Raw genomic sequence first — 57,671 nt, forward strand, 5'->3', positions numbered from 1 at the left:
TCATCATTATCAAATACCGCCCCAGCTGGGAAACCATCACTGACAAGAACATAGCCTTGGTTCTCAAGTTCCTTGATTTGATCAGCTGTACTGTAATCAATGGCGCTACCTGGCTTACCAGTTAAGTTACCTGAAGTTGCGATCTGTGCATTATTGTTATCTTGGTCAACATAGTTAACAACTGCAGTTTGATCATTAATAACTGGAGTATAGTGGACTGGTGTGTCCTTACCAGGGTCAGTTGGTGTTACCGTTGGTACTTCAGGGACAAAGCCAGGAATTGTTGGTACCGGTTCATTTGGTGTTACCGTTGATGGATCGGTTGGATCAGTTGGGTATTGTGGTTGTGGTACGTCTGGAATTGGCTTACCAGTTGGGTCAACTGGCACAATCTTACCATTCTTAGCATAACTTACAGTAACCGTGTAATTGTCGTTTTCGTGAGTAAGTGTTACACCCTTAACGTTGACACCATCACCATCACGATCAACATTAACCACGTGGTAACCTTCGACAACCGGTGTCTTCACACCTGTAACAGATTGACTACTACTCCAAGTCAATGGAGTTGTCCATTGACCGGTTACCTTATCAAGAACCCCTTGAGCAGTAAAGTTAACAGTTTGTTCAACTGGTTCACTGATCTTGTTGCCATCTGCATCAACATATTGAACAGTCCGCGTAACATTCTTTGTTACTTGGTCAGAACCTTGTGGGTACTTAGGACCGTCTGGATCGTTAGGGTTGATTGGTTCACCTGGCTTTCCTGGTTCATTAGGGTTAACTGGTTGTGTACCATGGCGGAATGTAACAGTGAAGACTTGATCGTGACCCTTGTCATTATCAAAGGCTGCATCTGCTGGGAAGCCATCATTGACAAGAACATAACCCTTGTCAGTAAGGCTCTTAATTGTGTCAGCAGTACTGTAGTTAATCTTGTCACCAGGTTGACCACTTAAGTTACCAGAGTTAGCCAGTTCTTCATTGTTAGTCAAGTCAATGTAACGAACTTGAGCGTTTTGAGTATTGTCAACTGGGTTGTAAACAACTGGCGTATCCTTAGTTGGTACTTCTGGAGTTACTGTTGGCGTTTCTGGAATGTAACCAGGAATTGTTGGTACTGGTTCGTCCGGTGTTACCTTAGTTGGATCTGTTGGATCGTTAGGGTAACTTGGCGTTGGTACGTCTGGAATTGGCTTACCAGTTGGGTCAACTGGCACAATCTTACCAACCTTCTTGTAAACAACTTCTGTTACAACATTTGGATTATCAGTAGTTGCTGTCAATCCACCAGCAGTTGTAACTTCAGCAACGTAGCCATCGATTACTGGAACATTAATCGTTCCGAACTTGTGGCTAGTTTCGTTCCATGAACCTTCAGTGATTGTCTTACCAGTTACAGAATCAATTACATCTGGTGTTCGAGTGAATTCACTGGTTTGAACATTGTTTTCACGAAGCGTATTACCATTTTCATCAACAAACTTAATTGTTTGTGAGGCTGGAATGTTTTGGCTATTTTGTTCAACTGTACCATTTTCTTCATAACTAACAGTGACAGTGTAGTTTTCATCCCCATGGTTCAATGCCACACTCTTAACATTGTCACCATCGGCATCGCGACTAACGGAAACAACATGCATTCTTTCAATAGCTGGTGACTCAACAGCCTTAACATCTTGTGCTGGTGTCCATGTTAATTCTCCTGGACCAGTGATCTTACCATTTTCAACCGTTACTAACTTACCAGTTACCTTATCAACCGTACCATTGGCAGTAAAACTAACTGTTTGGTTAACTGGTTGGGCAACTTGCTCTCCTGTCTTAGCATTTACATAACTAATTGTCCGAGTAACATCCTTTTGAAGATCCGTCTTATCATAACCAGCCCCAGGATGCTCAGGATTTACCGGAGCAGTTCCATGCTTCATCACAATTGTAAAGTGTTGATCACTATCACCATCATTATCAAAGGTCTGATTTACATCAAAATCTGAACTAACATATTCGTAGCCGAGGTCTTCCAACGCATTGATTGAATCAGCATAGCCAGTGAAACCAATCTTGGTATCTTCAATTCCATCAGCATTAAACTTAGTCGTTATCCCATTAATAACAATTTGTTGGTTATCATTGCTTTGATCAACAATCGTTAAGTCAGCTTTTTGGATTTGGTTATAAACGACCGGAGTATCCTTCCCAGGATCAGTTGGTGTTACTGTTGGTTGACTTGGAACCCAGCCCGGAACATCAGGAACTGGTTCATTTGGCGTTACCTTGGTTGGGTCGCTTGGATCAGTTGGATATTGTGGCGTTGGAACATTTGGAATTGGCTTGTCACTTGGGTCAACAGGGATAATTTCCCCATTTGGCATATAAGTAATAGTTATTTCAATATCATCTTGCGTAACAGCTGTTGCAGGAACAGTTGCTCGATCGGCATGGAAACCATCGATTACAGGAGTAGCTACTTGGTCATATTCCGTCTTTTGACCAGGAACAATTGACCAATCTGTATCGTATTCTCCACCGGTAACAGGTTCATGAGTGACAGCATCAATTGTAACCGTCCGACTCCATTTTGAAGTTTGAACATTATCAGCTGGCGTCTTTTCACCTGCACCAGTATACTTAACTGTTTCTTTAACGTCCTTAAGATAGCTGGATGGATCAACATTGTCATTTGGATGGTCAGGGTTTACCGGTAATTGGTTATGGGTAAAGTGAACTTCAAAGACATTTGCCTCATCTGCATATTTGCTTCCTGCCGTAAAGCCATCTGATACTAACTTATAGCCTTGACCTTCAAAGGTTGAAATTGAATCCTCAGTTGAGTATTCAATTGGATCACCGACATAACCTTTTAAATCGTCTACTTTAAGTTGAGTATTAGTAGTATCATCAATGTACTTAACTTGAGCAGTTGCATCTTTAGCGTACTCATAAGTAACAACATAGGTATAAGGGGTAAATTGACCATGATCGGCGCCATATGTTGTCCGCAATGTATAACCATCAAAGGTCTTAGGCGCTGTATGCCATTCACCAGCAGAATACCAGTTCTTGGCCTCATTAATTCCATTATTAGTTTGGTCGGGATTATTAACGTTAAAGGCAATTGTTTGGTCATCCGCCAGTTTATTCCCTTGTTCGTCAATAAATTTAACAGTTACGGGCTTATTCGGAATTAAGTTAATTGAAGTTGCTGCTTCATTCCAATTGTAGTAATCAGTATTTTTATGGTAATTAAAGGTTCCCATATAGGTATAACCTTGATTTTGGTACTTTTTGATAACGTTATTTGTTTTAGCTTCAACATCACCATTATCTGTTTCATAAGTATTACCTTTAACACCAGAAACATTAAACATATCATTGGGATCAATCGTACTCCATGCTGGCCCAAAGTATTCTCCATATTGAGCACCAGAACCCTTTTGACTATCTTTTGGGTTTGGATTGTCCATAACCTTTTTATACTTAAAAGTGTGAACTTGGTAGTTAAGATTCCCCTTTGATTGAATATTATTATACGTATCTATAAAGCTTGGTTGATCGTCAAGTTTATACCCAGGAATATCAATAGCATGAAGGAAGAACTTAGATGTGGCAATATCTTCTTTATCACCGTGATTATAAGCGTAACTTGCAGTTGAAGAAGTATTAGCACCAACTGATGATGTGGAAAGAACCTCACCAGTATCTTCATCAACGTACCGAACTAAAATTGGCGAAAGTGGGGCGTATTGAAGCGTAATATCAACATCTTTATCCTTAATTCGTGCCATATTACCATCCATCGTAAAGTTCTCATCAAGGACTTCAGGATTTAATAGTTTATATCCTGTTGGTGCTATTCCGAAAGAATATAGACTTGTGCCCTTCTTCCCTTCCTCATTGAAAACCCCATTTTTAAAATTGTAGTTAAAAATGTAGGAAGAGGTAATTGGCGCAGCACCAGTTGTAACATCAACAGCTTTAACATTTATCTTATAAGTTTGGTTAACATTTTCATTAGTAGTTGGAGTTGCAGCAGTCTTTTGTGTTGTTAACCCTTGAACACCAATGGCATTTTCAGTTGAAGGCGTCGTTGTAGGAATAAATGTTTCAGTCTTTGGGACTTGGGCTACATTGGCGGAAGCGCTATTTTGTGAGCTATTAGCACTAGCGGGAGCAATAGCAGAAGATGCACTATTTATTGTCGCAGAGGTAGCGCTATTAACAGCTGCTTCATAATCATTAGCGACTGACGTATCAATATTACCAGCAGGGTTAACAACAGCCGCCGAAGCATTTTGCGCAGCATTAGCGGCAGTTGCTTGTTTCATCGTTGCAGTGCTTGCAGAAGAAACAACAAGGTTATGATCAGTTTGTTCCGCACTCGCACTTCCAGAATTAGATGTCGAATTTGCATCAGTCGTATCAGCAGATGCTGTGCCGGCAAAGGTAACCCCTAACAACACGGAAGCAACACCAACACTTAGTTTTTTAATCGCGAACCGTTGCTTAGTAGGTTCATTTTTCTTAATTTGCTCTTGTAAATTTTTATGAGATAGCATTTTTATTTATCCCCCTTAATCAATAGATAAGCCAATCATTTTAACCTAGGCAGTAGCTGTTGTAACTTATTTCCACTATTTAAATATAAAACTTATTCTTCAAATTACAACTCAATTAGCAAAAACCAAGTTATCATCTGTTAATAATTCTAGCGTTTAAATACTGATAACTCAATAATTAACCGCAAATTATTTTATGCTAAATTAATAAAAATAAATGCAGTAAACATGAAAATTATTTCATATCTAGCACAATCTAATGTACTTCAATCGCGGACTTTAACTAATTTTACTAATATTGATCAATAAATTTTTTAATCTCCTAACAGTTCCATAGTAAGATAATTCTCTTAGCTAGCGATAAACTTTTTTTACAATCATACACAAAAAAGCCCTACAGTTAAAAACTGTAGAGCTTCTTTTATTAATGCAGCAAGTTGCTTGTGCCTCACATAGTTGTTAAGTCATAGTAATTAACTCAACTTGTTGCATTATTACTGTCTGAACATATTTTTTAATCTTCTTTGCGACGTTTCTTTCCAAATCCAACAAGACCAGTTAGACCAAGCGCAGCAAGTCCTAGAATTTCAGCACTATTAGCATCAGCATTACCAGTTTGTGGTAGCTTCTTAGCTTCAGCCTTCGTAGCTGCAGCTGGTTGCTGAGCATTATTTTGCTTAGCAACAGTTGGTTGTGGAGCTGCAGGATTTACAGAACCATTATCAGCTGGCCTTTCTGGTGTTGGTGTTACTTCATTGTTACCTTCTTGACCGCCGTTATCAACCGGAGTTTCTGGAGTTACTGGGGTATCATTGCTTGGCGTATCATCTCCAGGAGTTGTTGGGGTAGTAGTTGGTGTTTCTGGAGTAACAGGCGTATTTCCACGATCGTATACAACCGGTGTATCAGTACCAGGATCAGCTGGCGTTACAGTCTCACGTTCTGGAGTATATCCCTGAACAGTTGGTACTGGTTCGTTTGGTACGACCTTAGTTGGATCATTAGGATCAGTTGGATAAACTGGATGATCCGCGCCTGGAATTGGCGTACCAGTCTTGTCAACTGGAATTATATGACCATTTGGTGAGTAAGTAACAGTTTCGATAACGTCCTTATCAGGATCAGCTTGCGGAGCATTAACGACTGCCTTATCTGCATGGTAACCGTCAACAACTGGTGTATAAACACTGCTGTAACTACCATTCGTCGTCCATGGCGTTGTGCTAATCACTTCACCAGTTACACCATCAACTGATACGTGACGGTGCCATTGAACAGTTTCAACGTGATCAGCTGGGTTATTTTCGCCCGCTCCAACATAACGAACAGTAAAGGTTGTCTTCTTCTGCGTAGCATACTTACCACTTTCATCGTCGCCACCATGAGGGTTTTGAGGAGTAAAGATTGTTTCTGCATGTTTCAAATGAACAACGAAACTATTTTCACCGTCAGTAAATGTTTCACTACCATCCTTAAAGTTGTTAGATACTAATTCGTAACCTTGACCCTCAAGTTCACTGATCTTACCAGCAGTCGTGTAGCTGATCTTATCACCAACTTTACCACTGAAGTTATCAGTCGTAATCGTCTTACCAGTAGTGTCATCAATGTAAGTTACTTTACCTTGAACTGTAACTGGAGTAACCGGTGTATCAGGCGTGTAAACTACCGGTGTATCTTCCCCAGGATTAGTTGGTGTTACAGTTGGTACTTCTGGAGTATATCCAGGAATACTTGGAACTGGTTCATCTGGTGTAACCTTGGCTGGATCGCTTGGATCAGTTGGGTATTGTGGAGTTGGAACATCTGGAATTGGGGTTCCTGATGGATCAACTGGCACAATCTTACCGTTTGGCGTGTAGGTAACAACAACTGTGTAATCACTGTCACCATGGTTTACTGTAACCTTAGAAACATTATTACCATTGCCGTCACGGCTAACGTTTGTTACATGGTAGCCATCAATTACTGGCGTGTTTTGACCATTCAAGTCACCGTTTCCAGTCCAAGTAATTGGTGTTACCCATTTACCAGTAACGTTATCAATCACTCCGATACCAGTAAAGTGTGCAGTTTGTTCAACTGAGTCATGAAGTTTATTACCGTTATTGTCAACGTAAGTGATTGTCCGTGTTACATCCTTCGTTACTTGGTCAGAACCATCTGGGTATTGTGGACCAGTTGGATCATTAGGGTTAATTGGTTGACCTGGCTTACCTGGGTTTTCAGGTGTAATTGGTGTCGTTGTGTGTTCAACGTAAATTACAATGTTTTGATCACCCTTCGTAATACCAGTTGGAATTGTTACATCTGGGTTAACAACCTTGTATCCCTTATTAGTAAGCGAAGTAAACGTACCAGTCTTGTCATAGCTAAATTCAGTGCCAACGTTTTGACTATCACTTGTCTTACCGTATTCTGGTAAATCAGTATTATCAGTTACATCATGAACAGTAATTGTGATTGAACCCTTGTCTTGCGTTGGTGTTGGCTTGGTGTAAGGTACCTTTGTGTCGCCAGTTGGTGTATCAGGCGTTACATTTGGTACATTAGTTGTCCAGCCAGGAACAGTTGGCGTAGGTTCATTTGGCATTACCTTCGTAGGATCAGTTGGGTCATTGTGATAACTAGGTGTTGGAGCATCTGGAATTGGGGTTCCTGATGGGTCAACTGGAATGATCTTACCAATCTTGTGGTAAACAATGGTGATTTCCTTATTAGCATCCTCTGGAGTTGCCGTTTGACCTTCATAAGTCTTTTGTTCAGCAACGTAGCCATCAATTACTGGGGCATTAGCATTTGCGTACTTATGACTATTAGTATTCCAAGTACCAGTTTCACCAGACTTAGTAAATACAAACGTGTCATTAGTATTGTCATCTAATAACTTAGCATTATTGTTATCACCATCAACATAGTGCACAATTTGCTTACCAACAACTGTTTGATCAGCTGGAGTTGGTGTTGGCGTTACTGGGTTCTTAGCGTAGTTAATGGTAATTACAATGTTGCCATTAGTATGACTGATTGTCTTACCAGCAACCCTACCAGTGTTACTGTTAATGTCACTTAAGTCTTCGTTTGAAGCAGCAATGTTAGTAATGTGGTAACCATCAGTCTGAGGCCCTGCTACTTCATCAAAGGAAGCTTCATCAGCATTCCCATCCTTAACTGTCCAAGTCATACCATTAGCATTGCCAGTGATCTTGCCGTCCTTATCAACAGTTACCCATTGACCAGTAACCTTATCAAGTACTCCATTAGCTACAAAAGTAAGACTCTTTTCAACTGATGGAATATTGAGGCCGTCACCAATGTAATTAATCGTCCGTGTAATGGTCTTAGTTAATTGTTCTGGTTGTGTACCATCTGGATACTTAGGACCATCTGGGTTTTCTGGATTAATTGGTGTATTAGGTGTCTTTGGACCTGGTTGATCTGGATTTACTGGAACAGTATCGTGAACAAGGTCAACTTCGTAAGTAACTGTACCATTCGTGTAAGTTACCGTACCTGTTGGATAACCATCATGGTCAAGTTTGTAACCTTGGTTAGTGTACTTGGTGATGGTGTCCTTAGTGCTGTAATCTACATTTGAACCTTCATTACCAGTTGAAGTGGCCGTTTCAAGGGTCTTGCCCGTTGTCTTATCAACATAGTTAACAATTACGGTACCCTTTTGAACTGGAGTAGGCGCTACTGGTTTCTTGGCTAACGTAATTACTACTGAACTGTTTTGACTAGTTGGCGTAATTGTTTCACCAGCTACAACCCCATTATTCATATCAACATTAGCAGCGGTGTTGTTTTCACTCACTTTAACAATGTTGTATTGGGTTGTATCGATAGCTTTAGTTGCGTCAAAGTCATGGTTTTCAGCGTTCCAAGTAATATGACCCGCACCAGTGATCTTACCGTCTTTATCTACTGTTACCAATTGACCAGTTACAAGATCAACAACGCCATTACCGTTAAAGGTAAATGTTTGATGTACCGGTGTATTTGCTTGACTACCATCTTCGTAAACGTAAGTTACGTCACGTGTTACGGTGTTAGTCAATGTTTGTGGAACAAAGTTAGCCGGAATCTTATGTGGATGTTCTGGATCATTTGGATTTGGAACTTCTTGGCCAGGCTGTCCTGGGTTTTCAGGAGTAATTGGCGTAGTTGCGTGAACAAGGTGAACTTCAAAGACGTTGCCATCCTTTGCGAAGGTTTCGTTACCATCATTAAAGTTGTTTGATACTAAGTTGTAACCTTGACTTACGTAATTAGCAATCTTATCAGCTGTAGTATAGTTAATCTTTTGACCAACATTACCATTAAATGTTGCTGAGGCTAGAACGTTACCAGTTGTGTCATCGATGTAAGTAATTGAACCATTAGCGGGTACTGGAACTTCTGGGGTCTTAGTCAAAGTAATAACAATCGTACTATTCTGACTAGTTGGAGTTACTGTTTCACCAGCAACTGCCGTACCATCCACCTTAGCAGTAGTTCCATTTTCGCTAACGTTTGATACATAGTAACCATCATGATCAATTGCAGCTACATTAGCAAAGTCTTGTGAGTCATGATTCCAAGTGATCTTACCACGTTGGTTAAGAATGTTACCATCCTTATCAACTGTGACAAGGTTACCAGTTACCAAGTCAATTGTTCCTTCACCAGTAAAGTTTACGGTTTGAACAACATCAGCATGTGCCTTTGTTCCGTCAGCGTATTGGTACTGAACAGTCCGTGTAATCGTCTTTTCAAGATCAGTCTTAGATAAGTTTGGATTACTTGGTGTTGGCGTTTGTGGATGTTGTGGATCAACAGGATCAGTTGGGTTAGCAGGATTTTCTGGCGTTACTGGACGCGTACCATGCTTAACATTAATCACTACCCGTTGATTGCCATCAGTGTATTCAGTTGGAACAGTTGGCAAGTCACCGTCAAGGACATAACCCTTGTCTTCAAGAGCTGGCAAGTCCTTAGCATTTGGATTGTAGCTAAAGGCTGTTCCTTGATCTTCCTTCGTTTGAGGTTGACCATAACCTGGAATATCAACATTATCTGTTGTGTCATGGTAGATAACTTCAATTGTACCCTGCTTTACAGGTGTTGGTGGCGTTACCTTTTTAGCCAATGTAATTACTACTGAGCTGTTTTGACTAGTTGGTGTAATTGTTTCACTTGCTACTACACCATTAGTACGATCAACGTTCGCAGTAGTATTTGTCTTACTGATACCAACAACTTGGTAATTAGTAGTATCAATTGACTTAGTGGCATCGAAGTTATGATCGTTAGTATCCCAACTTGTCTTTTCAGCACCAGTTACACGGTCAGTTACTGTCTTACCGTTGAAAGTAAAGCTTTGGTTAACTGGCGTATCTGCTTGACTACCATCTTCGTAAACGTATGTTACATCACGCGTTACGGTCTTAGTAACATCCTTAGTAGTCGTGTCGTGAGTTAAGTGAACTTCAAACTTATTTTCACCATTCGTAAATGATTCATTACCATCCTTGAAGTTATTGGATACTAGCTTGTAGCCTCGACCTTCGTAACTAGTAATTCGACCAGCCGTAGTGTAATCAATCTTTTGACCAACGCTACCACCGAAACTTGCACTTTCGAGCGTGTTACCAGTCGTATCATCGATGTAAACAATTGAACCATTAGCAACTACTGGAACTTCTGGGGTCTTAGCATAAACAACTTTAATCGTTGAGCTTGCAGTATTGCGATTTACAGTTTGTGCAGTAACCGCACCATTGGCATCGACAGTAAATCCTGAAATACCGTTGCCGCTCACAGAAATTACGTGGTAGCCATCAGCGGTCTTCGCAGCAATTGCATCAAAGTTGGCATCTGTATCTGGAGTCCAAGTCAATCCATCAGCAAGACCAGTAATCTTACCATTTTCAACAGTTACCCACTTACCAGTTACATTATCTAAGTAACCAGAACCTTGGAACTTAGCTTCTTGGTGTTCAGGAGTCAAGCCTGGCATTACATTACCTTGTTCGTCAACATAAGTTACATCACGTGTAATTGTACGATCAAGGTATTCCTTAGTGTAACCATCCTTGTCATCTGGATGATCTGGGTTTACCGGAGTTGCACCATGGACTAAGTTGATTACCCACTTTTGACTGATGCCATTCTTATCATCAGTGTTGTCGTAGTTACCAAAATTAATTCCAGCATAGTTAGTAGCATCTAGGTTAGTACCGTTGTATGAAGCACCATCCCAAACGTAACCCTTGTTCAATAAGTTTTGAACAAATTCTTGAGCATTGCCAAAGCTGATTGCATCGCCTTCAAGACCAGGTTGAGTGTAACTACCTAAGTCTTGTTCTTGACCAGGAGTTGCATCGCGAATAGTCAATTGAGCATTTTGTTGCGTCTTAGCTGGAGTTTCATCCTTAGTTAAGTAGATAGCAAATTGTTGATCACTGTTATTTGCAGTTGCAAAGTTACCAAAGTTCAATTCGCTGTATGACTTGCCACTCATTTCAACATTGTTAGTTACATCTTGTGCATGGTCAAATACATAACCATTGTTAATGTAAGCAGAAACAATATCGGAAGCACTTCCGAAGTTAATTGCAGTGTCTTTAGCACCAGTAACGCTTGCTGTACCAACTTGCTTGCCGTTTGCGTAAATTGTCAATCCAGCTTTGTGGTTTTCAACTGGGTTTGCCTTGTAGTAAACAGTAGCTTCTACATTACCATGGTCGTAAGCAACATTTTGGATTTCCTGAATATCATTACCGTCAGCCAATTCACTTGGGGTAGTCTTAGCAGCATCAATTGTGTATCCTGCAATGGTCGGTGATACAACCTTAGCTAAGGTTGTTGGATTTGACCAAGCAAAGTCACTTAACTTAGCACTACTAATGTCAATTTGGTTAGCAATGTCATAATCATAAGTGATTACACCATTTTCAATGCTCTTAATCTTAAGCATCTTACCAGTTACCTTGTCAACACGACCTTGGCCTTTGAAGGTAAGAGTATTGGTGTAGTCTGTGGCAACAGGCTTATTAGTATCTTCATCAATATAATGGACTGTTTCAGTAACAGTTTGTGTCAAATCAGTTCGACCATAAGCATTTTCTGGATTAATTGGAGCGTAATCATGTACAAGATATACGTAGAATGATTGATCTACACCAGGCTTGTCATCAAATGTCCATTGACCTGCGGCATTCGCATAATCAGTACCGTATTTAGTTGGGTTGTTTGGATCACTAGTTGCTTGAACAATGCTATTAACCTTGTAGCCAGCTTTAATTAAGCTATCGATAGTAACTTGAGCACCGTTGAAGTTAATTGCAGTGTTATCGTCACCGGACGTCTTGAAGTTAGCAAGTTCCTTTTGGTTATCACTAAGATCAATGATGTGTAAGTCGGCATTTTCGGCTTGTGGCTTTTCATCTGGAGCATAAGTTACCGTTACTGTGTAATCTGAACCAGTGTGATTAATAGGAGTTGAAGCTACATCATTGCCATTTGCATCCCGATCAACACTTACAACGTGGTAACCCGGAATCTTAGGAGTGGTTACCCCATTAAATGTTTGATCTGCTGACCAAGTTAATGGAGTAATCCATTCACCAGTTACCTTATCAAGGACACCCTTTGCCGTGAAGTGTACTGGTTGTTGAACATCATTTGGTGTGTATTCACCGGCACCTTCATAATGAACAGTCCGCGTAATGGTCTTATCAATTGAAGCTTTGTCCGTTCCTGATGGGTACTTAGGACTATTTGGATCTGGATCTTTAGGGTTAATCTTGTCCCCTGGAGTACCTGGGTTATCTGGAGTTACTGGAACAGTACCATGTTTTACGTGAATCGTTACAGTAGTTGTTCCCTTAACAATTGATGAAGGAATATTACCGTCAGTTGATACATAAACGTAACCCTTATTTTCAAGGTTAGTTAAATCAGTACTTGGGTTGTAAGTTACTTGAGTACCAACATCTTGAGTACCTGTGTCAGTACCTACACCAGTCAAGTCCTTGTTATCAGTATCATCATGGAACTTAACAATTAAGTTACCTTGTTCAGCAACAATTGGGTTGTATTGAACGACAACATTAATATTGTCACTTGTATGAGTAATACCAGTGTAGCTCTTAACATTACCATTGCCATCATCAGCACCGTCAGTTACAACTTGGGAAGTATAACCATCGATATGCTTAGTTGGAACCAAATTAAAGTTACCTTCATCCTTAGTACCATCAGCAATCGTCCAAGTAATACCCTTAGTTTGGTCTGCTAATTCATTACCATTAGCATCAGTCCACTTACCAGTTACCTTGTCTAAGTAACCTGTACCTTGGAAGTGAAGCGTATCAGTTACTGGACTTGGTGTTTGGTCACCAGCGCCTTCGTAAGTAACAGTCCGTGTTACATCTTTAGTTAAGCTGGTTTGATCAGTGCCAGATGGGTACTTAGGACCATCTGGATTATCAGGGTTGATTGGCTTATCTGGCGTACCCGGCTTATCTGGAGTTACAGGTTGAATACCATGCTTAAACGTTACGTAGAATGTTTGAGTATTGCCGTTAACATTGTCAAAGCTTGGTTTAGTACCATTTGCATCAAAGCCATTTGATACCAATACATAACCTTGCTTTTCGTATTCAGCAATCTTGTCGGCAGTACTGTAGTTAATTGCATCCCCTGCTAGACCAGTTAATTGATCACTTTGTCCTAAATCAACAGGATGAGCTGGGTCATTTACGTCTTGGTAAACAACTAACGCATTTTGTTGTTCAGGAGTTGGAGCATCCTTAGTGTAAACAACATTTACAACTTGGTTAACGCCACGTTCAGGAGTAGCAAATTTTACGGTCTTAGTACCTGGAGTGTAACCTGTTACTGCTGGTGAATCAACATCAGTAAAGACACCCTTATCAGAAGACCAAGTACCTTTATTTACAACTGCACCAGTTACTTGGTCAACAGTGTTAGTCCGCGTCCAGTTAATAGTTTGTGTTGCACTATCATCTGGAGCCTTTGTACCATCTGCCATGATGTAGTGAACATGAGCAGTAGTTGTTGCAGTTTCAGTCTTGTCCCCAGTTGCGTGTTTCAAGTAAATCTTGAAGCTTTGGTTAGATTGAGAATCATTGTCAAAACTTGGATAAGTGAAACCATTTTGGGCATCCCCACTCATACCTTGACCTTCAGATTTTTCAAATGTGTAACCATTATTCAAGTAGTTTTGTAGTTGCGCGTTTGAACCGTCAAAACTAATTTGCTTACCTGATTCGCCACCAGCGGAGTAAGTTGCCAATACTCGTTGGTTTTGTGGATCATTATCATCAATAATTTGTAAGTCTGCAGCTTGAGCAGAACGGTTGTAAACAACAGTTACGCGTTGATTTACATTACGTTCTGGAGCGTTAAACTGAACATTTTCAAGACTTGGAGTGTAACCATCCTTTGAAAGGTCTGGGGATGTTACATCAGTAAATGCGTTCTTGTCAGCTTGCCAAGTACCTTCCTTCACAGTAGCACCAGTTACTTTATCAATGGTATTGGTGCGGGTGTAAGTAACAGTTTGAAGATCACTATCTTTTGGAGCTTCTACACCATTATCCGCAACAACATAGTGAACTTGAGCAGTTGCTGTAGCAGTTTCAGTCTTGTCTTCAGTATCGTGAACTAAGTAGATCTTGAAGTCTTGAGCATCGTTACCGTAAGTTGGGTAAGTGTAACCACTTTGAGCGTCACCACTAAGGTTACCTGCAGTCTTTTGAACCTTGTAGCCTTGACTCAAGTAACTTTGAAGGATCTCATTTGAGTTAGCAAAGTTAATTTGATCTTCACTCTTACCTTCGTTACTAAATGAAGCCAATTGCTTAGGTGAGTTAACATCGTTGTTATCAATAATTTCAAGGGTTGCCTTTTGCGTAACTTCAGGTGTCTTGTTCTTAGTGTAAGTTACAGTTACATCGTTAACCTTTTGACCTGGGTAAACAGTTACGCCCCCAACAGTTGAAATGTCAACCTTGTCATAACCTACTTCACTAGGAGTCTTAGAAGCTACAGAATCCATGTTTTGGGTTGTTGGCGTCCAAGCACGATCCTTATCCGTAGTCGTTACATTAGTAGTGCCATCAGTACTGTAGCCTAAGATTTGACCAGTTACCTTATCAATCACGGCATTACGTTCAAAGGAAACCGTTTGAGTGTAAGTACTCTTACCATCTGGAGCCCCATTTACTGGAGTTGTGGTACCATCTTCATTTACACCAACATAGTTAATATGACGAGTTACTTCAGTAGTTAAAGTGTCCTTAGTTAAACCATCTGGGTAAACTGATGGCTTATTACGTGGATCATTAGGGTTAATGTTGCCACCAGGATTATGGGGATTCTTTGGTGTAATTACTTCAGTTTGGTGACCGTAGTAAACGTTAACCACTGCATCCTTGGTGTTGCTATTGACAGTTACACGATCAGCTTGGGCTACATCTGGAGTAGTGTAACCTGCGTTTGAAAGATCTGGTGAAATTACTTGATCCCACTCACCAGTGTTCCAACCATCATCAGTAGCAGCCTTAGTAAATGTCTTACCATCCTCACTAACAGTACCGTAACCCATATCTTGACCAGTTGATGATACAACGTGTGTCCGTGATAATGTCACGTTTTGGGTTGTTGGATTACCAGCAATCAAGTTAGTTGGAATCTTTTCACCAGTTACCCGGTCATAGTAGTTAATCGTCCGCGTTACAGTCTTAGTCTCAGTAGTACCAGTGTATGTTGGTACTTCTGGAGTCTTAGGATTGTAAGTAACGACAGTTGTTGGGTTTTGGTTTGGATCTGGAGTTGGTGCTGGAACATTCGTCTTGTCTGGAGTGTATCCATCAAGGCTTGGTGTTGGTACATCAGTGTAGTTATCTGGAGTAGTCCAGTTACCAGTTGGGGTCGTTACCCCTGTGACCTTATCCTTAGTTCCTGGCCGAGTCCAAGTAATTGTTTGCGTGCTATCGGATGGTGGGTTAGTCTTGCCATCTGAAACAACATAGTGAACAGTTGAAGTAGTAGTCTTCTTGTCCGTTACGTTTTCAGTATCGTGAACTAAGTACAACTTAAAGTGTTGGTCACTAGCACTGTTGTTATCAAAGTTGCTGAAATTGATTTCACTGTATGAAGTTGGGTTAGAGGTTTGGTTTTGATCATTTACAAAACTATCGATCTTGTATCCGTTAGCGATTAAATCAGCAACGTAATTTGTGGAACCACTAAATGAAATTTGGGTACCAGTCTTACCACTATTATTGAAACTATTAAGTTCCTTGTTGTTATCGGTCTTATCGTAAATAACTAAGTCAGCTTTTTGTTCAACTTCTGGATTTGGATTATAAACAACAGTTACTACTTGATCACGATTTGGTTGTGGAGTAGTAAAGTTAGCGGCAGCTTGATCTGGAGTGTAACCAGTTACAGTTGGTGAAGTTACACTAGTAAAGCTGCTCTTGTCTGGAGTCCAAGTTCCTTCAGTAGTTGCACCAGTAACCTTGTCAGTAGTGTTAGTACGAGTCCAATTGATTGTTTGAACCGGACTATCAGCTGGGGCAGCTGGCTTGTTAGCTTCATTACCGGCAACAACATAGTGAACGTGAGCATTAGTTGTTGCATTTTCAGTCTTAGTATCAGTTCCGTGAACTAAGTAAATGTTGAAGTTTTGAACATTACCGTCAATATCATCAAAGTTACCGAAATTGATATTTGAGGCAGTACCAATTGAGTTTCCATTAGCATCAGCTGCACTATCAAATACGTAACCTGAATTCAAGTAAGCTTGAAGGGTTTGTGGTTCACCATCAAAGCTAATTGCACTATCCTTTGTACCATTATTATTTTCAAAACTGGTTAATTGCTTATTATTTTCAGTTTTATCGTAAATAGTTACCTTAGCTTTTTGTGGGGTATCTGGAGTCTTAGCATCTGGAGTGTAAACAATAGTTACATCAATATCACCAGATGTTGGAGTTACGTTAACTGCATTTGCACTACCATCAGCGTTAGCATTTACGTTACCAGTAATGTGGTATCCAGCTACTGGTTGACCAGCAACTTGAGTCAAAGTACCGTTAGCAGGAGTCCAAACAGTATCACCAGTCTTGCCAGTTACCAAGTCCTTGGTAGCAGTTCCGGTAAAGGTAACTTTTTGGTCTGCTTGTGGAGTCAAGTGACTTTCTGGCGTAGTGCCATCAGTAAAGATGTAGTGGAAACGACGCGTTACATCTTGGTTAGTTGTAACTTGTTGCGTTTGGTGACCATAGTAAACATTGTAAACAAGGTCTTGAGTAGTTGGTGTTACTTCATGAGCTGCTACAACATTTGCACTAGTTCCATCTTGGAATTCAGGAGCAGTGTAGTTGAATGCTGAAAGGTCAGCAGACTTCTTAGCAGCAAATTCATCAGCAGTCAAGCCTTCAGCAGTATGCCAATCTTGAGTTCTAAATGATTTACCATCACTGCCAACAGTACCGTAACCTACAACTTTACCATCTTGATCCAAGACCTGAGTACGAGTGAAAGTCACTTCATCAGTAACTGGATTTTGGCTAATTAAATCAGAAGGAATCTTTTCTCCAGTCACTTTGTCGTAGTAATTAATTGTACGATGAATTGTCTTAGATTCTTCAACACCTTGGTGGTAAGTAGTAGTTTGAACTGGGTTCTTAAAGTGAACAACGAATGCTTGAGTAGTGTTGTCATCGTTATCATAAACTGGGAAATCAACACTAGTAAAACTACCACTTGCTGAACCATTAGTTACACCATTACCAGTAGTACCGTTGTAAACATAACCTTGACCAATCAAGTTAGTAACAGTAGATGCAGCATTAGTGAAACTAATTTGGCTCCCTGCATCCCCACTAGCATCTTGTTGTGTACTCAAACTTGCACCAGTATCATCATTTACGAAAGTGATGTTAGCATTTTGCTTATTAACAATAGTGTTATCTGGAGTATACAAGATAATAACATCTTGGTTATTACCTTTTCCTTGGTTAATAAACATTGAACCATCACCAGCTGCTACCCCTGGACCTGGTTGCATGTTCACATCATTTACAAAAATCAGTTGACCATTAGGATAAGCCCTACTGTAGAAATACATTGGTACATAAGTACCCAAATTTGTAGTACTGATATTTCCAGCAGTAATTAAACTAGCTGAGCCATTATTATCATTATAACTATTTAAATCAACAGTACCTTGAGCATCTTTTTGTTGTGTAACATAAAATCTGTTAGGAGCAAGAGACCCAGTCTTAATATCATATCCAGTATTAGTAAACTCAACATCACCAATCCGTGAGGAAGATAGAGTCCCTGTAAGTGGCACATTCAATAAATCAGATGCTTTGATTTGAACACCATTATTAGTTGTAAGAGTAACATCTTGTTTCAAATCATCTGATTTGTATACAGATTCCGTTACCGACTCAGTTACAGGTGTCATGCCATTTTTTACAGAAGCATCCACTCTAATAGTCTTTTGAACAGGGGTAGCACTACGCTCAACTAACTTATAATACTTTCCATCAACTTTAATCACTGGAAGTTGAGCATCTGTATCATCGTATGTAGAGCCAGAAAGAGTCTCATCTGATTCTTTTTGAGCTAATACTTTACCAGTAGTGGCATCAACATACCAAATAGTTTGCTTAACTTTATTAGGAACAGATGCACCTGCACTTTGCCAAGTAGATGGGTTAGGTTGGTCCTTATCTAGGTCCATAACTAAGCTTTTACTATTTTGAGTAATATCCGCAGTCATACCTGAACTGACAATACTACCGTTTTGACCCACGATATCTAAACGGCTAAATGAGATACCACCCTTGTCTGATTTAGAAGTATTAAAAGTATATTGGCCACCCTTGTAACTACTACCACTCACAACTTGATTTGAACCAATATATACTGATTTCGTATTACCACTATTTTCTGAAAGGGAATCCGCTAACTGACCATTTTTATATAAATAAATAGTTTTACCTGGATTATCAGGATCCGTCGCAAATTCCCAGTGCGTACCATTATTTTTATCAGTATACCCGGCATAAACAACATGACCGTTATAAACTTGATTGGTATTTTTTAAATTAAAGTTAGGTTGGTATGTAGAAATTTCTACAGGAGCATCGTCATTTGTTGCTACTAATGACGTACCTAATAAGCGAGCCATATCAGCATTACTTAGCGCAAAGCTTCGCGGACTAAATGTTTGTGTAGCAATTGATATGCCTTGCGTATCAGTAACAGTACTTTCAGGAGCTGCACTTGTTTCAATAGCAGTTTGCGATGCAGCTGATTGTTGGCTAACATTACTTGTACTAGTTTGTTGAGCTACAGAGGCTGCTGAGGTTGCAACGCTATTTGCTGAATTTGCAACAGCGGTACTAGTTGAACTTTCAGCAATGTTATTCTGCGTTGTTTGACTAGCCATTGCAGCACTAACTGCAGCTTCGTATTCATTTGCAGCTGGCGTTTGTACATCGCCTGCTGGATTTTGTGAAGTTGCGGTCGCACCACTTGCTTGATTAGCAGTAGTCGCTTCTTTTAACGTTTGGTTATTAGCAGAATTTAAAACTAAATTGTGATCAGTTTGTTCTGAACCATCACTATTATTAGTATTTGCATCCGTGCCAGCATCGGTTGTATCAGCTGATACACCATTGGCAAAAGAAATACCTAAAAGAACTGAGGCTACACCAACAGATAATTTCTTAATGGTGAACCGTTGTTTTTTAGGTTCATACTTCTTAAATTGTTCCTGATGATTATTCCGTGATAACATCAAAATTCCCCCTTAGTATTTTTTATATCGCCAGCAATAAATATAATAAATAACTATAATACTTGTTTATTTACCTTTTCTATAATACTTGTTTTAATTTAAAACACAACCATTCTTTTGTCGATTTTTAATGCAGAAAGTTGCAATCGAGGTTATCGTTCGATAAAAGCTTGATATATTCGCACTTTTGCCTCCTTTAAAAAGCTAAAAAAGGTTTAAGTTTTTTTAAACAAATGATTTTTTTGTCATTTGTTAATCGTTAAGCATTTTACTTTCATTATATCATTTGATAAGGAACTAAAAATCTAACTCTGAGCTAAATTCATACTTTTTACATTAATAATTTATTTATTTTCCTTCTTAATTTCACCAAAATAAAAACAAAAGGCTGGGAGAAAAAGTTATTTTTCTCACCAGCCTTTTGTTAATTCTTAACTATTATTATAAAGATAACATGCGAAATAACTACAGAGCTAGTGTCTAACTACGAACGCTAGCTGTGTCCGCTATCGTTCTAAGTTAGCCATAAGCCCTGTCGAGAAGGTTAATTCCCACTCACTTGTTTAGCTTGTTATCGCTCTTAGTTAAAATTAAAATACTATTTCTCACGCTTTTTCTTCTGCATCCCAGCTAAACCAAAGATACCTGCAAGGGTTGCAAAGGCAAAACCAAATAAAGAATTATTATTTTGATCATTACCAGTTTGGGGAAGAACATTAGCTTTCGATTTTCCTTTTATTGGAATCTGAACTAATCGACGTGAGGCAAAGTGTTGATTTGTAACATGTTGGATTACCCGTTCAACTGGTTTATTTTTCGGCTGATCATCAGTTACCTGTTTGTCACCATTACTTGTTGGTACTATTGATTTAGTAGGTACTGATGGTTCAGTCGGTTGAATTGGAGTTACCGGTTGACTAGGATTAGTCGGTTGTTCAGGAGTAATTGGCATTACTGGTTTAATAGGTTCTGATGGTCGATTATCCTTGGCGTATTCAATTTCAATATTTTTATTTTGATCACTAGGAACAACCATTTCAGTTGGCACAATAGTCTGACTAGCTATATAACCATCAATTTCTGGCACAGAATATGTTGGCCATTCAGTACTACCATTAGCTTGCCAACTACTATAAGTTACCTTACCAGTAACCGCATCAAATGTTGCAGTCCGTATAAATTTAACCGTTTGAGTAATTACCCGTCGTTGTCCATCAGGTAACTTAATAGTAATGAGCCGTATTACCTCTTTTGTTAGGGATTCCATCTTTTCATAAGTAGTTGATGGATTACCCGGAACTTTTCCTGTTGGCGCTTCTTCTCCTGGCTTAACAATGGTCACCTGATGCTCAATCAAAACGACAACATCGGGGATATCCTCATCATTTGCAATAACTGTTGTTGGGATTGATTGTCCCGGTACAAGTTGCCATCCTGCTGGCACAGCCAAATTCACCACAACCGTCTCATCAGTTTTACCCTGGAGAGCAGTTTGACTAATATCACTACCATTTTCATCCCGATAAATAATAAATCCAGTCTGTTCATCAGGCGTATAGGTAATATCAATTGTTTCATCTGTAGTTGTACCCGTGACAGTTTGAGCAGCAATAATACCTTGACTAGGGGTATAGCCAGCAACCGTTTCTGGTGTAAAGGCCACAAATTTACTATTTTCCCATTTAATGTCAATAACTTCTCCAGTAACGAGATTCTTTGTGCCAATTCCTGTTAAAACAACTTTCTGAACGGTTTGTTTATCACCACTCGGCAAATGCTCAATAATTATCCGCTTTACCACCTTACGCTCTTGAATCGGAGTAGTAGCTGGCTCAATAACAATAACAGTTGTCCCGCCAGTAATCTTCACTGACTGAGGAAGTTTTCCAACTACCTGCCAATTAGTCGGAACTTCTGGCTTGAAGGAAACATCACTGTTCTCTTCTCCAGTAATAATCTGTGTATTAATTATTTGATCATTGGCATCTTGATAACTAATAATCTCTTGTCCTTCCTGTGGGACCGGTACCTTATCATACGTGATGTTAACCGTTTCATTTGGCGTATCAGCATTTACCGTCATTGCTGAAACGATCTTTTGACTAGGTACATAGCCCGTAACAGTAACAGGTTGGTAATTAGCCCATTGTAAAGAACCTTGAGAACGCCATGCAGTGTACTTAATTTCACCTGTTACTTCATCAAAAATCGCTGTCCGAGTAAATGTAACTTTTTGTGGAATCGACTGTTCTTCGCCGCTTGGATATTTAATATTGATTGTCCGTGTTGGTGTAACCGTTAGTTGTTCCATTGTTGGATAATTCTTGGATGGATTACCTGGAACTTTGCCTGTTGGAATATCAGTCGTAGGAGTTTCCGGAGTAACAATAGTTGTTCCATGTTCAACCTGAATTACTACAGTTGGAATACCTTCGGCTGTTGCTGTGACAGTCTTTGGAACTTCTTGACTTGGTACTAGCTGCCAGCCTGCTGGAATTTCCGGTTTAACTGCTACTGCCTCTCCAGTCTTTCCGCTAAGTGGACTTGTACTAATTTCATTACCTTCTTTGTCTTGGTAAGAAATAATACCGCTTTGTTCATTCGCTGTGTAAGTAACTTCAATAGTCTCATCTTTTTGACCATTCTTAACTTCAACTGCTGGAATTACTTCTTCACTTGCGGTGTAGCCCTTGACTTCTGCTGGAATAAATTCTTTCCAGTTTGCAGTTAACCATTCTCCATAAGTTACTTGGCCTGTTACATCATCGTAACTTGCGTCACGGTAGATCTTCGCTGTTTGAACTTCTGTACTCTTAGTTCCATCTGGATTAATTACATTGATCGTCCGAGTAATTGCTTGGTTCAACTCATTTTCATGAGCTCCATCAATTTCTTTACCCGTTGGCGTCTTTTCCCCTTCTGGAACTGGATTATTATGGTCAACATTGGTTGTTCCATGCTTAATCATAATTAAAGTAGTCCCATTATCAACAATGATTTCAGTAGGTACATCACTTGGATCACTTGCTACCCAACCTACTGGAATTTCAGGAGTAAATGGAAGTTTTGTTCCTTTTATATGACCATCAATATTAACTGAACTAATTACATTATTATCAGCATCTACGTAGTTAATAGTTTGGCTACTATTTCCCAAAGTAAATATTGCTGTTGAACTGAAGTCAATATTGTAATTTGGATTTTCATGACGAATCTTATTGATTACATCTCCACTAAGCTCAACATCATAAGTCCCAGCTTCAGTTAATTGAGCTGGATGACCATCTTTACTGAATACAAAATCACTTGCTGTTAATCCAGTAATAGTTTGTTGTTGTCCATTTAACACTACAACAACTGAGTAATTATGCGGATCAAGTTCTAAGTCTTGAGTAGTTTGAGAGCCACTTATTGTTGCATTCGTCTTAGCAGGAATAATTACTAATAATCCCTGACTGCCGTCATAGCTGTAGTTATAGTTACTATCAGCTGCTTTGATTGCATCAATCCCAGTTTGACTTAACTCAACTTGGTAAGTACCTACATTTACTGGATTTCCAACAACTTGAATATCTTTATCAGTTAAGTTATATGTTTGACCATTAGAAAGTTTAACTTCAAATTTATCAGGATCTAATGTCACTGCACTTCCTGTATAAGGAGTTTCTTGATTGCCATTAAAGCCAATTGTTGCATTCGCTTTACTAATTGTGACACTAGCTAAACCACTGAAGTTCCAAATGTAGTTATTGTTAGTAGCAATTTTACTTTGACTAGAGTCCTTAAGCTTTAAGTAATACGTACCTACATTTATTGGTTTACCAATCACTTTACCAGTTTCATCAACCCACTCATAGTCATTGGCAGATAAAGTAGGTGCCATAAGATTTACGCCATTGTTAGTTGCGATGTTATTAGTAATCTTATCAACATTAATTACAGGAGTTTGACCATTGTAAAGCACTTCATATGAACCTGAAGTGGTTACATCAGCACTAGCTTTAGTAATGGTGTAAGTACCCGCAACAGGATTACTCCAATCATAATTTGGATGATCTTGTTTAACCTTATTAAGAGCATTTTGGCTTAAAGTAACGTTATAACTGCCTGCATCTACTGGATTTGAGCCAGCACTAAAGACTAAATCACCGGCAGCTAATGGAATATTAATAACTTGACCATTATTAGTGGTGATTTCTAACTTGTAATTATCTACATTCAAGTTAGGTGATTCACCGTTATAAACCATACTATCTGAACCATTTGAAACAATCCGAATTCCAGCAGAAGCTTTTTTAATAATAAAGCTCCCATTACCTGTTGAAGTATAAGTGTAATTCTTTGTTCCAAAGTGCTTTTCAATATTCTGCAATCCTTGGTTAGAAAGGATAACCTCAAATGTGCCAACGCTAGTTGGGGTTCCATTTTCAAATTGTAAGTCACCGGCAGCAGGAGTATAGTCTAAAATTTCACCATCAGCTGTTTTAACACTAATCGTGTAATCATTTTGATTTAAAGTAGTAGCTTCACCATAAATAATAGTTGGCACGGTAGCTTTATCACTTACAGTAATGGTTACAGGCATTTGAATTACATCAAACGGTGCTGTATTGGCATCATCTGAAAGTAACCAGTTGTAATCCAAACTATTTAATTTTCTAATGTTTTCAAGTGCTTGTTTAGTTAACTTAACTTGATAATTACCAACTTCATTTGGCGTAGTTCCTACAAATTCAAGATCTCCATCTTGTAAAGTGTAATTATAGTTATCTCTATTTACTAATCCTGAAATTGAAACAGAGTACTTACTGTAATCAATTGGCTGATCCTCACCAGTATAACGAACACTTTCACTACCATTTAAAGAAATATAAGCATCAACTGGCGTAATTATGTAGTTAGCGCCTTTTGTATGTTGCTTATCAACATCTGTATTGTCGGAATCAGAAGTAATATCTGAATTTTCGTTACCTATAGTGCCGTCAGTTGCAGCAAATTCTTCTGATTTACTATCACCAAAGTCATAATCTGGATAGTATTCTTTTAAAGCATTATAAAGTTTTTGAGTTGGCACTAACTCATAATTACCTACCTGCGTTGGTAAATTATTATCAGAATATTGGGTATCCTTAAATTGTAAATCACCTACTGATAATGGTGTTGGATAAAGAATATCTTTCCCATTCATAGTATCAGTTAAAGCAATTGTAAATTTAGTTGGATCAATTACCACTTGACGACCATATGGCGTAGTTTGAGTTCCACTTAAGGTAATGCGTCCTTTACGAGCATAAATAATGTATTGAGCCAAATCTTTAGTTGACTGAGTAATGTCATAATTTGGATTCTCTTGGTTCAAACGTTTAATGGCTGCTGCACTCAACGTGATTGAATATTTACCAGTTTCAATTGCGTCAGCTCCACCATTAATTACTACATCTGACGGTTGAAGAGTAAACTTCACTCCGTCCGGCGCACTATCATAGCCACCCCAACGAAGTTTTAGATCCTTCATTTGATCTTGATTAGTAATTTTAACTGGATTGCCATCGTATACACTTGAAGCAGTTCCCACAATTCCTACCGTTAATTCTGCAGGAGTAATGCTTAATAATGCTGGTGTATTAGTAAATGTCCAATCATAGTTACTATTAATAGCTTCTAAATGCTTTTTACCTTGATCAGACAAGTATACATCATAATTAGCAGCATCAGTTGGCGCTGGAACAGTCGTCATTAAGTCACCAGCTTGTAGGTTATAATTCAATGGTTGCCCATTGTTAGTAATAATTACAACTTGGAAATTACCAGTGCTTAAGTCCACTACCTTACCTGTATAAGTACTATTTTGAGTACCAATCACCCCAACTTCTGCCGTAGCTTTTTCAACTGTAAAGGCTACGGCATCATTATTGTAAGTATAGTTATAATGATTACTTTCAAGATTCCGAATTTGACCTAAAGCCGTATTAGTTAATTTTACCTTGTAACTGCCAGCATTAGTTGGCACAGCAACTTGATTACCTTGGCTATCTACAAATTCAAGATCTTCAGGCTGTAATGAGTAGGTTTGACCATTTGATAATTCCACACTAATACCGTTAACAACTCCATTGGTATTTGGAATTACTACTGGATTGCCGGTATAAATTGTTGAGCCTGACCCTTCAAGAGTAATAGTTGCCGTTGCCTTTTCGATATGATAATTACCTTCACCTTGATAGTTCCAAGCGTAGTTGGTATTTCCAGTAATCGAATCTTGAACTTTTTGCCAGCCTGCTTGTGTTAAACGAACTTGGTAAGTTCCAATCTCACTTGGTGCAGAAATTACCTTCCCATCTTGTAAGAATTCGTAATCACTTGCAGTTAATTGCAAAGTGCTTGGTAAAGTAATTGTCCCTTCATTTGGATTATTAGTGGTGATTTCTGGAATAAAGTCAGCTGGATTAATGGTTGCTGGTTTACCTGTCCAAGTAATGGTTTGAGTACTAGTATTTGGTAAAGTAATTAAAGCATTCGCTGGTTTAATGGTATATGTACCACTACCAGTAACTTGAACATTTGACCAGTCTAAATTATTAGCATTTACTGCTTTAACTTTATTAATTCCAGTTTGTGTTAATTGAACTGTATAAGTACCTACGTCACTTGGCGCAGTGGTATAAGTTTTTCCATCCTTAACCCATTCAAAATCACCAGTGGTCAAAGTTAGTGAATTGTTTCCAGGAGCTGTAATTGTAACTATTGGAGTATAACCATTTATTGGCGTTCCATCATAAATCTTTTCAGCCGTTCCTCTGAAGGATGCACTTGGAATAGCTTTAGTAATAGTTACTGTTCCAAAGCCAGCCTTACTAAAGTCATAGCCATAGTTATCAGCCTGAACTTGAGCAATATTTGCACGACCCTGGTCAGATAATTCAACTTTATAAGTGCCCACGTTGGTATTAGCACCTACTGCTGTATTAACAAACTGTAAATCACCAGCTTGTAACTGATAAGTTAGACCGTTACCCAATTCAATCTTAAAGTTGGCTGGATCAATCACAGCTGTAGAGCCAGTGTAAACAATATTTTCATTACCAGAAAGAGCTACTGAAACATTGGCATTTCTCGTAATTGATAAAGTACCAAAACCAGCCTTATTCCAATTATAATTGTCAGTTTGTGATTCAAATTTCTTCAAACCGTTATCAGTTAAGGAAATCGTATAAGTGCCAATAGTAGTTGGTTGTGAGACTACTTCTCCTGCTGTATTAGTAATTACAATATCATCAGCACTTAAGTTTACATTTTCTGGAAGATCAATAGTTACTCCATTATTAGTTGTAATAGATAATGGGAAATTCTTGTAGTCAATCGTGACAGGTTGACCATTATATTCATTACTTTGGTTACCAGAAATATTAAGAGTTGCCGTTGCCTTATTAATTACATAAGTGAAGGCACCATTAATATCAGTAAAGTTATAATTTGGATTTTCTTTATTTAGTTTATCAACATAATCTTTGTTCAAAATTAAGTAGTAAGTACCAACATTAACTGGTCGACCTTCAAATTTGACATATTGATCCCCACTCTTGGTATACCAAGCGTAATCATTAGCAGACAGATCATGATTTAAAGTGAAATCAACATCATTGGTTGTATCATGAGCAGTCCAGGTGATTTTTCCATAGACTGTTGTACCCTGAATAACTTGACCATTATATGGACGCTCGTAATTGCCACCAATTGTCGCAGTGGCTTGAGCCTTGTCAATATCGTAATTAGCACTTCCAGTAAAGGCATTATCCGCAAATACTACATTTGAAGTATTATTTTGACCATAGCCTGCTAAACTAAGAATGTACTTTTCAATATTAGAAATACCAGTAGGTGTCAAAGTAATTGTGTAGGAGCCAACGTTACTTGGTGCCGAACCACTATTCCAAGTGTAGTCACCATCTTTAAGAATATAAGTCTTGTTAGCGTCAGTAACACCTGGGAAGTTTACTGTTACTCTAATTTGACCATTACTATTTACTTCAGCAGTTGTAATAGTTTGACCGTTGTATAGACGTGAATTAGCGCCACCCAATACACCGTCTGCTTGAGCTTGAGTAATGGTATAAACAGCTAATCCCGTATTAGTTAAAGTGAAATTAGGATTATCCTTTTGTAAAGTAGCTAGTGCAGAATCTTTAAGTTTTACATAGTAAGTGCCGACATTTTCAGGATTACTGATCGGATTTCCGCTTGCATCTACCCACTCATAGCTATCACTAGTAAGTCCAGTCGTATTTAAAACAACTTCGCGATTGTCAAAGTAAGTAGTAAATTTGAATTTTGAAGGATCAATACTAGTAGTAGGTTGAGCGTCGTAAACCTTGGTATAGTTTCCTGATGTCTGATTGCTTAAAGTACAAGTTGCTGATGCTGGAGTAATAATATAAGTAGCAGTACCAGTAAAAGTTGAATTGCCATCGGCATCGGTCCATTTAGTACTATTATTACCACATTGCTGTATAATTGCTTCTTTTCCCTGATCACTCCAACGCAATTTGTAAGTACCAACATTAGTTGGCATGTCAAGAGACCAAGTTTTACCATTATCAGATGAAAATTCAACCCACCCTGCCTCTAAGGAAGGTGTCACATTAATTGGCCCTATAATTACGGCCATAATTGGAGCATCACCATCTCCATTATTAAGGTCATTAACAGTAATTTGATTACCAGTATATGTTGATTGGTTTTCACCGGACAAAGTTGCCGTAGCCGTAGCCGTAAAGGTTACGTTTATTACGGTCGGAAGAGTATCGACAGTAACTTTCTGGCTTGGAATAGGTCTAGGATAAATAATATTTAATGTAGTTTCAGTTGTTGTACCATCAGGATTAGTAACTATTTGTTTAATAATTCTCGTATAAGGGGTAATTGAGGGTATAGTGTTATATCGTGGCCATTCACCTGTCGTCCAGCCGCTTCCAGAAAAGCCATCAAACACTACACCACTGTCATCAGCATTTACTTTCACAGGTCTAGTAATCGTAGCTGATTGTGTTGTGGTTTGAGTAATTGATGGGGTCCCTGGATTATTAGGCATCGTGATGTTAATCACACGGTTGATGGTTTTTTCTACTAATGATTTAGGTACATAGTAAGTTGTCAATTCATTACGAGCATACCATTGAGAAGCATTGTTAGTAGTAAAGACGGTATTTGAATTATAATTTGGATTAGCGAAGTTTATAGTAGTATATGTACCAGTAGAATTAATATTTGCTATGACATAGTCACTACCACCATTAGGAGGAGTAACAGTAAATTGTCCACCGTTTTCAAAATTCCAATTTCCAGAAATCACATGGAAACCTAAATTTGCCGTATCTCCCTTACTTTTGTCCCATTGCCACTTGCCGCTATAGACAACTTTATTGGTTGTGGGATCAATTGTACCAGTTTGATCATAAAAGACTTGAATTTGTGCATCTGGCGCAAAGGATTGACCATCCTTATCACCACCAGCAATCATAAATTTAGCAGTTACTGTTCTAGTTTCGGTTTTATTTGGAACATAGAAAATAGTGTGAACAGGTTGAGCTTCATAAAAAGATGCAGCTGTAGTATATGCAGTCGAATCTTTAGAAACATCAGTAGTACTGCCATTCCAGCTAGGAAAGACAAATTGATTAGCTGGAATTTTATCAGTGTTTGAAGCAGGACCACCAGTATAAGCTGTATACCCAGTCAAGATCGGTACATCTGCAGTTACACTAGCCCATTCCTGTGGTAAGTTAGTCCAAGTACCAGAAACCACACGGTAACCAGGAGTATTGCTATCGCCTTTTTTAGTATTCCATTGCCATGGACCATAGGTAATATCTCCAGTTGCCAAATCTTTTGTAGCTTGGCGAGTATAATAAACATCTAAGACTGCAGAAGTAAAGGCGTTCCCATCTTCGGTATAAGTACCGTCCTCATTAACTTTAGTCTTAACATAATTTACTGTTACAGTCCTAGTTTCTTGTGCTTTTGGATCAGTATCGGTTACATTTTGAGTTCTATGAATTAAGTGAATAACAATATTTGCATCAAATAATGAAGGAGCTGCCTCAGATGTCCATTTATAATTCGGGATTGTCCAATTACAATCTGGCTTTGTGAACGGTATATTATAACTACCATTAAAGGTTACCCCAGCTGGTACTTCACTGACTCCAACAGATTGATATGTTCCTGGATTTACGCCCTCTGGAAACTTAAGATCGTTACTATATCCACCGTTACCAGGATTTTTTATATCAAATTGAACAATCTGTTTATTTTCCGTATCGTCCCAGTAAGTAATTGTAAACTGCATTTGTTGAGTAACAGTAACATTAGCAGTAGCGGGAGCAGTTACGGCAGTGTATTGCTGGCCATTCACAGAAACTGGATAAGTTGCAATAACTTTAACATTATATGTTCCTACTTGATTCCAGTTTGGTTCACTATTATCAGCAAATTTAAATGTAGTACCTGCCGGAAAATCAGCCACATTAGTAACCAAATCTTTAGCTGTTAAAGTCTTCCCCTTATAGGTAGTCTTATCTTGAATTTGAAGATTTTTCTTTTGATCTACCGGGATAGTAACAACTTGGTATGTAGCAGTTGCATAGTTAACTAAGTGATTGTTGTGACCAGTTACATCATCAACAGGGTCAGTTGAAACTCTCTTTAATACATAGTTATGTTCAGTAACATAATCCTCAAGTTTTTGATCAATCATGTCTTTGTAACTATTAATGGCATCCGTCATGTTACTTGCGCCAGCTGCATCATAAACAACAGGGAACGAAATGGTTGTACTTTGCCCACTATCTGCATTATTAATAGTAATATTATGTGTATTATTGTTTTTATTGGATAAAAGAGTGTAGAGATTACCACTAGCTAAAATGATTGGCTGAGTAAAGCCACCATTAGCAATACCCAAAGTGTTTAACTTATTAGCAGTAAGTGTAGAGTTATTGCCGAGATAAACGACTGACTGAGTATTATTTATGACATTCGATGCACTGGTTACCTTACTAAAGTCCCAGTTAGAAAGATCAACATATTGAGCCGATGAACCAGCAAACAAAACTGACATATTGGTAACATTGCTCGTGTTCCAGTTAGCAATCGCACTTGCATCAACCAATGATCCTTCATTAGCAAAAGTTGCGTAAAGATTAGTTACCTTACTGGTATTCCAGTTTTCCAAACCATGCAGGCTAGTTAGAGCCTGGTTAACATTAAATGCCTGATTCAAATCAGTTACATTGCTAGTATCCCAATTAGCTAATGCACTAATGTCAGTCAGATAATAATCATTCATAAAAATGACGCCCATGTCAGTTACATGGCTTACATTCCAATTTTCTAGACCTTGTAAGTTCGTAAAACTATTATTAGCAAATGCAGTGTTGAGTTTTTGTAAACTATCAGTCTTCCAATTGCTTAAAGGAGAAAGATCTGTAACTTTGTTAACATTGTTGAAAATCCGAGTCATATTCGTAACTTTTTGAACATCCCAATTTTCCAAACCAGTTAAGCTAGTCAAGCCCGTCGCATTTTGGAATAGAAGGGACATATTAGTCACATTGGAAACATCCCAATCGCTGACTCCAGTCAAAGATGCTAGCTTAGTAGCACCACTAAAAGTGTTCTGCATTGAAGTAGCACTACTAGTATCTAAACTATTGGTATCTAAATTAGTCAAAATAGTGTTCTTTTGGAAAGTACCATTTAAATTAGTACTTGCGAGCTTAATCTTCTTGTCATCAGTCTTACTAAAAGCAATCGTAGTAGCATTTTGCCAGCTTTTAATTAAATCGTTAGAGATCGACACTTGAAGATTATTAGTTGATTTTCCAGCTTGCTCAAAGTCAGCTTCATTAGGCACAATAATATGAGTTTGATCCCCAGTATAGCCAGTTAATTGGTAATAATTACTTCCATTAAACGTTGTATTCTGTCCTGTCCACTTAGAAGTATCTAATGTCCCCCAAGTAGCAGAATCATATCCACCGTTAGTAGTAGTGGCAGCAGCTTGTGTTGTTGCAACCTGATTAGTATCTGCCGTAGTTTCTACATCGAGAGTAAGCAAAGCATTTTTATTTTCTTCATTATTAGTTTTACTTGTAGAAGAATTGGAATTTGAGCTTTCAGTATTCTGAGCAGTTGTAATCTTTTGTTCACTGGTTTTAGTAGTATCATCTACAACAGTTTTCTTCGTTTCATCAGTATTTTGGGCAGTCTCAACCACTGAACTTTGCGTTTGCGCCGGTTCTGAAATTGAAGTGACAGAATCGCTATCTGCTTGAGTTGTTGTTGGGGTAGTCGTATCTGCTTGGACACTAGCATTTACTACTGCAGTTGCCCCAAAAGCCAACATAAATGTGGCACAAGCGGTAATCCACTGTTTCTTAGCCTTATATAATTTATAATTCTTATTTTTTGGAGTCATGCTCCGTAAAGGATTATTTTTACTCATAAGATCTCCCCCGTTTCTTAGTCATTTATCTTCTTATAATTATAGCCTAATCCCAATCCTTTTAAATTAGTTTTTTATCATCCTATTAATTTAATAGGCAAACAGAATTTATACTTGACATTCTTAAGAGCAAAATTAATAAAAAACGAATGGTCGCTTTACGCTTAATACCATCCGCTACCGCAATACATTAGTCATTGCTTTTCGTTGTTTCTTTCGGTTGCTTCTTTGCAAATAGGTGATACACAAGTCGGGCAACCAGTGCTTGTAAAACAATCGTGACTACGCTTTGTGCAAGTTTTCTTTCCCATTTCATAATTTTAGCTCCCTTATTCAAATCATGCCTTGTAGTTAAAACTAAACTTCTATCACTTTAATTATACTCGCTTTTTATTACTTTGTTTAATAGAGTCTCCTATCTAAACATTGAATAAAATTATTAATTATCATAATAGTCTTTAATTTGCCAATATAAGCACAAAAAAAGCCCCTTTTATTCGAAAATTACGAATAAAAAGGGCTTAAAATTACCACAATGTTGTCTTTTGACTAATTATAATTTTATTATTAATTTTCCAGATAATTTAATGGCTTATCAACATTAACCTTTGTTCCTTGATACTTTTTAGCAATCCATTGTTGTATTTGCTTATTATGGTAAAGCTTGACTAACTTCTTATATTCTTTATTATCACGATTCTTCTTAGCAGTTGCTAAAACATTAATGTTATCCTTCGTGCTTTGATCAACTTTTTCGTGATAAATAGAATCTTTCAACACATTTAAATGACCAGTTAAAGCAATCGTATTACCGATTAATACTAAATCAGTTGACTTTAATATCCGTGGTCCGGTGGTATCATCAATTTCTTTAAATTGAAGGTTCTTTGGATTAGCCGCAATCTCATTAGTTCCACTGGTTGCCCCAAAGCCCGGCTTCAATTTTATCAAGCCTGCACTTTGTAAGAGCAAGAGGCCACGCGCCGTGTTTGCTGGGTTATTAGCGATCGCAACTGTGGCACCATCTGGAATATCTTTAACACTCTTATACTTATCTGAATATAAGCCCATTGGTTCTAAATAGGTAGTTCCAATCGCCGCTAATTGTGCTTTCTTATTTTCCTTATTATAAGCTTGCAGATATGACCATGATTGGAAAGCATTTACGTCAATTTCACCACTAGCAGTCGCCCGGTTTAAGGCTACGGGATCAGTAAAGCTCTTGACCTTAATCTTCAAGCCTTCACTTTTGGCCTGTTTACTATTTGCAATGTGTTGCCAAACTTGGACATCTGGGCCAATCGTTCCAACAGTAATCTCATCGTTGCGGGCAAACCCACCATTAGCGCCCACACTAAGTCCAGCCGCAACTAAAATCACTACTACAATACCAACAATCCACCAACCGGTATGCTTTTTCTTTCTCATCATAACTACCCCTTTACTTTTGTTTTCGCTATTCGTCATAACTAGTCGCAATAGCCAACGGGATTCGACATGTCGTTATTCTCGAGAAATCCTTAGTCAGCTTTTACCAAAATTATTATTATTCAACCACGTGCCGTTCAAATGGCTGATCTGAAATCCCTTCATCAAGAATCTTCTTTGACCATTCCTTAGCAGAGAACAATGAATGATCACGGTAGTTACCACAAGATTCAATCGTTGTTCCCTGAACATCTTCCCACTTAGTCTTGTAGGCAATTTCTTCAAGTGAAGACTTCAAGGCCTTGGCAACTTCAGTAGTTGAGTGTTCGCCCCACGTAATTAAGTGGAAACCAGTCCGGCAGCCGAATGGGGAACAATCAATTACACCATCCAAACGGTCACGAAGCAAGCCAGCAAGTAAGTGTTCAATCGTATGTAAACCAGCAGTTGGAATTGCATTTTCATTTGGTTGGACTAACCGTAAATCATAGTTGCTAATCTTATCTCCCTTTGCCCCTTCTTCAACGGTAATTAAACGAACGTAAGGTGCCTTAACCTTTGTGTGATCTAGTGTAAAACTTTCAACTTTAGCCATAATAAATCTCTCCTTTTCTGCCTGACGAGGATGAATCTTGGAACTAAAAAATCCCTAGGAACGGCACAATACAACCAATTCCTAGGGACGTTTAATCTTCATTAACGTGATACCACCCTAATTTAGCCCTATCTCACAATAAGGCCCGCAAGAAGTACATAAAAATACTCCAGCACGGTAACGGGTGCTAATCGCTTGCTGCTAACATATATGCTCACAGCATCAGTCTGCTCCAAGACCATCTTCATTATTTGCTACCATACTAGTTCTCATCTTCCCTAGCTCTCTGTAATGGTATTAAATAATTACTCATCTTTTCTAAGCATTTTCTAATTTAATTATCATTATAATATCCTTATCCTTACTAATTGTCAACACCTATTTCAAAATTATTCCCGATATAGCATTCTTAACGTTTTAGCATCATTTTTAGTTATTCCGTTTTTGATGTTTCGTGGGATCATCACACTATGTTCATATTCTGGAGCATGGGCTAAACCAAGGGCATGTCCCAGCTCGTGTTGCGCAACCTCACTTCGAAATTCTTTATTAGTATAGTCTAACTGATTAGGGTCCAAAGTTGAGGTTGCCTTATGCAGGGTATTCGTAGTCGGATCATATTCAGTCCGGGTTGAGCCGAGTTCAGATGTTGTATAGCCAACACCATTGTTTCCTGTATTATTTCGTGCTAAATCACCATCGGCCGCAATAATATTGGCCTCATCTTCATTCTTAGTCCAGCGGATATGAACTGCTTTCGTCTTATTCCACTTTTTGACCGCATCACGAAAAGCCCACTTTAATTTTGGATCAGCAGTTTCCATGTAAATAGTAATATTCCTTTTCTTCCACCTAAATCCTTCAAGCGGTGTCGGTGTATTTTCTGGGATTCTTAGCCGTTCTGCATTTGGTCGTTGGCCGCCATTAGAAAACTGAAAATCATTACTATCAGAAGAATCCTGACTAAAAAATGATGATTGGAAAGGTTGGGAAGGCGCATCTGCATCAGCAAGGACATGATAATCGCTAATTCCAACCATCCCCGCGACTAAGAGTGCTACTAAAAATCGACGCATTTAATCATCCCCATTCCATAAAGTTAGAAATGACAACACGGTTCGAGGCGTTCTTGCCAGAAACTGACAATCCAGTTCTGGGAGAAAAAGCCGATCACCGTTCCAATATTAAAAGCAAAGATTGCATGATTTTTAAGAGAACATAACAAGATAATAATAACGGGCAAAATAATATTAAAGTACTTCGTGAATTTAAGACTGGCGCGGCGCTTTAAATAGACTGTCAACTTATCATGCGGGTGAAAACAACAATCACACTGTTGATAAAGTGCATACCCGGCAAAGGCAATCACTAAGCCAAGCAGGTCAAAACCGAAACGCAGAAAAATGTTCATTGTAGCTATTCCCCAAAATCGCCATAAGTTCGCAAAGAGTTGCATGAAAATACTGTAGGGAACTAAAAATGTTAACTCCCAGCCAAATTCTTTAGGAACAAATTCGCCAACCAAAAGAATATTAAGGGCAATGACAAATAGCCCCTCTGTAAAAATTGTCTCTGTCATATTCCAGCCCATCATATGCATAATATTGACGATGGAGGCTGGCCAGGGCATACTCCCTAAGTTTGTTACAATCGTCATTGAATGACCAATTGAGTTTAAGACAATCGCCAGTGCTAAAAATACATACCGACGCATTTTTATCATCCCGTTTACGCTTATTCTCTATCACAGTATTTTAGCACGCTTATTGATTTTATGCGTTTATCTTGTCCTTAATTTTTGTAAGTATGCAAAAAGGCTGGAAGAAAACTTTGTTTTCTCTCAGCCTCAACTGTTTTCGCAAACAATAGCAAGATAATGTGGAAAATAATCACAAGGCTCGATACGAACGATAATCAGCCCGTGCCGTGCTAATTATCGCTCTAGCTTAGCCCACCACCTTGTCGAGGAGATTATTTCCCACTCCCCTATTGTTTCAATCAGTTTTAAATATTAATCGCGTTCAAAGCCATCCATAATAATGTAAGACTTGATTGCTTCACGCTTATCCATTGCTTCATAAGCTTCTTGAATTTGGTCAAGGTCGAAACTCTTAGTAAAGACCTTACCAGGGTTAATGTCACCATCAAGAACAGCCTTTAACAATACGTCCTTGTCGTAAGTGGTTACTGATGCTGGACCACCGCCGACAATAGTGTTGTTGTAGAATGGCATCGTCATGTCCATCTTTGGGGTATGAGGTAAACCAACCCGACCAACGATGGCACCTGGACGACCAACTTTCATGGCAGTATCAGTTGATTGTTCAGTACCAACACATTCAAGGACAGCATCAGCACCGGCACCATTTGTAAGTTCCATGATCTTTTGAACCGCTTCGTCACCACGTTCAGCAATATTGTCAGTAGCACCAAATTCCTTAGCAAGAGCTTGACGGTCAGCATGGCGACTAGTAGAAATGATCTTCTTAGCGCCCCGCATCTTAGCAGCAATAATCGCACAAAGACCAACAGCACCGTCACCCATTACAACAACCGTATCACCATCACTAACGTTTGCAACTCGTGCAGCGTGGTAACCTGTAGCCATAACATCAGCAAGGGTTAAGAGGGACTTAAGCATTCCTTCACTGTAGTCACTTGGCTTGCCCGGAACTTTAACAAGTGCCCATTGACCGTGTTGGAACCGAACGTATTGAGCTTGCACACCAGAGCTAAAGTTTTCACCATGGCTTTGGCAAGAACCGTCGAAGCCTGCGCGACAGGCAGCACAATGACCACATCCGTGAGTAAATGGTGCAATTACAAAGTCACCCGGTTTGACAGTAGTGATATCTTCACCGACTTCTTCAACAATTCCAATTGCTTCATGACCAGAATTTTCAGAATCTTTTTCGACAGGATTGATTCCACGGAAGTTCCATAGGTCAGAACCACAAACACAAGTCCGTACGACCTTAATAATCACGTCATCAGGCTTTTCAATTGTTGGGCGGTCAACATCAACAACCTTCATTTGACCCGCCTTTTCAAAAATAGCTTTTTTCATTGAAACAACCTCCTTTTTTTATTATTTTAAACCACAAATTTCAATTAGAAAAATACTTTTTATCGATATTCTTCCATTCATTATCTGCATAATTTATGTGCGTTCAAATTACACTGTTCAAATAAATATAACAAATTTTATTGAATTATTTTAGTCATCATTGTATCATGATCACAATAAATAAATTAAGTTAATCATTTTTGTAATTTTCGTTAGCATACTTCTTTTGAAGGGAGTGGTTAATCAATAGCTTTAATGTGTGTTTAGTAAATTTTTGTCACTTTTTGTTCACTTATATATCCCCATCACCTATTTAAAAGGACGTATAATTACTGAACATATAATTTTCTACTTTAAGAATTTACTGGTTGATTTGAGAGATAGAATATTCATTAATACAAATACCGTTACAAGACAATCTCTAATTAAACTTTCTAAAATAAAAACAACCTCGCATTGAGGTTGTTTTTATTTTAAATATCTTAATTTTTAATTGCTTTTAAATGGTGATATAAAAGTACTTGCCGTGCAATTGGCTGAGCAATCACTGCTTCAACTACAAAGGCAATCGCAAAGTTACGTGGCCAATTATTAAAATAAGTATGTAGTGGTAATGTAAAAACTTGCTGTTGCCCAATCCATGTCCCAATCATGGTCATAACAGCTGAAACAATCAATACATTGCACAGGATATTAATTGTAATTTGAGTATTAAAACTGTCTTTTTCACTAACAATCGATTTTTTTAAGAAACTAGCCGGTTTGCTAGCCAATAGCACAACGATAATAATACTTAGCCACATTTCTGGGATTACTGCTAAAACTTGTTTATAATGCTGGATCGTAAATCCTGTTTCCAACATTCCAATTATTGGCGCAATGATATTAACAGAAACAATTGAAACAATCAGTAAAAACAGGACAAATTCATTTCTATTTTGCGGTAATTTTAAATAAAAGTCTTTCATTTATATTTTCTCCTTTATTAATAACACAAAAAAAGTCCAGCCACTCAAATTGAGTTTGCTGGACCATTATACGCGAAACTAGTTTTATTATAACAAACTAAAGGATCTATTTCCAAGCTTATTTAGTAGATTCTGTTGCGATTCGTTCAAAATTGCTCTCAAGATCCGTATTAGTCGTTGGATGACAATCTGGATCACCGTTATTTGATTGGTCAACTAATACAACTGGTTTACCATTGTGGAAGGCAAAGAAGTATGTAATTCGATTTGGCAATGGCGGTTCTGTCCCGTCATGATTATAGATCGCTACAACATTATATTCATAATCACCCTTACCCGATGGTGCCCAGCCAATCAAACCAGATTGACCTTCTACTAACTCTTTGCTCAAGCCATCTGGGTATGTCATTCCTGTTGAAACCTTCAGCTCGTTTTGACCATCATATTGCTCGTAGGATTGGTGCATTGTCGGTCCCCATTTTTGCATAAATGATGCCAACTGTTCATTCTTTTGATTATTCCATAATGAACTATCGTGGTGTGACTCACTGCTACTACTTGTGTTATTAGTAGCGGTAATACTTTGACTGCTACTAGCTTCTGAATTATTCTTTGCAGTATTGCTATCGCTTTGAGTGTTTTGGTTTCCACAACCAGCCAGTGCAACACCCAAGCCAGCAATCGCAAAAATCCCTATTAACTTTTTCAATTTGATCCTCCCGAAACATAAATAAAGACCAGAAAGAATGCTTCCCTATCCTTTCCAGTCTAGCTATTAATCTTCAACCTTTTTTGCATCATTCATAGCCTTCATGATAGAAGGATTCTTAGAATGACAATCCTTGATCATTTGGATATCTTCTTCACTTAATTCAACAGTGTATTTAGCCATGATTTTCCCTCGCTTTACTTAAAAAAATTACACCCTTACTATATCACATCACAGGAGCAGTGTCTGTCTTAATTCGTCAAAGGTTAATCCAAGTTGAGCTCAAAACCCATATGTTTATTGTCAATTTTGTCATCAATATAAATCGTTCCGCGTTTTATAAAGCCAATATCCTGACCTATTTTTTGGACAGGAATATTTTTATAATGCGTATCATAACGGAAATTCCTTACTCCCTGCAAATAACCAACCGTAAGTAAATTAGAAAAGATGTATTTTCCAAAACCTTGACCATTTTTAGAAGGAAGAACTGCTAGTCGATGAATGATCGCATATGGCTCATTCGGCTTTAACCATGATCCATCTTTAATCTCTTCATATGTTTGTTCCGGAGTTAGTTGTAAAGTAGCCGTCCCAACAATTTTTTGGTTATCAATTAACACCCAATTATAGCCAGCTTTAATATCATTTTCCATCGTTTTCTGGAAAGGATGACCATCTTGCCATTGAGGATTCCCCTTCTCTTTTAATTGCGCTCGAGCTTGCTCAATAATTTCCATTACCCTTTGAAGATCATCCTGGTTTGCCCGTCGTAAGTAAATTGCCATTATACCTTCTCCTTAATCATCTCTCATTCCTAAACAACAAAATCTTAATACATTAATGTATGGTCATTTTATCATGATTAATTATTGAACTGGTGTGGCTTTAGATAAGTTTAAGCGTTTCGTCACAACGCTTTCATTTTAAGAAGAAACTCTCATATTTATCCATAATAAAAAGGCCTCCTTGGGGATTGGGAGACCTTTTTATTTAACTTTATTATCGAATTTGTTCAAACTTAGTCGCTTTATGATCAATTCCTTGACCAGCATTGGCAATCTGATAAGTAAAGTTACCAGACCGCATCTTTTTGCCTAATGCTAACATGTGATTATATTGCCACATCGAAACCTTCCCATTCTGGAGTTTCGAAAGAGTCAAGCGATTTCCTTGTGCCTTATAATTCCACTTACCATCCTTAGCGTTATCTTGGTAGGCTTGTTGAAAATCACTAGCACTATTACTTGCTTTAATTGCTGTATCTTTATCCGGAGTAACAACAACCTGATCTCCGCTTGTGGCAAAGGTCATATAGGCATTCTGATTACCCGACACTGATGTATACTCATAAACGTGACCAGGAAGGCGTTTAGCCACTGTCCGACTGGCATAGAGGTAAAAGCCACCAATGACAACCATTACTGCTACTAAAACAGAAATAATAATTTTTGTCTTTTTTTGCATTTCTTATCCCCTATTACTCATCGTCAGAAGTGTCGGTGTCTTGATCGCTAGTAGTAGCTTGACTGTGGCTATCTTCATCGTCACTGCTGCTTTGACTGCTGTCATCGCTGCTTTCACTTTCGCTGCTACTGCTACTATCACTATCTTCGTCATCCTTAGTGCTGCTACTATTGCTACTATCATCGTCATCATTGACACTAGCGTAGACATGGATCTCGTTGCCATCTTTTTCAATGTAAACTGTCGTATCCTTCTTAGCTTTTGAACCTAGGGCACTTTCAATTTCACTAAGGATCGCATCATAGTCATTCTTCTTAGCATCTTTTAAGATCGCTGCTGAATCAACATTAAGTTCATCAGCATCACTACCGCCATCCCCTTCATCAAAGGATAACTTGTCATTATCATTAGCATCGTTCAAGCCACTTACAATGTCAGAAGCATCGATTGATGAAGATTGATGTTTTTTATGCTTAAGGGACTTAGTTGAGCTAGATTGACTAGCACTTTGTTCATTATCATTATCATTGTCATCGTTATTAAATGAATTTACTGCGCCTGCCTTGTAAATTGTTGTCGAATGATCAGCATTATCGTAATTCTTGACAACAGATTGTGGTTGAACAGCAATATTTACTGTGGTTGGCCCATTATTAATTGTAATTTTGGTCTGGGCAACAACATTTGGATTTACATTGGGATCATAACCAGCAGGAACGCTTCCTTCACGACTTAAGATAAGAACATCCCCAGCAAAAATCAAATTAGCATTTTGAATATTGTTATCGTAGCAAAGCTTAGCAACTGAAATTCCCGTTGCTGCTGAGATTCCCGATAAAGTATCACCCCACTGAATAATATAACGAGTGCCATTAAGGTTATTGGTATTAATGTGTTGCATCGCCATGTTATTAGAAATTTGTTCAGGGGTATTAGCAATCCAATTAGTAATATCTGCTTGCTCTTCTGGTGATCCACTGGCATTATCAGCCTCAACAGTTGCTACAGAGCTAATCATTACTGACCCTGCCAAAACAGCAGTCATAAAAGTAGCTGCTAGTTGCTTCTTGCTTAACTTCATAAAATTATCCTCCCTAATAGTACCTATTCCTATTAATATAGAAATAATTTTACTGCTATTGGCATAATTCTTCAAATGCAGGTATGCTCTTCTCTATTTGGCGCTTGCTTTAATAAGATAAAACGAACCAAAAACGGCAACTAATGCATAGATTGCCCCAACATACCCAATCTGGTTAATTTGAACAAAATTGATACTGATCGATGCCGTTAAAGAACCGATCGATACTCCAATATTCGTACAGATAGGGTTTAATGAAGAAGCGAGATTCATTGCTTCTGGGTATTCCCGATCAGCAATGTTAAGAAACATTACTTGCAGAATTGAACCGGGCATCCCCAGAACAAAACAAATAACACATAATAAAAGGATCCCTAACCATGCAACATGGAACATTGCATTCATCAACAATAAACAAATAAGGACGGTACTACTAATAATAGTAAGTTTAGTGATCCCAAAACGGTTTGCAATTACGCCGGCACACATATTACCAAGAATAAACGTAACTCCAACAAGTCCTAACAACCATGTTAAGTTAGTCGTACTAAAGCCAAGAACAGTAGTAATGATTGGGCGAATATAAGTATAGAATGTATATTCGGCGGACATCAAAGTTACCATTACGATAACCCCAAGAACTATCCGCCGATCCCTAAACAGTTGAACTTGGTTACCTAACGAAGCATTTTCTTGACGACTATTCCGTGGTACTAGCCAGTATAAAAAGCCACAAATAATTACGGTTAAAACTGAGATTAAGGCAAAACTATCCCGCCATGAAAAAGCATTACTAATTGCCGTGCCAACTGGGACCCCCACAATCGTAGCAATACTAAAACCTGCAAATGTTGAAGCAACCAGCATTGCTCGCTTTTCAATTGGGGCAATCATACTTACAAAGACAAGAATCAATGAAATGATCGTCCCCGCGACCGCAGCTGTTACAATCCGCGAAACAAATAGCCAAAATAGGTTCGGTGCAACAGCGGTTAAAGTATTACCGATTAAAAAGATTAACATTAGCACCATCAAAACCTTGAAGCGATCAAACTTACCTGTCAAAGTGGTAATTAAAGGCGTGCAGATAGCATAGATAATTGCAAAACTAGTAACTAAAAAACCAACTGTTGATAATGAAGCCTGATAACTCTTGGCAATATCAGAAATAACCCCCACAACCATAAATTCATTGCAGCCTAATAAAAATGCGGTTAAGACAAAGACAACGGACTGCAAGCGAAATTTAGACATATCCTTAGCTCCTTTCGTACAAATAAAAAAATGCTGGAAAAATACCGACAAAATCAGTATTTTTCCAGCAACCTACCTTCGAACGTGCCTTCTGATAAACAAAAGGCATATCTACAAATTGTAGTATAGCAAAGGATTATTTGAGTTTCAATTCCTATTGAAGGATAGTATCTGTCAAATTTTCATAGAGCGCCTAAAACATACAGCCTTCTAGTATGTAGAAGTATACCCTTCTGTACTGTAAACATTACTTAAAATATTGTACAGTGTTATTATGGATATATTATCTTTGTAAGATATTTGCAAGGTGTTCATATAATTCATCAACCACAAAAGCTCTCATGCTATGGCAGTAGCAAGAGAGCTTTTTTCTGTCATGTAGATTACTATGCTCCTTATACGCTTTCTGAGCCAGCTGATAATAATCGTCAAAAGATTATGCGTTAACCTCTTTTAGACTCATAAATAGAACAGCCTACTATTAGCTACATAAAGGCTTTTCCTAGTATAATGGGAATAATTAGATATATTATTCATAATAAAGGAATGATAATTAATGATAGTAGAAGGAATTAATCTTGATAAAATTAAAGAACAAACAGCAACAGGTTTAACAGAATTATTAGATCAAGCTCAGTTAGAAAAAGATGACCTCGTCGTGTTAGGGCTTTCAACTAGTGAAGTCCATGGCGGAATAATCGGAAAGGACTCTAACATTGAGATTGCTCGGGCGATTGTTTCGACAGTTGTTAATATCTTACGAAAACACCACCTTCACTTAGCAGTTCAAGGTTGCGAACACCTGAACCGGGCACTTGTTGTCGAACGGAGTGTAGCTAAAGAGCGCGGTTTTGAACAAGTTACTGTCTTCCCTTCGCTCCATGCAGGAGGAGCAGGACAAATTGCTGCTTTTGAAAGCTTCAGCGATCCGATTGAAGTTGAACACATTACTGCTGAAGCTGGCATGGACATTGGTGACACCTCAATTGGCATGCACGTTAAGTTTGTCCAAGTTCCAATTCGCACGTCTATAAAACAAGTCGGTTTAGCCCATACGACCTATCTCCGTAATCGACCAAAATTGATTGGTGGTGCGCGTGCAAAATACGAGTGGGATCCGTTTGACAATAAATAATTTTAATTAGCCATTCTGCAATAAGGATGGCTTTTTATTTATACCAACTGCTCCAAAAAGCTAGTCCCATACTCACCGCGAGCCAAATTAAAATTATCCAGCACAGTTGCGCCAAAATCAGCAAATGTTGGACGAGTACCCAATGGCCCGCTTTTTTGCATTGATGGAGAATAAACCAGTAATGGGACGTTTTCACGAGTATGGTCTGTGCCCCGAAAACCAGGATCATTTCCATGGTCGGCAGTAATAATTAATAGATCATTACTTTTAAGATTATGCAAGACTTTTCCCAGTCGCCGATCAAAATCCATTAACGCCTGTCCAAAACCTTGCGGATCACGACGATGACCATACAGCGTATCAAAGTCAACTAGATTAGTAAAACAAAAACCAGTGAAGTTTTGTTTCATCACTTCATCAACGTGATTCATTCCATCCATATTACTTTCATTATGGTAAGTTTGGATAAATCCATGTCCTGAAAAAATGTCATTAGTTTTACCAATCGCAATCGTCGTATAACCGGCTTGATGAAGCTGGTCGATGACTGTTGGGGATGGTGGTTCTAACGTGAAATCACGGCGATTAGCAGTTCGAATAAAATGATCTTTATCTGGGCCAATATAAGGACGTGCAATCACCCGACCAACCTGATAATCCGGACCATTTAACAGTGTTCGAGCAAAGCGACAAATCTTACAAAGTTCTTCGACAGGAATTACATCTTCATGAGCCGCAATTTGCATTACTGAATCGCCAGAAGTATAGACAATCAGTTCCCCAGTGTCCATTTGTTGTTCACCATAGTCATGAATTACGTTGGTACCGGAATATGGTTGATTGACAATCACTTTCCGTCCAGAAAATTCTGCAATCTGATCGATAATTGCTTGAGGAAAGCCTTGCGGGAATGTCGACAACGGTTTAAAAACAGGCAGTCCCATCATCTCCCAGTGACCATCCATACTATCTTTACCAGCTGAAATTTCGATCATTTTGCCATAATAAGCTAAAGGATAAGGGGCGTTAGCGATCCCTTGAATTGCTTCTTTACGTAAATTGCTAAGTCCTAGTCGTCCAAGGTTAGGTAATGACAAGTTTCCTTTGTAAGCCGCGCCAACGTGACCTAACGTATCTGCCCCTGTGTCATTAAACTTATCCGCATCAATCGCCGCACCAGTTCCGACTGAGTCTAAAACAATTCCAAAGATGCGTTGATATTTTTTGTAATTCCTCATTAATCTGTTGTGCCTCCTTCATTATCAGCTTCACCACTAGCCCATACTTTGGTTGCATAAATCGAATTAAATAATAAGGCCGCTTGCAAAGCAATTTGCGATAAGTCACCACCAAAAGTTCCAATGTGAACACCCATTTGGAAACGAATTGCCAGAATAATCCAGTAAATAATGTTTGCTGTATTAACCCAAATCCAGAGTGACCAGTTTTCTTGGTATTTAAGGATATAAAGCAATTGAGCAATAAAGCTAACCACTAAATTAAACGAATCAAAATATGGAAGCTGTCCGCGGAAGAGGCCAATAACATACCAGCCGATGAAATAAGCAACTACCACCCCTGCAAAAACCCAACGTCGTGCTTGCGGGCTAAAACGTTTAGTTGCATCATCATGCCCCCACATAAACCAGCCAATTGGTTGAGAAATCACGTAGAAAATGTCCATGACAAAAGTTCCCCAGGTGTGACTTTGCCAAGCAATATAAGTCATCGCAGCACACTGAATGAAGCCAAAAATAAAAGTCACTTTCCGCCCTTTCATTCCATAAACAAGGGCAATTGTGCCAAAAACTCCAGAAAGCATGCCGATCCAACTATCCGGTGCGATTAAATAAACACCTACTTGGAGCAAGAGCAAAGTTGTCACGTAAATTATTTCAAACTTCTTCCAATTACTAAAAAGTTGTGTAAAAAGCCAGCCATGATCATTAGTTGTATTTGTCATATTAATTTTCCTCCAGACTTTGATCACTTAAGATATCGAATGCAAGTTTAAGTGAAGCCATTTCACCCCGAGTCATGAGATCAGCCCCATTAACCAGATCATTAACCCCCGTTGCAAGGTCTCCTTCGTATAGGACAACATTATTTAGGATCGACAAAGTTTCCATTCCACGTTGACGACCAATCGTTAACAGGGTACTTGATTCCATATCGGCGCCAACAATCCCCTTCTCAGACCAAAAAGCTTCTTGTTCTGCATTGTCATCCATATAAAAACCATCATGTGAACGAATGATCCCATAAACTGCTTTAGGCGCATATTTATGTGCTAAGGCCATTAATTTAAATGAAGGGACAGCAGGATAAATTTCTGGGACATACTTTTTAGTTAATCCATCATCACGGACTGCTCCTTCGCCAATGATTAATTTGCCTAAGCCAATCCCTTTTTGCATTGCACCAGCAGACCCTACACGGATCACGTTCTTAACATTAACGTTATGCAGTTCTTCAACTCCGATACCCGCAGACGGTGCGCCAATCCCAGTTGACATTACTAAAATTCGTTTATTTCGGTAAGTACCAATTATTGACTTATATTCCCGGTTAAATGCCCATTCCTGAACATTTTTCAAAAATTCGGTTGCTTTATCTACTCGTGCAGGGTCACCAACAATTACTGCACTATCAGTGTTAATTTCTGTGGTTAATTGTGTATGTGGTTGTTGTTCTTCCATCATAATTAATCCTCCGTTTCCACAATCTGTTGCAAGGTTTGTAAGTCGGTGATTTTAATAATTGAGCGATCGATTTGAATTACATTAATATCAGCTAACTTCTTCAAGACACGATTTATATTCCGATATGAGGTATCAACTTCATAAGTGATTTTTTCTCGGGTAATTGGAATATGTTCATGAGCACAGTAAAGTAGAAATAATCCAATTTGCTGTAATGCAGAGTGCATACTATAACGCTCCATCCGTTTTGTAAGATGATAAATCTGCTCGGAAAGATTATGAATCAGCCTATCAGCAAACCTATGATCTTTCTGCGTCCACTCAACGAAATCACTATTCCGAATACTTAGGACCGTAATTGGTGAAATATTAATAATTGATGCACTGTAAGGACGATTGATAATTGCTTCTTGTTCGCCGAGAAACATCCCAGAATCATAAACGTCCAAAACCACCTGTTTCCCACTAGGCGAATTTAAAAAAACTTTCACCCGCCCATTAACAAGCAGATAGGTATTTTGATAACTCTCTCCTTGATACAGAACAAATTGTTTTGTATCAAAGTTTTTCACTTCCATTTGTTCAATAATGTTTAGTGGTGCTGTTTTTATTAGCTGACGAACCCGCTCGTTTGAATTAATTGCTTTGTATACTTCATTAATACTCAAGAGTATCACCCTCACTCTTTATCACTATTATATTAGTTAGCGCTTACATTTTTCTATGCCACTCGTCTCTTAATATACATGAAAATTGATATTTTTCTATCTCAAAGTATAGTTTTGAGGACATTTGTCTTGAGAACAAAAAATAAACCATACTTTAGAAGGGCACCATTTGGCCACTTAATCTATGGTTTGGGATTTAAATTATTACTTTATTTAAACTTTACTCAAGGCCATAAAAATAAATTGAGTCGGGATCTTGCGTTGCCCAAATAAATTCATTAAAGAATGGCAAAATATACTGAACATGTCCGTATGATCCTGGTCGTACAAGATGGCGTGCAATTGCTCTTCTACGATATTGGGATGCATATGAAGGAGTAACATCCAGTTGTTGAGCTACTTCTTTTAATCTCTTATTTCCAAGAACTGCTATCAAATATTTTTGATAAACGAAGAAAGATTGGTGTTCACAAAACATTACTAGTTGAAATTACAATTATGTTTATCCGGATTTGGGGATATAGATTTAGGTACAAACTCACTTAGCATTCCCTTCATTAAATCACTCCATATCCAGAAACTACTTTGTTCTTGGGCTTTTCCGTTACTTTAAAAGTACCAGTAACCCTTTACATGGTCGGATACCAAATTGCTGCTCAAGTTGGTACAATTATTTAACTTTTTGATTACCCAATTCCCAAAAAGCAAGGGCCGAGGCAGCCGCCACATTTAAGGAATCAACGCCCGTAGCCATCGGGATCTTAATTGTAAAATCACTCTGCGTAATTGTCTTTTCTCTTAAGCCCGGACCTTCTGAACCAAGGATAATTGCTAATCTATCTACCTCAGCCAATTGAGGATCATCAATATCAACTGTATTATGACAAAGAGCCATCGCGGCCGTTTTATAGCCAGCCCGATGAAGAAGGTCAATCCCTTCTGATTGCCAAACCTTAGCATCAACATAGGTCCACGGTACTTGGAAAACCGTTCCCATAGCTACCCGTGAGGCTCGGCGATAAAGGGGATCAGCTGAGTCACTCGTTACAATTACCCCATCAATTCCAAGAGCCGCGGCCGAGCGAAAAATAGCTCCAATGTTGGTAGGGTTAACAACGCTTTCCAGGATTGCGATACGCGGATGGTCACTGGGCATAGTAGCCAAAAAGTTATCTAAACTTGGCCGTTCGACTCGGTGCATAGCCGCTAATGCTCCGCGTAAAAGATTATAACCACCACCGGCCAACTGCCGAAGTAATTTACTATTAACTACATAAATTGGCGTTTGTTCTAATCCCCTAGTTTGGTTAATCGCCATCTCATGATCCAAATCAGCCAAATCGCGCTCTAGTTCCCTTTCTTCCATTAAAAGAGACGCTGGCCGATAACCTGCTCGTAAAGCTCGTTCAATTACTTTAGGACTTTCCGCAATAAATAAACCCGGATTAGGTTCGAGGGCATGAAAGAGTTGTGCTTCATTTAGTCGCATGTATGGATCTAAATCTGATCCTGCGAGGTCTGTAAGAAAAATTAAATTATGCATATTGAATTTACCTTATCTAGTTCGTTCGTATTCAAGGATTAAGGAGCTTGATACTCTAATCATACAGGATTACATTTAATTTCGCCATGACATCTCATAAGCAAACCAGTGATTACCAACTAACTATATTCATATTGAGTAGAAGATAATTGGTCAAAGGACCGACCTCTCATACTACTTCAAACGTTAACTTAATCAATAAGGATAATGTCTTTCCTTTTTAAGGCTACTTACTCATATTTCTTTAATTAGAATCTTGTGTACAAAAATCCCCCAGAGTTGATTACCAACTCTGAGGGGACGTATATAACTTAATATTAAAATCCTGTTACATCCATTGGACCAGTGACTTTAGGAATTTCTTGATCTTTACGATATTTAATAAAGATTAAGAAACATTCTATTATTAAAGCACAAACTCCAATTAAAAGTAAATGAGACACTGGATTCAAGCTTGAACTTGTATTATAAAGTATATTTAAATTTAATTGGTATGTGCTTGGTACTGGTAAAAATTCTCGTATAAAACGATAGAATGGGGGCATCAATGGAGCTGACATAATACCTCCAGATGTGATTGCTTGAACTAATACTAGCGGAATGTTAATAACAATTGATAATGGTCCTAGTAGAAGCGTTGTCACATTCAGTACTTGAAAACTTATGATGAGATTTAAGAAAGATGCACCAAAAATCTGAAAAGCTGTACTCCATGAAATATGGTTGATACATATTAATAATGTTGCTGCAGTTAAAGATGCTGCAATAGAAACTAACATATAGATTATCTGGAGGGAGAAGAAGGCCTTCCATTTATCTTTAGCTTTCTTTTTAGCCTCTAAATCAAATGAAGAAAAAAGGATTGTCGATGAAGTCATGGCTGCAACAAAACCAGCTAACGCTGACATCATTGGAGCCATTAAATAATTCATATTAGTACTCTTTGAATTAAGATCAACAGTATTATTTTTTACGTTAGTCAATGTTCCTAATTCTTTGGCTTGTTTTGAAAACTGTTTTGTATACTGATCCATAATTTCTTTTCGCATTGAAGCCATCTTCACTGGATCAGATGCCATTTCCGGATTTGCGGTGATCGCTTGACCAATTGCATCTTTTATTTTGTCTTGATTAGCAGTTAGCAAAAGTTTGACCATAGTGCCTTGAATTTTTTTGCTTGTAATAGTTGTATTGAGCTTATCTGTAACTTTGGTCGAAATTGTTGTTCCAAAGGTTTTTGACATTTGGTCACCAGCACTATTGATATAATAATTCAATTGCACCTTTTTTCCATCTGCAAGATTTTCAGTATAGTTTTTAGGCACTTCCATTACTAAAACAGCCTTATGATCTCTTAAATCGTCCTTTGCCTTAGATATATCGTCTACATTTTTTGATTTAAATTCCATATTCTTAGCAATTTCATTAATTAGTTTTGCACCATTTTGACCATCATTATTAACATAGATAATGGTTGCATTTTTTGTATGTTCAGAAGTGTAACGATACCCACCAATATATATACCAATCATAAAGATTTGATAAAGCATGGCAAAAAGTATAGCAAAAAGTGTCATTTTATTAAATATAAACTTTTTTATATCCATAAAGTATTTTCCATCCTTTTATGTAATTAGTTATAATAATAATGTACAACTACAGTTGCATATCTACAATCAGCACTTAAAGTGAAATAGTTGATTATGCGCCATTAATTTTAAATGGTTGTATATTTTTTTAGAGGAGGTTAAGTTAATGGATTTAAGAATATTAAAAACAAAAAAAAATATTAAAACTACCTTTTTAAAACTAAGGCAGAAATATCCGTTAGAAAAAATAAAAGTTATAACTTTATGTCAACAAGCCTTAATTAATAAGTCAACATTTTATAGATACTATACAGATATTTATGATCTATCTAATCAAATGCAACAAGAAATTATAGACGATATCGGGAAGAATTTTTCCAAAACAAAAAAATCATTTACTAATATTGATGATTTCATAGAGGAACTATCGCAGTTAAAGCTAAAAAATCCTAACATTAAAATTTTATTCAACGGGCAAGAGGAACGTTTTATTGCACTAGCACAAAAAAAAGTTGAACAATTATACCTAAACAAAGAAATGGAAGAAAAGGCTAAAATTTCAATTACATTTCTTTTAGGCGGACTTTTATTTGCATATCGGGGAGTCATAGATCAAACATACTCTGAAAGTGAGTTTCGTAAAATAGCTTCCAAAGCAGTGAAAACTTTTTCAGATTTTATTAGAGAATAATTCTCCTAAGCAGCTTATATCTTGACTTTGATATGAGCTGTGTTTTTATTTCTCCATTTTAGATTTGGGGTACTATAAAAAAGTCTACACTGCGGGTAATACGATAGACTGCCGATATAATTACTTATAGCATGGAAAAAGATTAAAAGAAAAGGTACTACGTAAAATCAAAATACGTAGTACCTTTTCCATAACACTGAGACAATACCCTTAATAATTTTTGGTAGGATTTTAGTAGGGAATAATGTTGTTTTTAATAGATTCGAATTGATTTAGTACCGTTATATCGATATTTCGCTATCAAGTTAAAAAGCAACCTTATTCGTATTCAATCGTCGAAGGTGGCTTACTCGTGACATCATAAAGAATGCGGTTAACGTGATCGACTTCATTTACGATCCGAACTGAGATCTTTTGCAGAACATCCCATGGAATCTTAGCAAAATCAGCTGTCATCCCATCAATTGAAGTAACGGCCCGAATAGCAACTGCATAGTCATATGTCCGGCCATCACCCATAACACCAACTGAACGAATACCTGGTAAGACAGTAAAGTATTGCCAAATTTCTTCATCAAGACCAGCTTTCTTGATTTCTTCACGAAGGATTGCATCACTTTCACGAACAATCTCAAGCTTTTCAGGAGTAATTTCGCCAATAACCCGAATTCCAAGGCCTGGACCTGGGAATGGTTGACGCCATACCAATTCATGTGGAATCCCAAGCTTTTCACCCAGTTCACGAGTTTCGTCCTTAAAGAGTTTCCGTAATGGTTCAATTAACTTGAAACCAAGCTTCTTTGGCAAACCACCAACATTATGGTGAGACTTAATCGTCTGTGCGGTGTCTGTTCCAGATTCAATTACGTCAGTATAAAGTGTACCTTGAGCTAAGAAATCAGCATCTTTAATCTTCTTGGCCTCTTCATTAAAGACTTCGATAAATTCCTTACCGATAATCTTCCGCTTTTGTTCTGGATCAGTAACACCTTCAAGCTTACCTAAGAATCGATCTGCGGCATCAACCTTAATGATGTTAACACCAAGGTCGCGACTCAACGCATCCATCACTTGGTCAGCTTCGTTCTTCCGTAACAGTCCGTGGTCAACAAAGATACAAGTAAGTTGGTCACCAATTGCCTTATGGATCAAAACAGCGGTAACACTGGAATCAACCCCACCAGAAAGACCTAAGATAACCTTCTTGTCACCGACTTCTTTGCGGATTTCATCAATCTGCATATCAATGAAATCATCCATCGTCCAGTTTGCTTTAGCGCCACAAACATCAAAAGCAAAGCGACGTAAAATGTCTAATCCGTATTCGGAATTACGAACTTCAGGGTGGAATTGAACACCATAGAATTTACGGTCATTATCAGCAATCGACGCAATTGGACAGTTCTTACTAGTAGCAGTAACTTCAAAACCAGCTGGGGCTTGAGTTACTAAATCACCATGACTCATCCATACATATTGCTTCTTTGGCAAACCTTTGAATAATACAGCCTCGTCATCAAGTACTTCAATATCTGCTCGTCCGTATTCAGAGTTATCAGCTTTTTCAACTTTTCCGCCAAGGTCGTATGACATTAATTGCATTCCATAACAAATACCTAAGATTGGGATACCAAGCTTAAAGATTTCTGGATCGACCTTGAATGCGTTTGGATCGTAAACACTGTTAGGCCCACCTGAGAAGATGATCCCCTTAGGATTAATCTCTTTGATCTCGTCCGCAGTCAACTTATGAGAAAGCAATTCGGAATAAATACCGAAATCACGAAGCCGACGAGTAATCAATTGATTGTATTGGCTGCCAAAATCCAAGACAATGATCTTATCAAACGCATCTAAATTGATGTTTGCCACAATGACACTTCCTTTGTTCAAATTTTTATTCTTAAAGGCTAGTTTACAGGCTGAGCATTGCATGGTCAATGATTATTTAATATTCCATAACAAAAAAGACGGGAGCATATTTTCTCACGCCTTTTTCGTTAGATGGAATTTTATTGAGGATATTTAATTAGTGTTCTAAGTCAATATTTAATAAACGTAATTCTTCATCAACCGCTTGTGCTTCAAGTGTTTTAGTATCTTTATCAGTTTTTATCATTTCGCCAGCCTCCTCATCTCATTTAATCTGTATCCTTCTTAAGTGGTCTGTCAGCAATTGTCAATAAAAATGAGTCATAAATATTATGTGCAACCGTTTCGAACATTGATAAATTAGGATTAAAAAGGTTCATTTTTTTACTTTTACTAAGAGCTTTAACTAAATTTTCTAGTGCAGGATTTGTAATCCATTCCAAATCCAGTTGGTTTGAATGCGCTTTCTGCATTTGATAAAATTTAGTTAGCTATTTTTTACTTGAGGTGCAATATGTTTATTCGGACAAAATATCTTAACCAACTAATAAACAACATGGACCAGCCAACAATTAAGATCCTCGTTGGGGTTCGTCGGTGTGGTAAAACGACTATTCTTGAACAGTTCCGAGCAACTCTTCGGCGACAAGAAATATCCCCAAGTCAAATTCAGGTGATCAACTTTGAATATCTCCTAGAAAATGAATTATGCAATCCAGAATATCTTTTACAATTTATCCTTGATCGGCTTAGTAAACACCAGATGAATTATATTTTTCTCGATGAAGTTGAAGTGGTTCCTCAGTTTGCCCGCGTTGTAAATGCCCTAAATTCCCTCTCCAATACTGATATCTATATTACAAGTTCCAACAAAACTATTCTGGAGAAAGAACATCTTCAGCAAATGACTCCCTACATCATCATCCCTGTTTTCCCTTGCAGCTTCCGTGAATACATAAAAAGGAACCAACAAGAAGCTGATTCCCAAACGTTATATCAATATTTAAATGAGGGTGGTTTCCCCTATACTCACGAAATTCACGGTCCAATCAACCTCCGTAATTATGTGAATGGGATCATCAACACGATTATCATTACCGATTTCACCCAGCAAGCGACCCTTTGTAATCCAGGACTGACTAAACAACTCGCACACCACCTAGCTCATCATGCTGGAACCACACAAAACATCTCTCAGATTGTTGATAGTCTTAAACGTCACCACATCACTACTTCTAATAAGACGGTCGATTTCTATTTGCAGTTCTTACAGACGTCCTTTATTTTTTACCCGTGCAAAGAATATGATTTTTCTCGTCGCCATGTCAAAAGTACCAATATTCGTTATTATCCGGTAGACCCTAGTATCCGGCAAGCTCTTACGCTGAAAAAGAATGTCCTTTCTCAACGGATCCTTGAAAATATCGTCTTTATTGATTTGCTGAGTCAAGGCTACCAAGTATATAGTGGTCGCATCAAAGATAATGAGATTACCTTTGTCGCAATTAAAAATGATATCTTTACCTGTATTCAGATTGCTTATTCTCTTGCTGATGCTGGCGCCTATCGTCGGGCAATCAGCGGATTACGGCAACTTTCCTCAAAATATAAAAAACTTTTAATTACAGTAAAACCAGCGCTCAATTACGCTGGCTTAGATCCTGATATTGAAATTATTGACTTATATAGTTGGCTAACCAATTAACCCCGTCGCAAGTAAAGCTTATCCACGATATGCCCCGTAGTTTTATGTAAAATTACGTCAGCGCGACTCTTAGTTGGCAGGATAAACTCCCGTAAATTAGGAAGATCGACGCGTTGCCAAACTTCTTTTGCCATTTTAAATGCTTCTTGACGGTCACCCTTTGAATAAGGATAGTAATAGTTTGATGGGTCAGTAAAGGCTGTCTCTAGCAACATCCCAAACCGTTGAAGATACCAATGCTCAATTAGGTCTGGATCTGCATCCACATACAATGACCAGTCGAAGTAATCACTAACATACAATTGCTGGTTACTTGGCAATTGGAGCGTGTTAATTCCCTCGACAATTAATATATCTGGACGATCAATTACTAAGGGTTTATCCAGTTGAACATCATAAATTTGGTGCGAATATGTAGGCGCCTTAACAACTGGTTCACCTGCTTTAACATCATTAAGAAACTTAAGAAGCCTTTCCATGTCATATGATTCGGGAAAGCCCTTCCGATCCATGATTCCCCGCCGCTTTAATTCCGCATTAGGATATAAGAAACCATCCGTCGTCATTAATTCTACCCGCTTATCTGGCAGCATTTTATTTAGTAAAATACTAATTAGCCGAGCGATGGTGCTCTTCCCAACCGCAACCGAACCCGCAATTCCAATAATATATGGAATGCGGATCGTGGATCGTTGTAAAAAGTTTGCCTTTTGCATCTGCCATTCCAAAAAGTTCTGGTAGCGCAGTTGAATTAATTTTATTAGTGGCAAATATACATCCTGCACATCCGCAATTGAAATTCGATCATTCAACGATTTAATTTCATCTAAGTTTCCTTGGGTTAACCGCACTGAATCAGTTGGAAAAAAGCCGTGCCATGTTTGCCGATCAAATTGTTCGTAGTTCATCCATTCATCCATTATGCAAAATCCTTTATTTCACCCGTTAATGAAAACGGTTACTCACGTTTAATAGTACCATATTATAAACATAATTAAAGCTCAATCTAGCTTGTGAACACCTAAACATTTTACCAGATAATTAGTGCAACGCAACTGTTTAGAAGATAAAAAGGAGATCGCTCCAATGGCAATCTCCTTTTTATCTTGTTATGGTTTAGGGAAGTTTAATTTCGGATAATCCTTTAACTCTGGTGCATCGGTTGTGTAATCATCGAAGGTACTCTGGTTATTATTTTCCGACTTCAAACTTGTCTTCTGTTTCTTTTGTTGCTTCTGTAAATTCTTCAAACTCTTCTTAAGGTTATAAGTATATTGTTTTTTATCAACTTTCTTAAATCCTGGTAGTTTGTAGAAACGAAGCAAGTCACCATTCACGACTTTATCTGATAATCCAAGATCAGTTGTAACATATTTTTGAATCTTGCCAATTTCTTTACGTTGCGCCGCAGTTTGGTGAGTAATTTGCTTACCATTCTTAGTGTAATAGTAATCACCATTATACTTAGTGTATTTCGGTGTTACCCAATCACCATTTCTAAACGGTACGATTTGCTTATTTTCAGGGGAAAGTAAGTCTTGTCCGAATTGAATGTAATTCTTAGAGCTAATTCCTAACAAGTCCTCAAGAGTAGGTAAGACATCAATTTCACCACCATAAGTATGATTAATCCCACCTTTTAGGCCAGGCATATTAATCATAAATGGTACTTTTTGGAACATTGCTAGATCATAATTAGTTACTTTCTTCTTACCTAAGATTTGCGCAATTGCTGGTTGGTGGTTGTTAGAGATCCCATAGTGGTCACCATAAAGAACTAACACACTATTTTGCCGTAACCCAGTCTTGTCAAGATAATCAAGAAATTCGCCAAGTGATTCATCTAAGTAGCGTGCAGTCTGAATATAAGGGTCGACCGTGTCATCCCCAGTCTTCCACGCTTCGATATCCTTATTCTTTTTATCAAGGATATATGGATAGTGGTTAGTAACTGTGATGATCTTTGCATAGAATGGTTGTGGAAGCTGCTCAATATAGTGAGCTGATTCTTTCATGAAGATCTTGTCCTTCATTCCATATCCAGCATCATAATCCTTAGTCTTTGGATAATATTCTTTACTAAAGAAGTATTGGTAACCAAACGACTTATAAGCATTATCACGGTTCCAGAAACTAGGAACATCCCCGTGGAATGATGCCGTGGTATATCCTAGTTTTTGATGAAGAAGCGCTGGTGCAGATTGGAAGGTATTAGTCGTCCCATCAGTAACCATCGCTGATCCTTCCGGAAGACCAAATAGCGAGTTTTCGAGCATTGTTTCAGCATCCGCCGTCTTTCCCTGACCAACTTGGTGGAAGAAGTTATCAAATGCCAACGTATTATCTGCATGGTACAACTTATTCAGGTTTGGCATTACTTCTTGACCATCCTGCTTATAGTCGATCATGAACTGCTGGAGACTTTCAAGGTGAATGATAAAAATATTCTTTCCTTTAGCCTTACCATAATATTCAACATTTGGCGCAGCATAATTACTATGGATGAAATGCAAAACCGGCTTTAATTCGTCACGGTTAGCACGCGCTTTTACTACACTGTTATTAGTCGTCTTAACCCCATCATAAACTGTATATGCTTCGAGTCCTAGATACTTAACAATATAGTTATTATCAAAAGTTCGCGTAAGTAATTGTGAACGATCACTTTCTGCCATTCCTAAGTTAACTCCAAATAGCACAAAGCCAAGGGCAGTAATTGTCATCGCATATCTAATCTTAAAGCGCCGCATATCAACACGGACAAAGTGGAAAAGTAAGATAAGTGCTAAAATTACAACATCCAGGTAAACTAAAAAGTCTTCGGGACGTAATATTCCCATTAAACTTTTACCAAGATTGTTTGAAGCCGCTCCAGATCCCTTTATTACGTTAAAGGTAATGAAATCTGAAAATTCTCGATAGTACAAAATATTTGCAAAAAGCCATGTCGATAATGCCGCATTAATTATCAACATCATCCAATAGGACAATCGCCCACGGAAGTATAATGCAATTCCCAAAAAGACAAGGGCACTTGGAATCGTATTAAATGCTAAAAGGAACTGTTGCATACTTCCTTTTACACCTAAATTAAATTCATTTTGATAGGCCCAATAGCTCTTTAAACAAAATAAAAGTACAACAAGCAGAAAAAAACCGAGCTTGGTATTCAAGACACGGCGGAGCTTCTGCAACGCTGTTTTCATAGTCGTTCCTCCATAAAAAAATATCATTATTAACAATAATACACTAACTAGCTAACCGCAACCGTACAATTTTATTTTTCCAAAAAGTTAAAAA

28 protein-coding genes and 1 other annotated feature are annotated in these 57,671 nt (G+C 38.1%); of the genes, 3 read left to right on the forward strand and 25 right to left on the reverse strand.

Annotated elements, in window-relative coordinates:
• The 15 genes from H5S10_RS03860 to H5S10_RS03925 form a co-directional block, all read right to left on the reverse strand.
• On the reverse strand, nt 1-4,559 hold a 4,559-nt coding region (locus H5S10_RS03860), incomplete at its 3' end, for a mucin-binding protein (RefSeq protein ID WP_182588780.1).
• A gap of 514 nt (nt 4,560-5,073) precedes the next feature.
• Nucleotides 5,074-19,395 carry a mucin-binding protein gene (locus H5S10_RS03865; protein WP_182588781.1) on the reverse strand — a complete coding sequence of 4,774 codons (14,322 nt, stop codon included), beginning with the start codon at nt 19,393-19,395 and terminating at the stop codon, nt 5,074-5,076.
• A gap of 598 nt (nt 19,396-19,993) precedes the next feature.
• Complete coding sequence (locus tag H5S10_RS03870; RefSeq protein WP_182588782.1) at nt 19,994-31,897, reverse strand: MBG domain-containing protein; 11,904 nt, start codon at nt 31,895-31,897, stop codon at nt 19,994-19,996.
• A gap of 190 nt (nt 31,898-32,087) precedes the next feature.
• Nucleotides 32,088-32,213, reverse strand: a complete 126-nt coding sequence (locus tag H5S10_RS10410) for a hypothetical protein (protein ID WP_259409271.1) — start codon at nt 32,211-32,213, stop codon at nt 32,088-32,090.
• 251 nt (nt 32,214-32,464) lie between these two features.
• Complete coding sequence (locus H5S10_RS03875) at nt 32,465-33,328, reverse strand: MetQ/NlpA family ABC transporter substrate-binding protein (RefSeq protein ID WP_182588783.1); 864 nt, start codon at nt 33,326-33,328, stop codon at nt 32,465-32,467.
• 115 nt (nt 33,329-33,443) lie between these two features.
• Entirely contained in the window at nt 33,444-33,920 is a 477-nt protein-coding gene (locus tag H5S10_RS03880) for an S-ribosylhomocysteine lyase (protein WP_153709051.1), read from the reverse strand.
• 80 nt (nt 33,921-34,000) lie between these two features.
• Nucleotides 34,001-34,250: a binding site (T-box leader), on the reverse strand.
• A 59-nt stretch (nt 34,251-34,309) separates the two neighbouring features.
• Nucleotides 34,310-34,996: a matrixin family metalloprotease gene (locus tag H5S10_RS03885; protein WP_182587008.1), complete on the reverse strand. Its 687-nt coding sequence runs from the start codon at nt 34,994-34,996 to the stop codon at nt 34,310-34,312.
• Between the two features lie 23 nt (nt 34,997-35,019).
• A complete protein-coding gene (locus H5S10_RS03890) occupies nt 35,020-35,634 on the reverse strand; it encodes a sugar permease (RefSeq protein ID WP_182587009.1) in 615 nt (204 codons plus the stop codon).
• Between the two features lie 297 nt (nt 35,635-35,931).
• Nucleotides 35,932-36,987 (reverse strand): zinc-dependent alcohol dehydrogenase family protein, encoded by a 1,056-nt coding sequence (locus tag H5S10_RS03895; protein WP_182587010.1) that lies wholly within the window; start codon nt 36,985-36,987, stop codon nt 35,932-35,934.
• Nucleotides 36,988-37,469: 482 nt separating this feature from the next.
• Nucleotides 37,470-37,955, reverse strand: a complete 486-nt coding sequence (locus H5S10_RS03900; RefSeq protein WP_182588784.1) for a hypothetical protein — start codon at nt 37,953-37,955, stop codon at nt 37,470-37,472.
• A gap of 118 nt (nt 37,956-38,073) precedes the next feature.
• A complete protein-coding gene (locus H5S10_RS03905) occupies nt 38,074-38,664 on the reverse strand; it encodes a DUF4767 domain-containing protein (RefSeq protein WP_182588785.1) in 591 nt (196 codons plus the stop codon).
• A 266-nt stretch (nt 38,665-38,930) separates the two neighbouring features.
• On the reverse strand, nt 38,931-39,452 hold the full coding sequence (locus H5S10_RS03910; RefSeq protein WP_182587013.1) for a GNAT family N-acetyltransferase: 522 nt from the start codon (nt 39,450-39,452) through the stop codon (nt 38,931-38,933).
• 214 nt (nt 39,453-39,666) lie between these two features.
• The gene (locus H5S10_RS03915; protein ID WP_003664784.1) at nt 39,667-40,131 is read right to left on the reverse strand and encodes a hypothetical protein; all 465 of its coding nucleotides are present in this window, start codon (nt 40,129-40,131) and stop codon (nt 39,667-39,669) included.
• Between the two features lie 13 nt (nt 40,132-40,144).
• Entirely contained in the window at nt 40,145-41,212 is a 1,068-nt protein-coding gene (locus H5S10_RS03920; protein WP_182588786.1) for a LysM peptidoglycan-binding domain-containing protein, read from the reverse strand.
• Between the two features lie 93 nt (nt 41,213-41,305).
• Nucleotides 41,306-42,466 carry an MFS transporter gene (locus H5S10_RS03925; protein ID WP_182588787.1) on the reverse strand — a complete coding sequence of 387 codons (1,161 nt, stop codon included), beginning with the start codon at nt 42,464-42,466 and terminating at the stop codon, nt 41,306-41,308.
• A gap of 556 nt (nt 42,467-43,022) precedes the next feature.
• On the opposite strand from H5S10_RS03925, the gene H5S10_RS03930 reads away from it, so the two are divergent.
• Nucleotides 43,023-43,601 (forward strand): TIGR01440 family protein, encoded by a 579-nt coding sequence (locus tag H5S10_RS03930; protein ID WP_182588789.1) that lies wholly within the window; start codon nt 43,023-43,025, stop codon nt 43,599-43,601.
• A gap of 38 nt (nt 43,602-43,639) precedes the next feature.
• Here H5S10_RS03930 and H5S10_RS03935 read toward each other — a convergent pair whose 3' ends face one another.
• The 7 genes from H5S10_RS03935 to H5S10_RS03965 all read right to left on the reverse strand — a co-directional run bounded on the left by H5S10_RS03935 (nt 43,640) and on the right by H5S10_RS03965 (nt 50,121).
• Nucleotides 43,640-44,839, reverse strand: a complete 1,200-nt coding sequence (locus H5S10_RS03935; protein ID WP_182588791.1) for a phosphopentomutase — start codon at nt 44,837-44,839, stop codon at nt 43,640-43,642.
• Nucleotides 44,839-45,564 (reverse strand): nicotinamide riboside transporter PnuC, encoded by a 726-nt coding sequence (gene pnuC, locus H5S10_RS03940; protein WP_182588792.1) that lies wholly within the window; start codon nt 45,562-45,564, stop codon nt 44,839-44,841. The genes H5S10_RS03935 and pnuC overlap by 1 nt, the downstream gene beginning before the upstream one ends.
• 1 nt (nt 45,565) lies before the next feature.
• Nucleotides 45,566-46,300: a nucleoside phosphorylase gene (locus H5S10_RS03945; RefSeq protein WP_182588863.1), complete on the reverse strand. Its 735-nt coding sequence runs from the start codon at nt 46,298-46,300 to the stop codon at nt 45,566-45,568.
• A 5-nt stretch (nt 46,301-46,305) separates the two neighbouring features.
• Nucleotides 46,306-46,980: a Crp/Fnr family transcriptional regulator gene (locus H5S10_RS03950; RefSeq protein ID WP_231795467.1), complete on the reverse strand. Its 675-nt coding sequence runs from the start codon at nt 46,978-46,980 to the stop codon at nt 46,306-46,308.
• Nucleotides 46,981-47,191: 211 nt separating this feature from the next.
• Nucleotides 47,192-47,449, reverse strand: a complete 258-nt coding sequence (locus H5S10_RS03955) for a hypothetical protein (protein ID WP_182588795.1) — start codon at nt 47,447-47,449, stop codon at nt 47,192-47,194.
• Nucleotides 47,450-47,641: 192 nt separating this feature from the next.
• Nucleotides 47,642-48,514: a TrmH family RNA methyltransferase gene (locus tag H5S10_RS03960; RefSeq protein WP_182588797.1), complete on the reverse strand. Its 873-nt coding sequence runs from the start codon at nt 48,512-48,514 to the stop codon at nt 47,642-47,644.
• Nucleotides 48,515-48,831: 317 nt separating this feature from the next.
• Nucleotides 48,832-50,121 (reverse strand): ABC transporter permease, encoded by a 1,290-nt coding sequence (locus tag H5S10_RS03965; protein ID WP_182588799.1) that lies wholly within the window; start codon nt 50,119-50,121, stop codon nt 48,832-48,834.
• A gap of 148 nt (nt 50,122-50,269) precedes the next feature.
• On the opposite strand from H5S10_RS03965, the gene H5S10_RS03970 reads away from it, so the two are divergent.
• Nucleotides 50,270-50,794, forward strand: a complete 525-nt coding sequence (locus H5S10_RS03970; RefSeq protein ID WP_182588801.1) for a TetR/AcrR family transcriptional regulator — start codon at nt 50,270-50,272, stop codon at nt 50,792-50,794.
• A 318-nt stretch (nt 50,795-51,112) separates the two neighbouring features.
• Here H5S10_RS03970 and guaA read toward each other — a convergent pair whose 3' ends face one another.
• The gene (gene guaA / locus H5S10_RS03975; protein WP_086879130.1) at nt 51,113-52,666 is read right to left on the reverse strand and encodes a glutamine-hydrolyzing GMP synthase; all 1,554 of its coding nucleotides are present in this window, start codon (nt 52,664-52,666) and stop codon (nt 51,113-51,115) included.
• A 514-nt stretch (nt 52,667-53,180) separates the two neighbouring features.
• On the opposite strand from guaA, the gene H5S10_RS03980 reads away from it, so the two are divergent.
• Nucleotides 53,181-54,371, forward strand: coding sequence for an ATP-binding protein (locus tag H5S10_RS03980; protein WP_182588803.1), 1,191 nt, complete (start codon nt 53,181-53,183; stop codon nt 54,369-54,371).
• Here H5S10_RS03980 and coaA read toward each other — a convergent pair.
• Nucleotides 54,368-55,291, reverse strand: a complete 924-nt coding sequence (gene coaA, locus H5S10_RS03985) for a type I pantothenate kinase (RefSeq protein ID WP_182588804.1) — start codon at nt 55,289-55,291, stop codon at nt 54,368-54,370. The genes H5S10_RS03980 and coaA overlap by 4 nt on opposite strands.
• Nucleotides 55,292-55,480: 189 nt before the next feature.
• A complete protein-coding gene (locus H5S10_RS03990) occupies nt 55,481-57,577 on the reverse strand; it encodes an LTA synthase family protein (protein ID WP_182587025.1) in 2,097 nt (698 codons plus the stop codon).
• Nucleotides 57,578-57,671 lie beyond the last annotated feature (94 nt).

Source organism: Limosilactobacillus balticus, from assembly GCF_014145615.1.
Lineage (GTDB): Bacteria > Bacillota > Bacilli > Lactobacillales > Lactobacillaceae > Limosilactobacillus > Limosilactobacillus balticus.

Coding starts and splice junctions, on each gene's coding strand:
- H5S10_RS03865 (WP_182588781.1), bottom strand. CDS start 19,395: ATGTTATCACGGAATAATCATCAGGAACAATTTAAGAAGTATGAACCT.
- H5S10_RS03870 (WP_182588782.1), bottom strand. CDS start 31,897: ATGAGTAAAAATAATCCTTTACGGAGCATGACTCCAAAAAATAAGAAT.
- H5S10_RS10410 (WP_259409271.1), bottom strand. CDS start 32,213: ATGAAATGGGAAAGAAAACTTGCACAAAGCGTAGTCACGATTGTTTTA.
- H5S10_RS03875 (WP_182588783.1), bottom strand. CDS start 33,328: ATGATGAGAAAGAAAAAGCATACCGGTTGGTGGATTGTTGGTATTGTA.
- H5S10_RS03880 (WP_153709051.1), bottom strand. CDS start 33,920: ATGGCTAAAGTTGAAAGTTTTACACTAGATCACACAAAGGTTAAGGCA.
- H5S10_RS03885 (WP_182587008.1), bottom strand. CDS start 34,996: ATGCGTCGATTTTTAGTAGCACTCTTAGTCGCGGGGATGGTTGGAATT.
- H5S10_RS03890 (WP_182587009.1), bottom strand. CDS start 35,634: ATGCGTCGGTATGTATTTTTAGCACTGGCGATTGTCTTAAACTCAATT.
- H5S10_RS03895 (WP_182587010.1), bottom strand. CDS start 36,987: ATGAAAAAAGCTATTTTTGAAAAGGCGGGTCAAATGAAGGTTGTTGAT.
- H5S10_RS03900 (WP_182588784.1), bottom strand. CDS start 37,955: ATGAAAGACTTTTATTTAAAATTACCGCAAAATAGAAATGAATTTGTC.
- H5S10_RS03910 (WP_182587013.1), bottom strand. CDS start 39,452: ATGGCAATTTACTTACGACGGGCAAACCAGGATGATCTTCAAAGGGTA.
- H5S10_RS03915 (WP_003664784.1), bottom strand. CDS start 40,131: ATGCAAAAAAAGACAAAAATTATTATTTCTGTTTTAGTAGCAGTAATG.
- H5S10_RS03920 (WP_182588786.1), bottom strand. CDS start 41,212: ATGAAGTTAAGCAAGAAGCAACTAGCAGCTACTTTTATGACTGCTGTT.
- H5S10_RS03925 (WP_182588787.1), bottom strand. CDS start 42,466: ATGTCTAAATTTCGCTTGCAGTCCGTTGTCTTTGTCTTAACCGCATTT.
- H5S10_RS03930 (WP_182588789.1), top strand. CDS start 43,023: ATGATAGTAGAAGGAATTAATCTTGATAAAATTAAAGAACAAACAGCA.
- H5S10_RS03935 (WP_182588791.1), bottom strand. CDS start 44,839: ATGAGGAATTACAAAAAATATCAACGCATCTTTGGAATTGTTTTAGAC.
- pnuC (WP_182588792.1), bottom strand. CDS start 45,564: ATGACAAATACAACTAATGATCATGGCTGGCTTTTTACACAACTTTTT.
- H5S10_RS03945 (WP_182588863.1), bottom strand. CDS start 46,300: ATGGAAGAACAACAACCACATACACAATTAACCACAGAAATTAACACT.
- H5S10_RS03955 (WP_182588795.1), bottom strand. CDS start 47,449: ATGTTTTGTGAACACCAATCTTTCTTCGTTTATCAAAAATATTTGATA.
- H5S10_RS03960 (WP_182588797.1), bottom strand. CDS start 48,514: ATGCATAATTTAATTTTTCTTACAGACCTCGCAGGATCAGATTTAGAT.
- H5S10_RS03965 (WP_182588799.1), bottom strand. CDS start 50,121: ATGGATATAAAAAAGTTTATATTTAATAAAATGACACTTTTTGCTATA.
- H5S10_RS03970 (WP_182588801.1), top strand. CDS start 50,270: ATGGATTTAAGAATATTAAAAACAAAAAAAAATATTAAAACTACCTTT.
- H5S10_RS03980 (WP_182588803.1), top strand. CDS start 53,181: ATGTTTATTCGGACAAAATATCTTAACCAACTAATAAACAACATGGAC.
- coaA (WP_182588804.1), bottom strand. CDS start 55,291: ATGGATGAATGGATGAACTACGAACAATTTGATCGGCAAACATGGCAC.
- H5S10_RS03990 (WP_182587025.1), bottom strand. CDS start 57,577: ATGAAAACAGCGTTGCAGAAGCTCCGCCGTGTCTTGAATACCAAGCTC.